The following is a 56,311-nucleotide window of genomic DNA, read 5'->3' on the forward strand; positions in this document are numbered from 1 at the left end:
CGCGCCGACCCGGAAGGCGACGAGTGTCTCGTCACGATTTGTGGGTTCAAATGCCCCGTCCCGCCTTTTTTCTGGCACGCTGAAGATGTTGGAGAAGAGAGGCTGCGCACCATGAGCAATTCACGAGCAACGACTTCCCTGCGCCGCAGGATACTCCCGCTGGTGTTCCTTCCCGCTCTGGCGTTGGCCGGTTGTGCCCCGAACCCTGCGCCCGCCCCCACAAGCACCCCGGGCATTTCGGCGCCCGGAAGCACCGCGTCTTCTTCGTCCCCGGCGCCATCGGCGGCCCCAGGCCCAAGCCAACCATCGTCGGCGGCACCTAGCACCCGGCCCACACCGACACCGGAGCAAGGCGCCGCCGAAAAAACGCTCGCGTCAATGGGCCTCAAGGAAAGAATCGGCCAAGTCCTCATGGTTGGCTTCCCGGCAACCGGCAGCAGCGCGGCCGACCGCGCGATCATCGCCGACCACGAGCTGGGGAACTTCTTTCTGAAGGGCCGAAGCAGCGCCGGGACCGAAGCCACGGCGGCGGCAGTTGAACGGGTCGAATCAACCATCTCCAAGGCCTTGTCGGCGGACGTTGACCCGTTCGTGGCCACGGACCAGGAAGGCGGTTCCGTCCAGGTCCTGAAGGGCAGCGGCTTCTCCTCGTTGCCGGCCGCCCTGACCCAGGGCGGCTGGGCCGCCGGGACGCTGCGCGAGCGAGCCGCCGACTGGGGCAAGGAACTGGCCGCGGCGGGAATCAACGTCAATCTGGCCCCGGTGGCCGACACCGTACCGTCGGCCTCCTTCGCCCCCTCCAACGGGCCGATCGGCTACTGGAAACGCGAATACGGATACAACCCGCGGACCGTCTCGGCCGCTTCCCGGGCCTTCTCCGCCGGGATGCTGGCGGCAGGCGTGGACCCCGTCATCAAGCATTTCCCGGGCCTCGGACGCGTCACCAAGAACACCGACGTCGCAAAGGATGTCACCGACAGCCAAACCACCAGGGACGACGCCTATCTCAAGCCGTTCCGTGAAGGCATCGCCGCCGGCAACGACTGGGTGATGGTCTCGAACGCCCGCTACTCCAAGATCGATGCCAAGAACATTGCCCCGTTCTCCTCGACCATCATGCGCGGGATGCTGCGCGAGGACCTCGGGTTTAACGGAATCATCGTTTCGGACGACTTGTGCGACGCCGCGCAGCTGGGACCCTGGGGCCATGGCACCCGTGCCGTGCGCTTCTTCGAGGCCGGGGGAACCATGATGCTCTGCGTCGACGCCGGAAACATGCCGGCCATCGCCGGTGCGTTGTATTCCAAGGCGGGCAAGGACCCTGAGTTTGCCCGCATTATCGACGCCGCGGCGCTGCACGTGCTCCGGGTCAAGGAAGAACGCTAGAGGCGCGGCAAGAGGCCCAGCCGCCAGTTGGCTGGGCCCCTCAGCCTGCCGAACCCAACAGGGAAACCAGGGCGGATTCCGGGCTGAAGTCCGTGGTGCCGGGACAAATGAGCGCGGTAGCCGGTACCGCACCGCCGTGGCCCCGGATCCGCAGCCGACGGTCGACCATGACCCCTGCACCGTAGTGTGGTTCGCGCCAAGGCGCCGCCGCCGGGGCGGGAACCGAGTCCAGGAACGCCGCGCGCGCGGCGGGGGACAGTGCCGAGTTGAACAACGGGGTGGAGTCGGAAAAGGGGTCTCCGAAGCCAAGCAGGTCCGCGGGCGTGGAGAACGGGGCCCCGGAAGGTCCTGGCTTGCGGCCAGAGGGTCGGCGAGCGTGAGCAGCCCGGCATCGACGGCACGCAGGACGCCGGCGGCGATGAACGTCCTGGTCACGCTGAAGGCCGGCAATGGCTCGTCGGGACCGGAAACGTGCGTCCGGGCGCCGACTCCGGGGCCGCGGTGGGCTGCCACCGAACCGGCGGGAAGCTGCCGGGGCAGGGCCTCGAAGACCGGCACATCATCAATGGGTCCGAGCCTGGCCCCGGGTACCGCCGGCAACCGGAAGGGCGCGGCCCGGGGGAAGGGGAGTGAAAGGAAATCCACTGCCCAAACCCCGGACCGCGCCCTGGGTGCCGAGTCTCCACCCGGCATGGTTACTGCGTGTTAGTTGCGCACCTGGACATCCACCACCTGGGCGCGGTTGCCCGAGGCGTTGTGCAGGTGCAGGAACAGTGCCTTGGCGTCCGTGGTCGCCGAGGCGATGGTGGCGGTCAGCTTGTTCTTGTCGAGGTCGGCAAACACGGTTCCGGCACCGGCGAAGGACAATTCCGGGGCGATCGCATTGAAGCCGATCCAATCGGTCTCGTCCACCGGGGCCAGGGCACCGGAATCATCGGAGTTGTAGAAGGAATACGTGCTCACGCGGTAGGAAATCGGGGCGCTTGACCCCTCCAGGCCCAGGGCCGCCAGGGACACCGGGAAGCCTGCCACGTTGGTGTCGAAGGTGTTGGAATCGACATCACCGGTCAGCCCGTTGAGCAGCTGCAGATCCACCTGCTCGAAGGACTGCAGGCTGTAGGTGGCCACCAGGTCGGCATCAAGTTCGTCGACGTAGGTGTTGAAGGTGACGAAGTCGGCCACCCCGTCGCCGTTGGTGTCGATCTCGATGTCGACCTCGGTGGCGCCGGCCAGGTGGGCCCAGTTCCCCCAGGTGCTGACACCGAAGTTGAGCAGGCCGTCGGCCGCTCCCGCAGTGGGTGCCGTGGAGGCGGCACCGACGTGCTGCAGGTCCATCTCCCGGGCACCGGGAACCTCGTCGGCGCTGTCGGGCAGGCGGTCCGAGGAGGCGCCGTGCTCGAAGGCGGAAACCAGCGAAACCACCTGGGTGTCGCCGGATCCTGCGCGGATGTCATCGCCGGCAAGGTCGATGGTGCCGGAGGTGGCGCCGGCGGCGAGCTTGATGCTCTTTGCCGCCATGTCGGACACCAGCTTCGGTGCCGCATGGACCGGGACGCGCAGCGTCGGCGCGCTGGAGCTGCTCAGCTCCACGCGGCCCGAGACATCGGCGACCCAGGCCCGCGGCAGGCCAAGCTGCGTCCGGTCCATGGTCGGGTCGATGGTCTTGGCGTACTTGCGGGCATCCACGTTCAGGGTGACCTTGACCTGGGTGCTGGCCCCGGCCGTGAGGGTGACCTTGCTGCGGTCCAGGCTGTAGCTCGCGCCCGGGATCTCGGTGGCCGGGACGTACTTCACGTTGTAGGTCTGGGTCTCGTCGGACTTGTTGACCACGGTGATGGACTTTGCCGCCTTGTACTTGGTCTTGTCCACCTCGACAACCCCGAAGACCACGGTGGTCAGATCCGGGTCTGCCGTGGCAAAGGCGTAGGCCGGCGTGCTGATCGCGGCATCCGCCACGACCCGGCCGGAACCGACGCGGTTGGGGCCGTAGGCCTTGCCGTTGGCGGCCAGGATGTCCACCGCCGCGGTGTTCATCACGATCGACTTGACCTGCAGTGCGGTGTAGTCGCCGCTTCCCGCCACCAGGGCGGCAATGCCCGCGGTGTGCGGGGTTGCCATGGAGGTGCCGGACATGACGGCCGGGCCGGTGCCGGTTCCGACGCCGACCGATCCGATGAGTGTTCCGGGGGCGGCGACGTCGGGCTTCACGATGCCCTCCGAGCCGTGTACGCCGCGCGAGGAGGAGGAATTCAGGGTGTCTCCGAGACCGGATTCGGCCGCGGCCGTGCCGACCAGGGCCGGGTCAAGGGTGAGGTTCAGCGTTCCGGCCTCGGCGAAGGGGCGGAGCCGGTCAGAGTGGGCCTTGGTGAACTGGGCGCCCGGAATCGTGGCGTTGCCGGCGATGCCGGCCTCGAAGACCGAGACCTCGGAGTCGAGGATGACGCCGGTGGCGCCTGCGGCCTCGGCGTTGTTGAAGCGGGTGCCCGAGCCACAGGGGAACTCGAGGTTCTCGCTCCACTGCAGCCAGACCCATTTGCCGGTCAGGGAACCGGGCTCGAAGGCGGAGCAGCCGAAGGCGTTTGATTCCGGTGCCATGACGACGTCGCCGGTCAGCGTTGCCGGGTCGGCTGCGGTGTAGTTGAAGTTGGCCGAGTATTGGCCGGCGGCGTTTCCTGCGGCTTCCGCCGGTGCGTTGACGGTGATGCCGTCGAGGGTGACCCTGGATGCCACGGAGTTGGCCACCGTCAGCGAGGAGCGGGCGTTGCCCGGCGAGCCGCCGACGTCGGTGACGTCCCCGGCGTTGCCGGAGGCCACGACCGAGAGGATGCCGAGATCCGTCAGTGCGTTGACGATGTCGTTTTCCGGGTCGTCCGCGGGTGCGTGGTCCGAACCGAGTGACATGTTCACGACCTGGGCGCGGTCATCGAAGTTGCCGTCGTTGTTGGGGTCCAGGACGAAGTCCAGGGCCTGCCCGACCACGGCGGAGGAGCCGCCGCAGCCGAAGACGCGGATGCCGACGAGCGAGGCCTCGGGGGCGCTGCCCGGGCCGATGCGCATGCCCGCCACCTCGTCGGCGGTGAGCGTGGTGTAGTCCCCGTCGAACGTGGTTCCGTCGGCATTCACTCCGAAGCCGGCGGCCGATCCGGCGACGTGGGTGCCGTGTCCGGCCGCGGCGCAGTCCAGCGGGTTGGAATCGGGATGTGGGACCGGCTGGTAGTCGGGTGCGCTCGGGTCGGCGTTGTAGTCGTCGCCCACCAGGTCCCAGCCGCCGATGAACTTGGCCGGGTCGTAGAGCCCGGAGTCCGCGGCCGGCAGGTCGTTGGAGGACTGTGCCTCGGTGTAGGCCTGGAGCGTGCCGGGGCCGCCGAAGCCGGCGTGCGTGTAGTCGATGCCGGTGTCCAGCACCGCGATCCGGATACCCTCGCCGGTCTCCTGCAGCGTGGTCCACGCCTCGAGGGCGCGGGTGTCGATGTCGGCGTTCTTGTTCTCCTGCGTCTTGGGCACGATCGCGGTGATCTTCTTGACGTCGGAGCGCGAGGCCAAGGCACGCAAGGCCTCGGCGTCCCCGCGCAGCGCCACTCCCGGAAGGGAGTTGGTGGTCGTGTATATGACGTCGGCCTTGGCGGCCTTGGCCGCGGCCTTGCCCTTGGCCGTGATGCCGGCGCGGATTTCCTTGACCTTGGCGGGGTTCTTGACCGATTTGCCGCGGGGGGCCTTGGCGCTGTCCGGCTGGGTGGCCTCGAAGGCGCCTTCGCCCTCGAACTGCACGTAGACGGAGACCTCGCCCTTGGCCAGGGCCAGGGGCCCGGAGACCTTCAGGTTCTTCAGTGCCTTGGGGGCAAGGCCGCCGAGGGACGGCGAATCCGCACCCGGTGCAGGGTCGATCGTGGGAGGTGCCGCAAGGGAAGGGACGGACATGGTGACGGCCAGGGCAAGCCCCGAGGCCGAAGCCAAGATCGTCCGCGCAAGTCTGTGACGACGCGGGTTGGACATGGTTCTCCTTGATTCAGGTGAGAGTGGTGCGGGAAGAATCCCCTGACCGCTTATCGGGGCCCGTCCCACGCCACATACTATGTGAGTCGCGGCACATATCAAGGGGTTGTTTGAGAATTATCGAAAAATGTCTTGGCAATTGCCTGAAACCCGGCGGGAAGGCCCGCGGCCCGGCTTGCCCATCGTCCGCGGCGCCGTGACCAGTAAGGTTTCCGTGCCCCGGCGGCAAAGTGTCGGAAGCGATCGATAGCCTGTGTGCAGTCGGTGAATCTCTTGGGGAGTCTCACCGCCCGTAGCGCCGGCACTGCGCGCGGGAAGGTGCGGTTGGCATCGGGCAAGGACGCCACCGCAGCATCCCGCGGGCAGAGTGCCTGTGCTTCGGAAGCGTTTCCGGGGAAAACGCAATAAACGCTGGTCCCGTGCGTGCACGGGACCAGCGTTTTACCGAATGTGGGGGCGTTGAACCCTAGCGTGCGCCACCCTGCCACAAAGCGTCGAAGGGGGCTGCGGAGGAAACGCGGTTCTTGATGCCCTCGGTGACAAAGGCCTTGGCGTTGCGTGCGGCCTGCAGCGGCGTCTCGCCCTTGGCCAGCTCGGCGGTGATGGCCGCGGCAAGCGAACATCCGGCACCCGACACGGCGACTTCGCCGACCTTCGGGGCCGAAAGCACTTCGAGGGTCTCGCCGTCGTAGAACACATCCACGGCCTCGCTGCCGGCCAAGCGGATTCCGCCCTTGGCCAGCACCGCCGCGCCGGAGATCGCGTGGATCTTCTTGGCGGCCTCGGCCAGGTCCTCGACGTTGTTGATGCTCATCCCGGAGAGGGACTCTGCCTCAAAGTGGTTGGGCGTGACGAATGTGGCCAGCGGCAGCAGGTTCGTTTTCAGGGCCTCGTCGGTGTCCAGGGCGTGGCCCGGCTCCTGGCCCTTGCAGATCAGCACCGGGTCCAGCACGACGTTGTCCCATGCCTGGTCCTTCAGCGCGGCCGCCACCGTGTCGATGGTGGCGGGCGAGCCCATCATGCCGAGCTTGACGGTCTTCAGGTCGTCGGCGTAGCAGGTCTGGATCGCCTCGAGCTGGTCGGCGATCACCTGCGCCTCGACCGGCACGAAGCGGTGGTTCCAGTTGTCCTTCGGATTGAAGGAGACGATGCAGGTCAATGCGACGATCCCGTAGGTTCCCAGTTCCTGGAAGGTCTTGAGGTCGGCCTGGGCGCCGGCGCCACCGGTTGCTTCGGAGCCGGCGATGGTCAGGGTAACGGCGGGACGGATCCCGGTGGAGGCAGAAGTCATGCATTCATTTTAGGGTGGTTTCCCGCACCCGCCGACCCGCACGCGAGCGCACGGCCCGTGCCGGGCAGGCCGGGCGCAGACTATGCCTTGGTGAAGGTGGTCAGTTGCGTCGCGTTGGACCAGCCGGCTGCGCGCTCGGCGCGCGTTCCGGCGGCGGTGTCCGCGTTGGTGACCATGAAAAGGACCGGCAGCCCCTGGCCGTCCGCCATGGCAGCAAGGTTCGCCAGGATCGCGGCACGGAATTGCTCGACGTTCGAGGTTGCGGTGATGCTCGGATCGCCGAGCAGGGCAAAGCCCTCACCGAAGCGGATCCGTCCCCTGCCTGCCGGGGCATCGAAATCTGCAATTTCGACCACGTCATAGTCGTCCATGGGGGCCTCGAAGAGGGTTGCCGTTTCCGGCAGCGACACCACTTGCTCCACGTCGCTGGCCAGGGCGACCAGCAGTACGCGCCGATCGCTCAGGCTCCAGCCCCGCGAGGTAAGTTCCCGGACGACCGCCTCGTCGGGGGCGCCCAGGAATGTCAGCCTCGTTTGTCCTCGGTGCTCCGTTAGGTTGGGGTCGCCCAGCAGGGCTGGGAGCCCCTCCGGCGTGGGCCAGGCACAGGTGATTTCGTGGTTGCTTCCGTCTTCGGAGCGGCTTTGCAGTCGTCCCGATTCGTCACGGACGACCGTGCGGTCGCGAAGCAGGGCAAAGGAGCGGACCCACGGGGGGAGGCTTGTGGACTCGAATGGCATCTGGCGGCTCCTGTTCCAAGGACGGCAAGGGACAAACGACTTGGGACGCCAAAAGCGTGCCGATCCGTGGTGGCCGTTGCGCTTTCGCGCCCCTCGCAAGGGGTCAAGACCGACTCTACGCCTGCGGCGGCGGATTCCGGGGCACGTTGGGCAGTGTGCCAATACGGGGGCCGCTTGGGTCAGGACGCGGCGCGCACCAGTGATAGGACGTCATCGAGAATGCTGCGGACAACGGGCATGCGCGAGAGCACGACCAGACGGGCGACCACCGGGGCGACGTTCTTGATGAGCCGATGGCTGCGTCCGGCACCGGGGGAGGTGTCATACGCCCAGAAAAGGAAAATGCCCCGTTGAATCAGCCACAGCAGCTGGGGGAGATCCGTGCGGATGGCCATCGGGGGCAGGGGCCTGCTGGCTGCCACCACCTGCCGCCACAGGCCAAGTTCGAGGGCTCGCTGGACATGGCCGAGTTCCGCGTTGGATCCGGCGAAGGCCGTGCGGATAAACGCAGGCCCGAACTCGTGGAAAGGCGACATGATTTCCAGGGCCTTGTCCAAGGCAATGCGCAGGTTCGTCTCCAGGTTGTTTCCCGGCACCAACAGCGGCCACGTGGCCCCGCGGTGCTCCTCGAGCAGTTCCCGGAACAGCTCGTGGACGATGGAGTCCTTGGACTCGAAATAGTAGTAGGCGTTGCCCAGGGAAAGCCCGGATTCCGTGGCAATTGAGCGCATCGTGGTCCCGGCGAACCCCTTGGTGGCGAAGAGCTCCATGGCCGTGTCCAGCAGCAGCTGTCGGGTCTGGGCGCTCTTTGCCGTCGGCTTCCTCATGGCGCTCCCTTCCGCACTCGGCGTCAGTGTCCATCATAGCCATTTTTGAACATGTTCAAAACTGCGATTTCCGGGCCGTGGGCGGTGAAATGCCGGTCGGGACCGCCCGGGAGGACCCCGGGAATGCAAAAATGCCAAAACGGCGGCCGGGAAGACATGGGATACTTGGATCTCAAGTGCTAATACAGCGAGTGGTCCCCACGGCCCCGATTTCCCCCCATGCGTCGACCGCGGCGGAAATCGTTGCTCCGGGATCGGCTTGGCGAACCACTTCTTCGATTGGGAATCACCATGGGCGAAAACAGCGCCTCAACTACACAACGTCCGAAGGCATCGCGCGCCGTTTTTGCGTCTGCGGGGAGCCACTACTTTTCAACCGTGCTTGCACTGATGGCCGTCGTGGTCATCCTTTCCAACGTCGGTGCGGCCAAGGGAGTCACCTTCGGCCCCATCGTCACCGACGGCGGATTCTTCCTCTTCCCGCTGGCCTACATCCTCGGTGATGTCATTTCCGAGGTCTACGGATTCAAGGTTGCCCGGCGGGCCATCGTCACCACCTTTGCGCTGGCGGCCTTCTCGACGCTGTGTTTCTGGATCATGATCCACCTGCCCGCGGCCGAATGGTATGACGGGCAGGCGGCCCTCGAACGCACGCTGGGCCCGGTCTGGCTCATCGTCCTGGCCTCGCTGCTCGGCTTCCTGGTGGGGCAGACCCTGAACTCCTGGGTCCTGGTGAAGATGAAGGAACGATTCGGCGAACGCGGCCTGGTGGGCCGCCTGATGGGCTCGACCGGGGTGGGCGAATTCGCCGACACGCTGATCTTCTGTTCGATCGCCGCCACCGTCATCGGCATCACGGACCTGCCCACGTTCGCCAACTACGTACTGGTCGGATTCGTCTACAAGACGGCGGTGGAGTTCCTCTTCGTGCCGGTGACAACGCTTGTCATCCGCTGGTTCAAGCGCCGCGAGCCCAGCTACGAGCTGCAGGCCGCGACGCCGGGAACCCCTGCGTAGGCACGCGGCAAAACATTTTCGGGGGCGGTGGCCCTTCGCCTGTGCGTGGCGAAGGGCCACCGCCTCTTTCGATGCCTTCCCGTGGGTGGATGCGCTGTGCGACCCAGTGCGCATCCTTTCCGCGGCGGAGCTTCGGCCAAAATGCCACCGGCACGTTGCGGCACTTGCACCGCGGCTGGGCCTAGTCTGGGCACATGGAACTACTCACGGCCGCCGGGCTGAGCTCGGCCGCGGGACTGAACGCATACATCCCCCTGCTGGTTCTGGGGCTGCTCAACCGCTTCACCTCGTGGGTGGCGCTGCCGGACGGCTGGGGCTGGCTCTCCAACGGCTGGGCCCTGGGCATCCTTGCGGTGCTGCTGCTCATCGAGGTCGTCGCCGACAAGATCCCGCTGGTCGACTCGGTCAACGACGCGCTGCAAACGGTGGTGCGCCCGGCTTCCGGGGGACTCGTCTTCGCCTCCGGCGTGGGCGCCGAAACCGTGGCCGTGTCCGACCCCGGGAACACCTTCGGCTCGGCACAGTGGGTGCCGCTTCTCATTGGCGCGGTGATCGCGTTGGTCTTCCACCTGCTCAAGTCCGGGTCGAGGCCGCTGCTGAACATGGGAACGGCCGGGGTCGCGGCCCCGGTGGTGAGCACCGCGGAGGACGGGGCCTCGCTGGGACTGAGCCTGCTGGCCATCGCCCTTCCCGTGCTGGTGCTCGTGGCCGCGGCGGGCCTGGCCGTGCTGCTGTTCATCGGGGTGCGCAGGCTGCGGTCAAGGCGCCCCGAAACGGCGGGCTAGGGTCCCGCCGCCACGATCAGACCGCGACGGTCTCCAACCCCTGGGGATCGGGGGCCCCGGCGTAGTAGCGGGACATGACCCGTTCCTTGAGCTCGTGGAAGGTGCCGTCCTCGATGGCCAGCCGGGCGTCGTCGACCATCTTCACCACGAAACGCTCGTTGTGGATGGAGATCAGCGTGTGGCTGATCAGTTCCTTGGCCTTGAACATGTGGTGGATGTAGGCACGGGTGTAGTTCTGGCAGGTGTAGCAGTCGCATTCCTCGGACAAGGGCGTGAAATCCCTCTTGTAGCGCTGCCCCGAGAGGTTGAAGCGGCCGTGCGGGGTGTAGAACGCCGAGTTGCGGGCCACCCGGGTGGGGGAGACGCAATCGAAGGTGTCCGCCCCGTTCTCGATGGCGGTGAAGATGTCATCGGGTTCGGAGATGCCCAGCAGGTGCCGCGGCTTGTTCTCGGGAAGTTCCTCGGCGCACCAGCCCACGATGGTGCCCAGGTTCTCCTTCTCCAGTGCCCCGCCGATGCCGAAGCCGTCAAAGGCCATGGCCCCCAGGTCCCGGCAGGCCTGACGGCGCAGGTCCTCGTACTGGGCGCCCTGGATCACGCCGAAGAGCGCCTGGTAGTCCTTGCCTATACGGGAATCCGTGAGGTTGAAGTGCTCCGCCACGCAGCGCTGCGCCCACAGCCGGGTGCGCTCGAGCGACTCGACCTGGTAGCCGCGGGAATTCTGGAGGGTGGTCAGCTCGTCGAAGGCGAACATGATGTCGGCGCCGATCTCGTGCTGGACCTTCATGGAGATCTCCGGGGAGAAACGGTGCTTGGTGCCGTCGATATGGCTCTTGAACCAGACGCCGTCGTCATCCACGTTGGCCAGGCGTTCCTTGCCCGGGGCCACCGCGTCGTCGGGGCCCGACTGGTCCACGGACTTCATGTCGATGACCTTCTTGAATCCCGAGCCCAGGCTCATGACCTGGAATCCGCCCGAATCGGTGAAGGTGGGTCCGGACCAGTTCATGAACTTGCCCAGTCCGCCGGCTGCATCGAGGATGTCGGAGCCCGGCTGAAGGTAGAGGTGGTAGGCGTTGGCCAGCACGGCCTGGGCGCCGAGCTGCGCCACGGATTCGGGCAGGACGGCCTTGACCGTGGCCTTGGTGCCCACGGCAATGAACGCCGGGGTCTTGATCTGCCCGTGGGGGGTCGTGATAACGCCGGTGCGGCCGTTTGACGCCGAACCGTCGGCATTGCTCAGGCGGGTGCCGACCTCAAAGGAAAAGTCGGACTGGCGCGGATGGGGTACAGCGGCATCAAAAGAATCGTTGGGCACCTATCAAGTGTGCCGCATGTCCCCGGCCGGGCGGCAAAACGGGGTGCGTGCCTTGGCTCACCAGGGACTATTCGTTCCCTCACAAGAGCCGCCGTCGTGCCGATGCGCCGCGTAGCGTTGGAGGGTGGCATCAGACAGCGCGGGACCAAGAGAGCGGCGATCAACCACGGGCATGGGCAAGTACATTGAGGGGTTGCTGACCCTGGGGCCGTCAAACAACGACCACTGGATCGCGTTGCGCACGGCCATTGGCATCTTCGTGCCGCTCTTTGGCCTGTTGGCCATCGACCGGCTGGACCTGATGGTGTTCGTGATCTTTGGCGCGTTCACCGGCGTGTACGGCCGGGTGCCCGGCTACGCGAACCGTCTGGTGGCCCAGGCCAAGGCCGGAGGCCTGTTCCTCGCGGTGATCCTCGCCGCCGCGCTGTCCTCGCACTACCTGGTCAACCACGACGACCCGGCGTCGAGTGCCTGGATGGTCGTGGGGCTGACCACCGTGGTTTCCGGCATCTGTTCGGTTGTCACCGGGTTCCTGCAATTGCGCCCCGGCGGATCGCTCTTCCACATCTTCGCCTTCGCGGCCATCGCCTCCATGCCGCACCAGCCGCCGTTGGCCGAATCCATGGCCGCCGCCCTGGTGGCGGTGCTGTTCGCGGTCGCTGTCGGCTTTTCCGGGATGCTCTTTGCCAGGGGTGCTTCCTGGGGGCCCCACGCCGCCCCGGCACCCCTGTCTCGGACGGTGCGCCTTGCAATCTGGAACGAGGCGTTGCTGTACCTGCTCGCCGCGGGACTGGCCGGTTCCATTGCCAACCTGCTGGCCCCCGCGCTGTCCACCGGGCATAGCTACTGGGCCATGGTGGCGGCGGTCGTGCCGCTGGTGGGGCACACCACCCGGCACCGCGTGCGCCGCGGCATCCACCGCATCCTCGGCACGGTCACCGGTCTGGTGTTGATGGCGGCGGTCATCGCCTTCGCGCCGCCCGTTTGGGTACTGCTGGGCATGATCGGGCTGCTGCAGTTCGCGGCCGAGATGTTCATCGCCCGCAACTATTTCCTGGCCCAGATCTTCGTGACCCCGCTGGCGCTGGTGGGCGTCTCCGTCGGGACGGGGCTGAACACTGCGCTGCTCTACGACCGGATGCTTGAGACCATCATCGGCGCCCTGGTCGGCATGGCGGTGGTGGTGATCGGTTCGGTCTACGGCGCCTGGTTCCGGCGCCGTCTGCTGCCCAAACTCGGCTAGCAGGCGGCGCCGAACCTTGTCAGCGGACGTATCCGACGTGGGCGAGCGCCTGGCGGACCAGGTTTTCCCGACCGCCGGCGAACTCTTCCTGGATATTGGGGCTCAGCGCCTCCTCCGGCGTGAGCCAGGTCAGTTCCAGTGCGTCCTGGCGCGGCGAGCATTCCCCGCGCACCGGCACGATGTAGGCCAGGGCCACCGCGTGCTGCCGTTCGTCGGTCAATCCGGTCTCCGAGGGGGACGGGAAGTACTCGGCCACGGTGAAGGGGGCCGGGCACGGCGGCAGCTGCGGCATCGCCATGGGCCCCAGGTCCTTTTCAATGTGGCGGGTCAGCGCCGCACGGATGGTCTCCCGGTACATCACCCGGCCTGAGACGAAGGTGCGCAGCATCCGCCCCTCGGGATCGGCGGTTAGCAGCAGGCCGATCTCCATGACATAGCCGAGCGGATCCAGGCGCACCGGGATGGCTTCGATGTAGAGCATGGGCAGCCGGGCGCGGGCCTCATAGAGGTCCTCGTCGGACAGCCAGCCGGGATTGGGATCCGGAGTGCGAACGTTCATGCATCCATCTTGGCCCATCTGCGGGTCGGCTGGCCACGTAGCGGACCGTGTTGTGTAATTCATGGCATGTTTTTCATTTCCGGGAATCAACCGGGGGCCCCCGAAGCTAGAATGAAATGTTCGGAACCATCCATCCACACTTTTCATGGAAGAGGCCACTACCCGTGACCGGCACCAAACTCAACCCCAAGGATCTGGCCACCATCACGGTGCTGATCGTTTCCGCGTTCGTGGTGATCCTTAACGAAACGATCATGAACGTGGCGCTGCCGGTGCTCATGCACGAGTTCCAGGTCAGCGAGGAAGCCATCCAGTGGCTTGCGACAATCTTCATGCTCACCATGGCAGTGGTCATCCCAGCCACCGGCTTCCTGCTCCAGCGCTTCAGCACCCGCGGGGTGTTCATGCTGGCCATGGGGCTGTTCTCCCTGGGCACGCTGCTGGCCGCCGCGGCCCCCGGCTTCGGCGTGTTGCTGGCCGCCCGCGTCATCCAGGCCTCCGGCACCGCGATCATGATGCCGCTGCTGATGACCACGGTCCTTGACCTGGTGCCGGCCAACCGGCGCGGTGTCATCATGGGCAACGTGTCCATCGTGATTTCCGTGGCACCGGCCATCGGCCCAACGGTTTCGGGACTCATCCTGCAGTTCCTGAACTGGCGCTTCATGTTCCTGATCGTCGCGCCGATCGCCCTGGCCGCCCTGTTTATCGGGGCACCGCGGTTGAACAAGGTTGCCGAGGCGTCCACCATGCCGCTGTCGATTCCCTCGGTGATCCTCTCCATCCCCGCCTTCGGCGGATTGGTCTTCGGGCTCAGCCGCCTCTCGGCCAACGGGCTGGATACGCAGACGCTGGGCATTCTGGTGGTCGCGGTTCTCGCGTTGGTGGCCTTCACGATGCTGCAGCTGCGCCTGCAAAAGAAGGACCGTGCGCTGCTTGACCTGCGCACCTTCACCTACCGTCCGTTCACGCTGTCGCTGTCGCTGATGGTGCTGGCCATGGTGGCGCTCTTCGGCGTGATCATCCTGCTGCCGATGTACCTGCAAAACGTGCGCGGCCTGGACACGCTTGCCACCGGCCTGATGCTGCTGCCCGGCGGCCTGCTCATGGGCCTGCTGGCACCGTTCGTGGGCCGGATCTTCGACCGGGTCGGCCCGCGCCCGCTGATGATTCCCGGGACAGTGATCCTGGTCCTGGTGCTCTTTGGCTACTCGCAACTGCTGGGCGCCGAGACCGCCATCGGCGTGATCATCGCCCTGCACCTGACCATGTCCCTGGCCCTGTCGCTGATCTTCACCCCGGCGTTCACCACGGCATTGAACCCGCTGCCGCATTCGCTGCACTCCCACGGCTCCGCGGTGCTTTCCACCCTGCAGCAGTTGGGCGGCGCGGCCGGCACCGCATTGCTCGTAGGAGTCCTGGCCTCGCGGATCGGCGCAGGCGCCGCAGCCGGCACGGATCCCATCCAGGCCCAGATCGACGGGTTCTCCGCCGGCTTCCTGGTGGCTTCGGTCTGTGCCGTGGGCATGGTGGTCATCGCGCTCTTCCTGACCAAGGCCAAGGAGCCTGCCCCTGCCACGGCAGCGGAGCACGCGCACTAGGACCTGGCGCCTCGTTGACGTGAAACGATTCCCCGGCCATTCCCCGTTTCGGGGGATGGCCGGGGAATCGTCACTTAAGGCGGCCCTTCCCGGCCCGGATCAGGTGACGACCTCACCGGTGGGACGCCCCTCCGGATCCAGCATCCAGCCCATGCGCTTGAACGCATGTACGCCCACGCAGGCCTCGATGATGTCGACACCGGGGACCTTGGCGGCGAGCCTGGCCTCGATGTCGGCGATGTCCGCCGGGGTGCGCAGCTGCATCATGAACGTCATGTTCGCCGCGCCCGTGGTTGAGGCGCAAAGGCGCAGCGTCCGATGCTCCATCAGGAAGGCTGCAACGGTGTCCGCAGTGCCCGCTGGAACCCTCGCGAACCATTGCACCGTCAGCGGGTAGCCGGTGTAGTGGCTTGCCAGTTCGCAACGCATGGTCACCATGCCGGTCTCCAACGCGGTTCTCAGCGCACGGCCCGTGGTGGAGGGGTGCTGGCCGGTGGCCAGGGCGATCTCCGAGGCGGTGGCCCGGCCATCGCGCATCAGCACCCGGAGCATGGGCCAGAACGTGGCGGGGATGATAGTCGGCTGCGCCAGCGGTGGCTGGTTGAGGCGTTGCAGCTGGGCCTGCTGCGCGGGGGACAGGACATCCAGGCGCCATACGTTTCCGGTGGCATAGAGCTTGGTGCACAGCGAGACCTTGGTGCGTTGGACGCCGCGGGCCCCGCGGATGCGCGGCAGCACCTCCCGGGCCATGGTGAGCCAGTCGGCGGCCAGGCAGGTGAGCCGGAAGTCGGCACTGCTGGTCGCATCATCCACCGTGAGCACCTCCGAGATCGCGCAGAGGTCAACGCGCGCCTCATCGACCCGTGCCGGATCAGCCACGACGTCGACGAAGGCGGTGCAGTGCTGTTCGGGGTGGCCGCCCAGGTGCCCCAGGATCCAGGCCATGCGGTCCTCGCGCAACCGAGTCCAGCGGGCGGAGATCGTCGCGGGGTGCCGCCCGAGGATCGACCCCAGCTCGGCCCAGCTGGCCCGCGGCGCGATCTGCAGCGCATGCACCAATTGCAGGTCCTCGACCGGCAGCTCCATCGGGACCCCTTTTTTCGCGTGCGCACAAAATCGTGGTTTGAAGGCCACCTTGTGCAATTATCCGTGAATCTTCCTCCATTATCCCGACAGTGCCCCACGATCGATAGTGATACAGCGCACCAATCGGTGGGCGCTGGACCCTTGGGAAGAGACCACACGGCATGAGCACTGCCACCACCGCAATCCTGCAGGACGCAAGCGAACTCCTTCCGGAGATCGCCCGCCTGCGCCATGCGCTGCACCGCGAGCCCGAAATCGGGCTGCAGCTGCCGCGCACCCAGGAGCGTGTGTTGCAGTGGCTTGAACCCCTGGGCTATGAGATTTCCCTGGGAACCGACCTCACCTCCGTGACGGCGGTGTTGCGCGGCGGAGCGTCCAATGGGCCTGCCGGCGAGCGCCCGACGGTGCTGCTGCGCGGTGACATGGACGGACTGCCGCTGGCAGAAAAGTCCGGTGTCGAATTCGCCTCGCAGACCGGGGACACCATGCATGCCTGCGGGCATGACATGCACACCGCGATGTTGGCCGGAGCCGCAACCCTGTTGGCCGAACGCCGCGACTCCCTTGCAGGGGACGTGGTGCTGATGTTCCAGCCCGGCGAGGAAGGCTGGGACGGGGCGGGCCACATGGTGCGCGAGGGCGTGCTGGAGGCCAGCGGGAAGAAGGTGGATGCGGCCTTCGGGCTGCACGTGATGAGCTCGATGGGATCCACCGGCGTCTTCACCGCCAAGCCAGGTGCGGTGATGAGCGCGTCCGACGGATTGTTCGTGACGGTGCGCGGCGCCGGCGGGCACGGCTCTGCACCCTTCGCCGCCAAGGACCCGGTCACTGCCGCCGCGGAAATGGTGACAGCCCTTCAGGTCATGGTCACCCGCCAATTCGACATCTTTGACCCGGTGGTCATTTCCGTTGGCGTGTTGCGGGCAGGAACGGTGCGCAACATCATCCCGGAAACCGCCTACTTCGAGGCGACCATCCGTTCCTTCAGCAACGCCAGCCACGAGAAGCTCCAGGCCGCGGTTCCCGCACTGCTCCAGGGCATCGCCCGGGCCCACGGGCTGGAGGTTGAGGTCGGATACCGCACCGAGTACCCCACCACGATCAACACCGAGGCGGAAACGCATTTTGCGGCGGATGCGGTGCGCGAACTCTATGGGCCCGATTCCTTTGCCGCCATGGCCAGTCCGTTGGCCGGCTCGGAGGACTTCTCCCGGGTGCTGAACGAGGTTCCCGGCGCCTTCATCTTCCTCTCCGCGCTGGCTCCCGGTGGGGATGGTGCATCCGCCGCCTACAACCACTCCCCGTATGCACGTTTTGACGATTCGGTGTTGGGTCGCGGTACCGCGCTCTACACGCAGCTGGCCACCGCCAAGCTCGCTTCCCTGGCTTCACACTAACTCCCGCCCCCCACTCCCACACAGATCTAGGATCCAACTCCCATGAGCATCAAGGAACAGCTGGCCCCGGCCGGCAACACCCAAGGCACCGGACAGGTCCCGCACGGGACCCCCGGACAGTCAACCGCCAAGACCCTGCTGGGCATTGGCGCCGGCAACGCCGTGGAATGGTTCGACTGGGCCATCTACGCCACCTTCGCCTCCTTCATTTCCGGCCAGCTTTTCTCCAAGGCCGACCCGACCTCCGCGTTCCTTGCCACCATGGCGATCTTTGCCGTCGGCTTCGTGGCCCGCCCCTTCGGCGGCGCCTTCTTCGGCCTGATCGGCGACAAGGTCGGGCGCAAGGCGGCCATGACCATGGCCGTGGGCCTGGCCTCGGTCGGCTCGCTGATCATCGCGATCACCCCGACCTACTCAAGCATCGGAGCCGGCGCCTCGCTGATCCTGCTGGTGGCCCGCCTGCTGCAGGGCCTGGCGCACGGCGGCGAGATGCCCAGCGCGCAGACCTACCTCGCCGAGGTGGCCCCGGCCCCGAAGCGCGGGTTCTACTCCACGCTGATGTACTTCTCCGGAACCGCCGGAATCGTTGCGGGCACCCTGCTCGGCGCGATCCTGACCATTACGCTGACCAAGGAACAGATGGGCGCCTTCGGCTGGCGCATCCCCTTCGCCGTCGGTGCCTTGATGGGCCTGTACACCCTGGTCATGCGCTCGCGGTTGAAGGAAACCGAGCAGTTCGAGGAGCAGAAGTCGGCCAAGGCCACGGCCGCCACCAAGGGCCCCTCGGTCATCTCGCAGATCATGGCCAACTGGCGCCAGGCCCTGCGGGTCATCGGACTGACCGTCGGGTTGACCGTCGTCTACTACATCTGGTCCGTGTCGACCCCTGCCTACGCGATCGCCAACCTGAAGATGGATCCGGCCACCGCGCTGTGGACCGGCGTCGCCGCCAACCTGGTGTTCATGACGGCCCTGCCGTTCTGGGGCAAGCTTTCGGACCGCATCGGCCGTCGTCCGGTCCTGCTGATCTCGGCCCTGGGTGCCGCGGCCCTGCAGTTCCCGATGTCATCCCTGGTGCGCGGCGAGGCCTGGCAGCTGTTCATCGCGATGTCGGTGATGCTCATCTTCATCGCCGCCTCCGCCTCGATCGTTCCGGCCGTCTACGCCGAGCTGTTCCCCACCGCCATCCGCACCATCGGCGTGGCCATCCCCTACGCAATCGCCGTGGCGGCCTTCGGTGGCACCGCTGCCTTCCTGCAGGCCGGGTTCAACGCCTGGTTCGGCATCCCCGCCGGCGGAACGGTGTTTGCGGTCTACTCCATCGTCCTGCTGCTGATCAGCGCGCTCACCATCTACAAAATGCCGGAGTCCGTGGGCAAGGACCTGCGCGGCTAGCCACCGAGCAAGCGCACTGCCGTAACCCCGCAAGAAAGGTGCGGGCCGTCCGGGAATCCCCTCCCGGACGGCCCGCACCTTTTGCATGGCGGCGCGGGCGCGTCTACCAGTGGGCGCGCCAGTACTGCGCCGCGAAGGGCACCTGCTCGCGCGGCACCCCCAGCTCGGCGGCGGCCACCGCGGGCCAGTTCGGGTTCTTCAGCGCCGCACGGCCGATCGACACCCCGTCCGCGGCGCCGGTGACCAGCACCTGCTCGGCCTGCGAGGGGTCGTTGACCATGCCCACCGCGCTCACGAAGGCCTGCGGGACGGCCTGCTTGACGGCCGTGGCCAGCGGCACCTGGAAGCCCGGTCCGCTCGGCCCGTGGTACTTGCCGATCCCGGCACTGGAGAGGTCGAAGGCGGTGACGCCCAGTGCGAAGGCCTCGGCGGCGAAGCGTGCGGTGTCCGCGATCCTCCACCCGCCCTCGACCCAGTCGTCCCCGGAGAGGCGGATGGCCAGCGGCTTGTGTGCCGGCCAGGCCGCACGCACCGCGGTGATCACCTCGCGCGCATACCGGGTGCGGTTCTCGTAGCTTCCCCCGTATCCATCCGTGCGGTCGTTGGCCAGCGGGGAGAGGAACTGGTGGATCAGGTAGCCGTGGGCGGCGTGGATCTGGATGACGTCAAACCCCGCGGCGTCGGCACGACGTGCGGCATCGGCCCAGTCCGCGATCGAGGCGGCGATCTGCCCGTCGGTCATGGCGAGCGGGGAGTCGAGCCCAAAGACCTCGGTCTCCGAGGGGCCGATGGTTTCCCAGCCGCCATCGGGCCCGCCGAGGCTGCCGACCTGTCCGGCGGCCGTCGGCTCCGGCAGCCAGGCATGGGTCGAGGCCTTGGCCCCGGCGTGGGCCAGCTGGATGCCGGCCGCCGCGCCCTGGGAGTGGATGAACTCGACGATCGGTGCCCACGCCTGTGCCTGGGCGTCGTTCCAGATGCCTGCGTCCCTGTCGCTGATGCGGCCCTGGGCGGTGACGGCGGCCGCCTCGGTGAAGACCAGCCCGAAGCCTCCCGCGGCGCGGGCGCCCAGATGGGCCAGGTGCCAGGCGTGGGGGACGCCGTCGAGATTGGTGACGGAGTACTGGCACATGGGTGCCAGCACGGTGCGGTTCCGGAGCGTCAGGCCCGGGCCCTCGGGGGCGGCAAGTCGGACCGGCGTGAAGAGTTTGCTCATGCCCGGTGGCAACCGGTGCCGCGCCCGGGCTATTCCCGCGGCGCCCTGCCGTCCGCATGGTGGCGGCGTTCGGCAATCGTCAGGTCCCCGCCATCGGGGTGCCGCACCAGCAGCATCCGGCCGTGCGGCCCCGCGGCGAAACGCGCCTGGTGCCCGCCGGCCGCCAACCTCGAGGCAAGTTCCCCGGCCTCGCCCCCGATGCCAAGTTCCAGTCCGACCCCGGCGGCATCCGCGGCACGCAGATCCACGAACCCGCCGTGCTTGGCCCGGAAATGCGCGCCGGCCCCGCCGGAGCCGCCGGGGGATTGGATCGCGCCAATGTTCCGCAGCGTTTGCGCGGAGCCCGGCACGTCCGGGGTGTGCCACACCGCCAGCACGCCGAACGAGCCCGGGGCCGCGGGCCCCGAGCCGGCGGTGAGCCGGGCGTCCACCGGGGTGGCGGTGAACGCCAGCCCGTCGGGCGCGGCGAGGTGGCCGACGGGCCCGTGTGCCGCATCGCGAACCAATACCCCGGTGCCGTCGCTGCGGGTCCACTGCGCGAACCTTTCCAGGTCGCGCACCTCGAAACCCAGCTCGATGGCGAAGGAGGTCGCGGTACGGAGGAGAACGCGTCCGGAGCCAGCGGCAAAGCACCGTTCCCCGGAGGGCTCGTGCGGCAATTCGGCAAGTCCGAGGGCCAGCAACAGCTCGGCCCAGGCAGCGGCGTGCCCGGTTTTCACCACGGGCCGCACGCGCAACATCAGTGTCGCTCCAGGTACTCGGCAAGGGCCTTTTCCACGAAGGCGGAAAGGCTGCTGCCGTCATCGACGGCGGCGTGCTTCACGCGGCGCACCAGCGGCGCCGGAAGGTAGACGTTGAATTGGATCTTGTCGCTGTGTTCGTCCCTGTTCGCTGCCATGCAACGGATGCTAGCAATATAGCCGCCGCTGCCACAAGGCCACGGCTGGTAGCCCCCGGCGGCCGGTGGAATGATGGGTCCATGGCGATCCCCCTGGAGGAACTGTTGGTGCCCGATGCCGCCGCGTGGCGCGCCTGGCTGCAGGAGCACCACGCCAGCCATCCGGGCGTGAACCTGGTGCTGCACAAGAAAGGCGGAACCACCACAAGCCTGACCTACGCGCAGGCGCTGGACGAGGCCCTGTGCTTCGGCTGGATCGACGGCCAGCGCAACGCGCGCGACGAGCACAGCTTCACCAACAGATTCACCCCGCGCACCGCGCGCAGCAAGTGGTCCGCCAGGAACGTGGAACACGTCCAGCGGCTGGAGGCCGTCGGCCTGATTCAGCCGGCGGGGGCCGCCGCGGTTCAGGCGGCCAAAGCCGACGGGAGGTGGGACGAAGCCTATGCGGGGCAGGCATCGGCGCAGCTTCCCGCCGATTTCCTCGAGGCGGTTTCCCGATTTCCGCGGGCGCAAGAAACGCTGGCAGCCCTCGGCGCCAGCGAGCGATTCGCCATCTACTACCGGTTGCACACCGTCAGGGGGGATGAGACCCGACGGAGGAAGATCGCCGACTACGTGGCCCGGCTCGATGCCGGGCAAGGGATCTTCTAGCTTTCGGCCCCATAGCGCCGCACGAAGTTGCGCAGGATCAGTGCCGGCCACTCCACGAGGGCGGCCAGCGCCTCGTCGTGCAGCCGCTGGGCGTCCTGCGGGGGAAAATAGCCCGCATCGCGGTAGATCATGATGCGCTGGGCCAGCCCGGCGGGGTCCAGCTCGGGATGGAACTGGGTGGCATAGAGATTCGTCTTGACCCTGAACATCTGCACGGGACAGGCAGCCGAATCGGCCAGCAACACCGCCGCTGCCGGCAGCTCGGAGACGGCCTCCTTGTGCCCCACGAAGGCATCGAATTCAGCGGGGAGCCCGGCCAGCAGCGGATCTCGGCGACCCTGGCCGGTGAGCCTGATGCGCGAGGTGCCCACCGGTTCGCCGAAGCGCGTATCGATCCTCCCTCCCTGGTGGATGCCGAGGGTGCCCACGCCGTAGCAGGCACCCAGGAAGGGAAAGTCCTCGGCCACCAGCACGTCGAGCAGCCTGGACAAGTCGGCCTCGCACCTTTGCTGCGTCGCTGACTTCGTGGACGGATGGTCCGAGGCGTTGAAGGGGCTGCCTCCCAGGATGATGCCCGGGCAGTCGTCCAGGCCCAGGGCGCCAAGGGGTCCCAACGGCTCGCGGTCCAGCCGGATGACGCGCAGCGCATCGGGTGCCAATCCGCTCGCGTCCAGGACACCGCGCACCTCGTCGGACGCCGCGAGGTCGTGTTCCCGCGTGGAAACCAGGATGAAGCGGCCCATGGCTGCAGTCTACGTCCAGCGGACCCGCGCGCAAGATGCGGCACCCCCTTCTGTCCGGGGCCATCCCGGTCTAGTCTGTAGTGAGTTAATGGCCACTAACCCAATGAAGGGAAGCGCACCATGCTCATCACCGACTCAGTCGCCCTGGTCACCGGGGGAGCCTCCGGTCTCGGGGCCGCCACCGCCCGGGTCCTGTACAACGCCGGCGCCCACGTGGTGCTCGTTGACCTGCCCTCGGCTCAGGGGGATGCGGCCGCCGCGGCGCTGGGGGAGCGGGCCAGGTTCGCCGCGGCCGACGTCACCGACGAGGACCAGGTCAAGGCCGCCATCGCGGTGGCAGCGGACCTCGGCCCCCTGCGCATCGTGGTCAACTGCGCCGGGGTCGCCACCCCGGGCAAGGTGCTGGGGCGCGAGGGGGTGCTGCCGCTGGCACAGTTTGAAAAGGTCATCGCCGTCAACCTCACCGGAACCTTCAACGTGGTCCGCCTGGCCGCCGAGGCCATGGCGGGAACCGACCCGGTCATCGACCCCGCCACCGGAACCTCCGAGCGCGGGGTCATTATCAACACCGCTTCCGTCGCGGCCTTTGACGGGCAGATCGGCCAGCCGGCCTACTCTGCCTCGAAGGGCGCGGTGGCCGCCATGACGCTGCCGCTGGCCCGCGAACTTGCCCGCCACTACATCAGGGTCATGACCATCGCCCCGGGGATCTTCGAGACCCCGATGATGGCCTCGCTCTCGGCCGAGGCGCAGGCCTCCCTGGGTGCCCAGGTCCCGCACCCGGCGCGACTGGGCAAGCCGGCCGAGTACGCCGCCCTGGTGGAGCACATCGTGGCGAACCAGATGCTCAATGGCGAGACCATCCGCCTTGACGGCGCCATCCGCATGGGGCCGAAGTAGCCGCTCGGCGCGGCCATGTGACTAGTGGGGCGCCAACTCCCCGGCGCGCACCGCCACCTCGAGCCGGTTGCCCGGCACCGGGGCGGGACATACCGCATGGGGTGAGAACGCCATCGGGTAGTTCAGCGTGCGGTTGAAGTCAATGACGACGTCCGCGCCGGGGCCGGGCGTAGTGACCGTGACAAAGCGCCAGGGTGCGGTCTGCACCCCGTTGGTGGCGTCCCGGAACGCGATGGTCAGTGAACCGTCCGCATTCTGCGAGGCGCCCAGGGTCGCGCGGCGTCCGCCCAGCTCGAAGTCGACCTGGCCGACCAGTTCCGCCTTGAGCTTTGTGTCGGGGCGGTAGCTGTCGACCGGGACGACCCTCGGGGCGTGGAACGCGGTGAAGTGCCCGGGAACGACGAAGGCCGGGTCGTAATCGAAGAGCGGGACGCCGGTGAAGGCCTTCAGCCGGGGATGGGTGCGTTCCCGGGTGCGGATCATGTATCTGCCCCCGCGCACGCCCAGTTCAACCAGGGTGTCGCCGTGGCGGACAAAGTGCATCGATTCGTCCTCGTGAAGGGACTTGGACAGGGTGCCGACGACCGGGTCGCCATCCGGAGTGGTCACCGAATCGGCCGCCTCAAAGCTTGCCTTCGCGGTGGTTCCATCGGCGCTCCAGCGGCCGGGAACCAGGTCCAGCGGCCCGGGTTCCTCCGGAAGCCACTGGTAGCTGCTCAGCGACAGCCACCCAAAGGGGACGGCCAGGCCTTCATCGCGCATGCGGCGCCACTGCGTGAATTCTTGGGGTGCACTCATGGATTACAGTGTGCCACTTTCGTGCACGGCCGGGTTCCTGCCGCCATGATGGCCGAGGCGGCGGTACCGGGCGCACGGGAACGCACTAGGCTTGTTTCCATGCCTTCCTATCGAGCCCAGTTGAATATCATGGGGCTTCGGCCCGGGCATGCCCCCGAGGCAGTCATGGACTCCGCCGTGGCAGCGCTGGCCGCGGGCCACCACGTGGATGCGAACCAGCTCGACGTCGTGGCGGGGGTTCCGCGGATCACGGTGCGCTACACCGTGGAGGAAGACGGGAACCCGGATGCGCGCGCCATAGCCTCGGCGGCGGCCATGCGTGCGGCGGTGGAAAAGGTCGGGGTGACCGAAAAGCTGGTGGTGCTGCGCCGCACCCGCGGACGCTGGATCACGCTGCGCCGCTGAACACGCGGCCGGCAGGTCTAGGCGAAGTCCGTCGACTTGCCCCGCGCGGCGCGGTGCTCGGCGTGGTGGATCTGGTAGCGACGGTTCTCGGTGGCCAGCAAAACCACGAATGCGGCCATGCCCGCCAGGATGGCAATCCAAATGGAATTGTTGGTTCCCAGCACCCGCGGCACGAGTAGCCAGAACATGCCCCAGCCAAATCCGATGGCCATGATGATGCGTCCGCGTTCGGTCATGGACAGGCTTGCGGCGGCATAGCCCAGGGCCGGAACCAGCAGTGTGGCGATCCAAATGCCCGCCCCGCCGGCACCCCAGGACGCCAGCATGTTCATGAACGTTGAAGCCAGCACGACCATGCTGAAGCCGGTCATCAGGCTGACCGGCGCGTCGGTCAGCATCCGTTCACGCGCGGTGCGGGCGGTCTTGAGGTTCAACGCGCGCACGGCGGTGTACAGGAACCAGCAGCTGGCCGCGGCGAAGCCGAACGCGGGGAACAGCCAATCGTTCACGGCGCTGAGCATCCACAGCACATTGGCCGTGCAGGCAAGCGCGAACCGATGGCCGACGGCGCGCTGGCGCACCGCGGAGCGTTGCGAGGGCGCCCACGAGTAGGCGGCTCCCAGCAACGCCCAGATGAAGATGACGGGCCAGAGCAGGTGCGCGGTGGGGGCAAGGGACAGCAGTGAATGGTTGGAACCGAGCGATTCGACCGCGCCGGACGACAATGTCTGCAGGCTGGCCAGGGACACGGCCGCCGCGGCCAGGGCGGCACCGCTGCCGAGTATCCGGCGGCGCAGGTCGGCCGGTTCCTCGGCGGGGTTGGGGCCGGTTTCGGGCAGGACGTAGGGGGCCTCGTAGACCGGTTCCTCGGCCGCTGCCTGTTGATGGTCTATGGCGGCCTTGGCGCTTGCCACCAGTGCGGCCAACTCCTCCGGATCCATCGGCGGGGCCGGGGAGGAGGCCACCGGGGTCCCGGTGCCTGCAGCCACGATATCCCCGCCGGGGGCGTCGTAGCCGGCCGTCACCACGTCGTCCGCCGGACCCGAAAGCAGGTTCCCGGCGTGCAACTCGGGTGCGTCATCCACCGGGGCTTCAGCCGGGGATGGTGCCAGGGCACGCAGCCTCGCCTCTTCGGCGGCCGCGGCACGGGCATCGGCCTGCGCCTGCGCGGCCAACCGTGCTTCCTCCGCCTGCCGGGCGGCCGCATCCAGCTGGGCCTGGTGGGCCAGGCGTGCGGCTTCGCGCTTGGCGGCTTCCGCCTTTGCCTCGGCCCGGGCGACCTCGAGCAACCGTTCCTGTTCCTTGAGCTCGGCGGCCCTGGCGCGCTCGATGCGCAACCGGTGCCAACGTTTCTTGATGGTTGAGGGGGCTGCGTAGATCCTGTCGCCCAGGCGTTCCAGATTGGGCTCGGGCAGGGAATCAAGCCAGTTGTTGAGTCCGGCGAAACCGCCGGACACCGCCTTGGGGCCCGGGCCCGTCGCATCCGGCGCCGCGGAGGTTTTCTTGTCCGTCAGGTGGCGCAGCGGGGATTTGCCCGATGGCGTGTCCTCGGGACTCTTGAGCACTTCGTCCACGTTGTGGGCTTCGGGGACGGGGTGGTGCGGCACGGGGTGGGCTATGCGCTGAGAGAGCCGTTCCTTGACCTCGACAGGCGCGGCTGCCCCGGGATCCAGGACCAGGTCGGTGGTGCGGGCAGAGGGGGAGGCGGCGTTGTCCGCAATGCCATTCCCCTGCGGCTGGTTCGTGGTTTCCGGATCGGATTTTTCTGCCTCGGGCGCCTTCGACGATTCGGCCGTTTCAGCTGTCTTGGGTGCCTGCGCGCGATCGGCCTTGGCTGCCTGGGATGTTGCCGGCGCGGGGGCCTTGGCCTTCTCGGTCGTTGCCGGTTCGTCCTTGTTGGCGGACGTTGCCGGGTCCTGCGATTTGTTTGACGCGGCGGAGGTTCTGGTATCGGAATTGTTCATCTTCATCTCCTTCATCGCCGCGATGCACTTGGCGCACCGGTTTATCGGATGGCTACCAGCGTACCGAACAACCCGGAGGCGATGCCCGATTCCCACGCCTCGAGGCAAGACCTGCGAGGGTGAGCTACGCCATGGCGGCGGACGGTTCGTGTGCGATTGCTGCCCGGGCGGGGGACTCGGAGAGTTCCAGCCCCGAGGAATAGCCCACCGGTTTCCCGGAGAGCGGATCGATGAAGGAAATGCTGCGGGCCAGCAGCTGCAGCGGGCGGGCGTAGTCATCCGCCGCCAGATCCAGCAGCGTCGGGTAGAACGGGTCATTGAGGATCCCCAGGCCCAGGGCCGCTAGGTGCACGCGCAACTGGTGCGTCTTGCCCGAGTGCGGGCTCAGCCGGAACTTGGCCACCGGCACCCCCGCAAAGTGCCCGGCCGAGGTGCCGGTGCCCAGCAGCTCGATCAGGGATTCCGCGTTCGGTTCCCCCTCCTCGACCAGCGAGCGCAGCTGCCCCTTGATCTTGCTCATCCGATTGCGGTAAACCAGCGGTTGATGCCCCAGGGCCTCGAGGCGGTCGCGCAGCTCGGCGTCGGTGAGCAGGTGGTTGCCGGGTCCGGGCAATCCGTCGAAGGCGTTGCCGCTGCGTTCCTCGGCGCTGCCGCCCAGTCCGCCGGTGCCCAACACCTCGCCGGCCGGGCGGCCGGCCACCGGAACGAGCGCTGAAACGGCCTCGTAGGTCTTGGAGATCTCGCGGCGCTCGAAGAGCGTCTGGTAGGCGCCGCGGGTCTCCGGGTTGGTGGAGAAGAGCAGGATGCCCGCCGTTGCCCGGTCCAGCCGGTGCATGGGGATCAGCTCCGGGTTTCCCACGCGGTTGCGCAGCCGCACCAGCGCGGACTCCTGGATGAAGCGCCCGCCGGGGGTGGTGGGCAGGAAATGCGGCTTGTCGATGACCAGCAGGTTGTCGTCGTGGTGCAGGATCGTCTCGGTGAACGGGATCGGTTCCTCGGCCGGCAGGTTCCGGTAATACCAAATGAATTCGTGGGTCCCCAGCGGCGTGTGTTCATCCAGCGGGCTCCCGTCGAGGCCGACGACCTCGCCGCGCTCGAAGCGGCGGGTGATGCCGGCCGCGTCGACGTGCCCGAAGCGGTGCAGCATGTACTCGCACACCGTGGTCCACTGGCCGGTGGAGGGCACGCGCAGACGGGTCGCATTGACGCCGTTGCGCACGGGAAGGGGGGAAGTCATGGCCATGCACACCAGTCTGTCATGTGCGCCGGGCCCGCCCGGACGGCTGCCGTGCCGTCCGGGACGCTAGCGCGCGCCTCCGCCGCTGGCCACGTAGGAGTCCTGGCAGGAGGCGCAGAAATACACGTCGCGTTCGGCGCTGCGCGTCGATTCGGCCAGCGACTCCTTTTGCAAGGTTCCCCCGCAGCGCAGGCATGGCTGGCCGGCGCGGCCATAGACCCAGTACGGGTTCATCCCGTCCGATCCCGTGGTCACGCGCCGGGCGCGGTCCTTGTTGGCATGGAGCAGGCGGTGGGCAATGTCCACCAGGTGGCCCAGGTCCGCGACCTCGCCCACCGGGGTGCGCGGGTGCACGCGGGTGACAAAGAGCAGCTCGGAGCGATACACATTGCCCAGCCCGCAAATCAGCCGCTGGTCAAGCAACGCCAGGCCGATGGGCCTGGCCGGGTCGCCCAGCAGGCGGCGCACCGCCTCGTCCCGATCCCAGGAATGCCCCAGCGGGTCCGGGCCCAGGTGGCCGATGACCTCCACCTCGTCGGTGGTCCGCAGCACGTGCAGGAACCCGAGTTCGAAGCCAACCGCCGTGAAGGCCTGGTTTCCCAGCACCGCGCGCGCCTTGAAGGCGGGGGAGCGCCAGCGCTCGCCGGTGGCGTAGACGTCCCAGTGGCCCTCCATGAGCAGGTGCGAGTGGATGCTCAGCGGCGGGGCGGAGACCTTAGCCGGCGGGCGGGTGCGGATCAGCAGGTGCTTGCCGCGCGAAACGACGGACTCGACCATCCAGTCCACCAGTGACAGCGTTGCATGCGCGGGCACCCTGAAGTCGCTGAGGCTCAACGTCCTGCCCCCCAGCGCGGCCTCCAATCGACGGGCCGTGCGAAAAACTGTGTCCCCTTCGGGCATCGCCAAAACCACCTATCTAGCTAGAGGGGTGCACCTGCCCAAGTATTCAGGTGACCCTGGTCACCTAGCCTAGCCGGTGTGGGTTCCGGTGTGGGGAAAATTTCCTGTTGCCTAGTTTCGGAAGCGCAGTCCACTAGGCGTGGAATAGAAACCAGCGCGCCGCAGGGCCGCGCCCACGGGCGTCTCGGTGATGGGTTTTCCGTTGATTTTCTCGATACCCAGCTTGGCGATCGCGGCGCGGCGCAGTACCGCCACCAACTCGGTGGCGACGGCGTCGAGCACCGCGGGATCGGCTTCGGGCGACTGGGGGTCGTCGGACAGGTCGCCGAAGCCCAGCACCGTCTTGCCGCCGCGTTCCACGTACAGGGCAAGCCGGCCGTCCAGCAGCACGACCAGTGCACCGGCCTTGCGCCCGGGGCGGTGCCCGCCGGCGGCCTCGGGCCAGCCCAGCGCAGCACCGTAGGGGTTGGCCGGGTCGGTCGCGGCCAGGGCGAGTGCGACGGGCAATGCCCCGTGCCCGGGCTCGCGCACCAGGGCGCGCAGGCGGTCGATGGTTGCGGAGGTGGAGAACTGGGCGGCGCCGAGCCGCTCCACGAAGTAGCCGCGGCGGGTGTGCCCGGCCTCCTCGAGCCGGCCGAGCACCCGGTAGAGCTGGCCGAAGCCGCCGGGAACCGATTCGGCGGCGACCGAGCCGCGGGTTACCACCCCGTAGCGTTCGAGCAGGAACTCGGCCGCCGCGTGGGCGCGGATGGTCGGGTCCGCTTCGGGTGCGGGCAGCGCCGCCCAGCGGCCGGAGGCCGAATCCGGGAGCTGGCGGCGGCCGGACAGCTCGATGCCGGAATCCGGGCGGGAGGCACGCAGCATCGCCATGCGGCCCAGCCGGGCGGTCCGCGCCCGCGGGGCCTGGGCCGGCACCCGGTGCGCGACCTTGCCCCCGGAGAGCAGCTGGCGGATCGGGGCCAGGGTGTCGGGGGAGACCGCCGAGGCCCAGAACAGTTCCCACAGGGCCTCGAGCACCTCGGCGGCCGGCGGCTCGGTGCCCGGTCCCGCCACCGGGCCCTCGCCCGGACCGGGGGCGGTGGCCAACACGCGGGCCAGCTGCGGGACGAAGTAGGCGCCGGAGGAACCCAGCACCGACAGCAGCCGGGCGGCCAGCGGACCCAGCCGCGCGGTGTCGGGCAGCGGCAGGCTGAGCGGCGCGTTTTCGGCCGTGTGCAGGGCGATCCAGCCGTCGGTCCCGGCCAGCGCCCCGGCACCGGAAACCAGCACCTCCCCGGCGCTCATGAGCTCGTCGAGCATCCATGGCTGGTAGTCCCGCACGCGGGCGGGCAGCACGTGGGATTCCAGGGCGGAGGCCGGAACCGGCACCCCGGCCAGCTGCTCGATGACCGCCAGCACCCCGTCGATGCCGCGCAGTCCCGCGCCGATGCCCTGCCAGCCCGGCAGGAACCTGGCGAAGGTTTCCTGGTCCACGGGCTCGACCTCCGCGCGCAGGGCGGCCAGCGAGCGGGTGCGGATCATCCGCAGCACCCCGGCATCGCAATACTCGGTGGCGCTGCCGCCGGCCGCCGGGGCGTCAAGGAGCATTTCGGCGGGCCGGAACGCCCCGACCATGACGCGGGAATCCGCAACCAGCCGCTCCAGCACGGAAGCGACCACCGCGACGCCCAGGCCCAGGGCTGCCGCGACGTCCCCGGCCGTGAAGGGCCCGTGGGTGCGGGCGTAGCGTGAGACCAGGTCGCCCACCGGGTCTGCCACCGGTTCGATGAACGCCAGCGGCACGCCATGGGGCAGCGGGACCCCGAGTCCGTCGCGCAGCCGCGGGGCATCCTCGATTGCGGCGAACAATTCCCTGCCGCCCAGGCGCACCGTTAGGGCGCGGTTGGCGCGCACCAGCTCCTCGAGGTACCCCGCAGCGGCCTGGACCGGATCGGTGCCCGCCGCGGTGTCCTCCGCGGGCCGCAGTCTGGCCGCCACCGCCGCGGCGTCCAGCGGGCCGAGCATCCGCAGCAAATCGGCGGTTCCCTCAAGCCCGGCCAGCTTGCGGTTCTCGGCAACACGCTGCAGCTCGTCCTGCGTGCGGGAGATGACCTTGGCGTCGAGCAGCTCGCGCAGCTCGGTGCGGCCCAGCAGCTCGCCCAGCAGCGCCGGGTCCAGCGACAGGGCCGCGGCGCGGCGCTCGGCCAGCGGCGAATCGCCCTCGTAGAGGAATTGGGCCACGTAGCCAAAGAGCAGCGACTGGGCGAAGGGGGAGGGGGTGCGGGTCTGCACCTCGCGCACCGCGATGCCGCGCGAACCCACCGCGGCAAGCAGGTTCTTAAGTGCTGGCAGGTCGTAGACGTCATTGAGGCATTCGCGCACCGTTTCCAGGATGATCGGGAAATCCGGGTACTTCCGCGCCACGTCCAGCAGCTGGGCGCTGCGCTGGCGCTGCTGCCACAGCGGGGTGCGCTTGCCGGGGCTGGTGCGCGGCAACAGCAAGGCGCGGGAGGCGCATTCGCGGAAGCGGGAGGCGAAGAGCGCCGAGTTGCCCACCTGGGCGGTGACCACGTCCTCGATTTCGTCGGACTCAAAGAAGAAGAGTTCGGCCCCCGGCGGTTCGTCGTCCATCGCCGGGACGCGCAGCACGATCCCGTCGTCAGCGGCCATGGCGGAGCCGTCCAGCCCGTAGCGTTCGTGCAGCCGCGCCCCGACGGCCAGCGCCCAGGGAGAATGCACGGGCAGCCCGAAGGGCGAATGCAGGATGACCCGCCAGTCACCGAGCTCGTCCACGAACCGCTCGACCACCAGCGTCTTGTCGCTGGGGACCACCGTGGTGGCTTCCGCCTGTGCTCCCAGGTAGTTCAAGAGATTCCCGGCGGCAAAGGCATCGAGCCCGATGCTTGCCAGTTTCTCCCGCGAGGCTTCGGCGGGCAGGTTGACCAGCTCGGAAGTGAACTTGCCCAGCGCCTCGCCGAGTTCCACCGGCCGGCCCTGGGTGTCGCCCTTCCAGAACGGCAGCTTTCCCGGCTGCCCGAAGGCGGGGGAGACCAGCACCCGGTCGTGGGTGATGTCCTCGATCTTCCAGCTGGTGGCCCCCAGCGCAAAGACGTCCCCGACCCGGGACTCGTAGACCATCTCCTCGTCGAGCTCGCCGACCCGGCGCCCGCCCTTGGCCCCCGAGTTGTCCTCGAAGCCGACCAGGTACACGCCGAAGAGCCCGCGGTCAGGGATGGTTCCGCCGCTGACCACGGCCAGGCGCTGGGCGCCGGGCCGTCCGGTGAGCACCCCGGCATCCCGGTCCCAGACAATGCGCGGGCGCAACTGCGCGAACTCGTCCGAGGGGTACTTGCCCGCGAGCATTTCAAGGGTCGCGGTGAACGCGGCGCGCGGCAGCGCGGCGTAGGGTGCGGAGCGGCGGACAGTCTCGAACCACGCCTCGACCCCCAGGTCCTCCAACGCGCAGGCGGCCAGGGTCTGCTGCGCGAGCACGTCCAGCGGGTTCGCCGGGATGTGAAGCTTCTCGATCCTGCCCTCGCGCATCCGCGAGACCGTCAGCGCGGTGGCCAGCAGGTCGGCCCGGTGCTTGGGGAAGAAGGTGCCGGTGGAGGTCTCCCCGACCTGGTGCCCGGCGCGTCCCACACGCTGCAGGCCGGAGGCCACCGAGGGCGGGGACTCGACCTGGATCACCAGGTCCACTAGGCCCATGTCGATGCCCAGCTCCAGCGAACTGGTCGCGACCACGGCACGCAGCACCCCGGTCTTCAGGTCGTCCTCGATGTTGGCCCGGGTCTCCTTGGACACCGAGCCGTGGTGCGCGCGGGCCAGTGGCGCCACCGCCCCCGCCTCGCCCGCCGGGACGCTGGTGGCGGTGGTTCCGGCCTGGGCCATGATGGCCGCGGGCATGGAAGTGCCCGGCTGCACCCGCACCGCGGGCGTCCCGGCCGTCATCTCGGCGCCGGCGGAGCCGATGCCGGTGGGGGCGAACGCCGCCTCGGGGCAGCTTCCCGCGGTGCGGGTTTCGTGGATCTCGTTCAGCCGCCCGGTGAGCCGCTCGGCGAGCCGGCGCGAATTGGCAAAGACGATGGTGGAGCGGTTCGCCTCGATCAGATCGACGATCTGTTCCTCGACGTGCGGCCAGATGCTGGCCTGCGGGGCGAGCCCGGAGCCGGGCCCCAGGTCGTGGGCCGCCGCGGCGGCGGGCAGGTCGGTCATGTCCTCGACCGGCACCCTCACGCTCAGTTCCCAGGTCTTGGTGATCGGCGGGGCGATGATGCTCACCGGGGCGGTGCCGCCCAGGAAGCGGGCCACCTCGTCGCGCGGCTCGACCGTGGCCGAGAGCCCGATGCGCTGGGCCGGGGAGGGAAGCAGGGCATCGAGGCGCTCCAGGGAAAGCGCCAGGTGGGCGCCGCGCTTGGTCCCCGCCACCGCGTGCACCTCGTCGATGATCACGGTGTGCACGCCGGCCAGGGACTCGCGGGCCCTGGAGGTGAGCATCAGGTAGAGCGACTCGGGGGTGGTGATCAGGATGTCCGGCGGGTGGGTCACCAGCTTGCGGCGCTCGCCCGCCGGGGTGTCCCCGGAGCGGACCCCGACCGACACCTGCGGAACCGCGAGCCCCAGGTGCGCCGCGGTGGCCTTGATGCCCACCAGCGGGGCGCGCAGGTTGCGCTCGACGTCCACGCCCAGTGCCTTCAGCGGTGAAATGTAGAGCACCTTGGTGCCGCCGGATGCGGCTGCGGATTTCTTGGCGCTGGTCCCGGGGCTCGCCCCGGTTTCCAGGCCGGGGAGTGCGGGGGACAGGATCTCGGTGGCGGTGCGGGCAAAGGAATCCAGGGCCCACAGGAACGCTGACAGCGTCTTTCCCGATCCGGTGGGTGCAACGACCAAGGCGTGTTGCCCGGTGGAAATGGCATCCCACGCCCCGATCTGGGCGGGCGTCGGCGCAGCAAATGCCCCCTCGAACCAGGCCCGCGTCGCGGGGGTGAACCGCTCAAGGACGTGCGCCGCCTCAACATTCTTAGCCATCGAACCCAGCCTAAACGCTCGGAGCGTCAATTAGGGGCCGGTGCACCGTTGCTGCCCCGGGCTAAACGTGGTGGTACTTCCCGCCTCCGGAAATTTCCTGGGCGCGGTAGAGCTGCTCGGTGAGGATCAGTCGCACCAGCTGGTGCGGGAACACCAGCTTGGACAGGCTCCAGGTGAAATCCGCGCGGGAGTGCACCGACGCGTCGACGCCGTAGGCGCCGCCGATCACCACGGTGATGTTCCGCGAGGTGTCGAAGGGGCGCTGCAGGGTCTTGGCCAGCGCGGGGGAGTCGATGTTCTTGCCGCGCTCGTCAAGCAGCACGAGGAAGTCCCGGGCGTCGACCTTGGCCAGGATCCGCTCGGATTCCTCGGTGCGGGCCGCATCCCCCTCGCGTGCCGAGTGGGGGAGCAGCTGCCATTTGATGTCGAAGGGCTTCTTCATGCGTTTTTCGTAGCGTTCGATGCCCTCGGTCACCCAGGACTCGTGTTTCTTGCCGATGGCCAGCACGCGGATTGTCATGCCTCCATCTTCCCGCATGGACTCGGCCGCTCCGGCACCGGAAGCCTCCGCCGCTGCCCGGGCCGCGGCCCGAAGGCTAGGCTGGCTTACATGAATCCAGCACGCCGTCCCGGGAAGAACCGCCGACATGTCGGGTCGATCCTGGCTTTTTCCCTTGCCATCCTGCTGGGACTTTTTGCCGTGGCACGCCGTGTCTGGGTGTCGGCGCGCGCCGGGGACCTGCCCAACACCTGGGACATCCCGGTCCTTGAATGGATGGTCTCGAACCGCACTCCGGCAGCGACAAACGCCGCCTGGTTCTTCACCGTCATGGGGGACACCCCGGCGATGACCATCCTGGCATTTTGCGCCGCAGTGTTCTTCTGCCTGCACACCCGCAGCATCCGGCCCGGGGCGCTCATCGTCGTGACGGCAGCAGGTTCCGTGGCCTTGACCATCGTCCTGAAGACGACGCTGGGCAGGGCGCGTCCGTCGTTGGATAGCGTGCTTGCGCCGATCCCCGCGTCCTTTGCCTTCCCCAGCGGCCATACACTCAATTCCATCGCGATCCTGGGTGTCATCGGATACCTCTCGATCCTTGTCCTGCGACGTCTCTGGGCCCGAATCCTGGTGTTGGGCGCCCTGGGCGGCTTTGTGCTGGGAGTGGGGTGGAGCCGGATCTACCTGGGACATCACTGGCTGACGGACGTGCTGGGAGGACTGCTCATTGGCGCCGGCTGGGCTGCGGTGGTCATCCTGCTGCACCACTTCGTGCTGCTGCGGAACCAGCGCACGGTGCGGTGGCTGCAACTCTGAGCCCCTCGCGGGGTCATCATCCACGACCTTCCCTCGAACCATGGCCGTTTTCAGGCGTAGGCTGAATTGCATGAGGGTGATCGTTCTCGGCGGCAGCGGAAACCTGGGCAAGCGGGTCGTTGGCCGGCTGCATGAAGCCGGACACGACGTGGTGGTGGCGAGCCGGAGCTCGGGAGTCGACGCCTACACGGGCTTTGGCCTGGAGGTGGCGCTGCGCGGTGCCGACACCGTGGTGGACTGCCTGAACATGATGTCCGTCAACGCGAGCGCCTGCATCGACTTCCATGACACCACGGCCAGGAACATCATCCACACCGCGGAACAGGAACACGTCAAGCACCTGGTGTGCGTCTCGATCATCAATGCCCGCAAACCGGAAATCAACAGGCGCATGGGCTACTACCGGGGCAAGGCCGCGCAGGAGGCCCGCTACCAAAACTCGAAGATCCCCACGACGATTGTGCGGTCCACCCAGTGGTTCGAACTCGCCGAAACCTTGGTGGAGCAAATGAGGTTCGGGCCAGTGGCGGTGGTGCCCCACATGCATTGCCAGCCTGTGGCGGCCGATGCGGTGGCGCGATTGGTTGTCTCCACGGTCGAGTCGGGGAAGGATGCTCCGGCGGGAGTTGACCTCGCCGGTCCCGAACCCCGCAACATGGCCCACTTGGCGCGCCTGGTCTCCAAGAACAACGCCGTCTCGCACAACGGCGGCCCCCACGCCCGCGTCATCGGGGTTCCGGTGCCGGGCATGAAGGCGTTGAACGGCGGGCTGCTCCCCTCCAATTCCGTCTTGACGGACACCACGACCTTCGAGCAGTGGCTGGCCAACGGCCGGAAGGCCTGAGCAGCGCCCATCCCGGCTACGCCAGCCGCAGGGGCCGAATGCCGAGCTCGACGCTGATTTCCTGTCCCCACGAGGCGGTGAGGCGGTCCTGCTCCATGCCGTCGCCAAACACCACCAGTTGGTCCGACGCCACGGTGAGGCGCAGCGGCTCGCCCGCCTCCAGCGCACCTTCCGTCAGGGACGTGCCGGTGGCGGGGGAGGGCCACGCTTCGCGGACAAACCATGCCAGGGCCGGGTCCGTCGGGGCCGGCAGGGTTCGTCCCCCGCGCTCGAGGGCGATGGAGGCGCACCATCCGGTGGCGCCCGTCCCGGTGGAAACGATGAGGCCGGACGACGACTGCCGCTCGCTGAGGCCCTGCGGCGTCGTGAGCCGGTAGCGGGCCGACTGGTGGGAGGGATGTCCAATGAAGATCTCGTTGAGCCCCGACAATTCCTGTCCGTCGTCGAGCCGTGCTCTCACCATGGACAGTTCCCGGCAGGCCAGCGGTACCCGTTTTCCGCCGCCCGGGGCGGGGTTGCCCAGCAGCCGTACGGCGTCAGCTGCGGTGTGCCGGACCAAGACGCCCGGATTCATTCCCGGTTCCGGGTCGATCCCGATGACGGGCTGGCCGGTGAGGTACTTGGCCACGTTGGCCACGAGCCCGTCCTGGCCCACGACGGCGATGATGTCCTCGGGCGTGAACATGAACCTGTTTAGGTCCTCCCGTTCCACCTCGGCGCGGCGCCAGTCGGGCGGGACCGCGGCGCGGACCGTTGCCAGGGCCGCTCCGAGCAGCTCGTGGCGCTCCTGGACCGCGGCCATGGTGCGGCCCCGGGACCTGAGAAAGAATTCGGCCTGGCCGAGGGTGGCGTGCCGGTCCAGCAATTCGGCCAGCTCGGTTCGCCGGTGGACGATGACGAGGCGGGATTTTTCCACGACCGGGCCTACTTCTCGCCGACGGCTGCGGCACCCGGTTCCCGGAACAAGCCGGCCAGTGCCCCGCTGAGGAGGTCCGGGGTGACGGTCAGGTTGCCGATGTTCGGCAGCGAGCCGGCGGCCTCGCGGCATGCCAAGGCCAGCAGGGTGGCCTGGTCCATGCCCCGGTAGACCTCCATGGTTGCGGCTTCCCGTGCTGCTTCCGCCTCGCCCACCAGACGGATTCGGTTGGCCTCGGCGGTGGCGCCGATGCCCTGGCGTTCGGCTTCCGCGTTGGCTTGGACCAGGCCGGCGGCGGCCTGTTCCTCGGCCTCGCGCCTGGCGTTGGCCCCTTCCTGGGCAACGAGCCGCTCGCGCCGGGAGGCCAGTTCGATCTGGCTGGCCATCTCGTTCTCCGAGATCGTCCGTTCGCGTTCGACCGCGACTGCCCTGCGTTCGTACACGGCCCGGTCGGCCTCGGCCTGCAGTTGTTCGCGGACCGGCGTCTGGAGGGCCCGTTCGACCTCGGACTCCGGCCGGACGGCGAGGACCTGCACACCGAGGATCTCGATGCCGGTGGACAACAGACGGGTGTCGGTGCCGAGGGCCTCGGTGAGCAGCTGGCGCAGCTCGCTGACCCCGCGTTCCAGCGACTGGGCGAGTGTGGTGGTGGCGATGTGGTCGATCGCGTGGCTCTGGCAGAGCTGGCCGATGATGGTGGCCACCTGTTCCTTGCCGCCGGACGTTGCCGGGCCCGCCTGCTGGAGGGCGAAGTCGAGCCGGCTGGCCACGGACACCGGGTCCACGAAGCGGTAGGTGACGTTGGCCTGGATGCTGACGTCCTGGTGGTCGCGGGTGATGGCGTGGAAGAGCGTTGGCAGTTCCTGGTCGTCGACGGGAACCTCGCTCAGCACGGATGCCGCAGGCCGGAACCAAAATGCCTGGCCCACTCCCCGGTGCCTGACGGCACCCTTTTGCAGGTGGACAACGTAGCCGGTGGGGCTGCCCAGGAAGTGGCTGATCCAGGGGTAGTGCTTGATGGTGGCCATGGTGGGGTGCTCCTCAAACTGCTCAAGTTATCGTCGCTTTGACGATAACAACAGCATAGGGGGCTTCCGGAATTATTGTCAAGATGACGATAAGTATTTATGATGGGTGCATGGCCGAATTCCCTCAGGCGCTTACGCGCTTCCCGGTGACCGTGGACATCGTCGCCCTCACCGTCCGCGACGATGCCCTGAACGTCCTGCTGATTACGCGCCGCATCGAGCCGTTCCGCGGCAGACTCGCGCTGCCGGGAGGGTTCGTGCTTGCCGGAGAGGGCCTGGGGGAGGCCGCGATCCGCGAGCTGGCGGAGGAGACCGGGGTCGAGCAGGTCCCGGGGCACCTGGAGCAGCTGCAGAGCTATGGGCCCCGGGGACGCGACCCGCGCGGGGATGTGCTCACCGTGGCCCACCTGCTACTGGCGCCCAATTTTCCCGTCTTGTCTGCCGGAAGCGACGCTGAACACGCCGCCTGGTACCCGGTCGGTTACGTCCTGGACGGGGATGCGGAACTCGCCTTCGACCATGCCCGCATCCTGGTCGATGCCGTGGAGCGGGCACGGTCAAAACTCGAGTACTCGCCGCTGGGGGCGGCGTTCTGCGGGGATGAATTCACCATCGCGCAGCTCCGCGCCGTGTATGAGGCGGTGTGGGGGACCCGCCTGGATCCCCGGAACTTCCACCGCAAGGCCACGGGAAACCCTGGTTTCCTTGAGGACACGGGACGGATGACCGTGGGCGACGCCGGCCGCCCCGCGGCGCTCTTCCGGCTCGCGGCGGAGGCCCGCCCCGCAGCGGGTGAACCGGTCCGGGCGGTGCTCAACCCGCCGCTCATGCGACCATATTCCTGACGCTGCCTCGAAACAGGCACGCCCACGCACCTGTTCCTCGAAAGTGGAAAGGCGTCCACTCCGCCATGCCAAGGGACATGGGAACAGGAGTGAACCGCGTTGGTGGGCGAATCAGGCTTTCGTGGCCTATTGCGCACCACGGCGATCTCCAACCATGGAAATCCATTCGCTGGCGGGGCCGATTGGATTTGCCTCTCCGGGGGTCTCCGCCCGACCTCTGCGCGGGCAAAGCAAAAGGCCCCGAATCCCTCGATTAGAGGGGATTCGGGGCCTTCTTCTGGCGGTGACGGAGGGATTTGAACCCTCGGTACGGGGTTACCGTACACAACATTTCGAGTGTTGCACCTTCGGCCGCTCGGACACGTCACCAGACCAGAACACTCTACCGGGTAAATGGCCCACAACAAAAACGAGCCATCTTTCGGGGCAGAATGTAGCCATGACGACGAAGAGCGAAACCCCGCAGATCCCTCACGAGAAGCTGACCCCGCAAGTGCTGCGCGCCTGGTCGTGGCATCGCCAGGGACTGGATGGTTCGCTGGCGGGATGTGATTCGGCAACAGTCCTGGACCGCGTGGGCTGGGCCCGGTCGATCGGCGGCGCCAACACCTACCTGACGCTCTTCGCGCGTGCCGGAATCCGCCGCCCCGAGGCCGACGGCGCGCTCGCCGCGCAGGACATCCACGAACTGCCCACCGCACGGGGCTGCACCTACGTCCTGCCCGCCAAGGACTATGCCTGGGGGCTGCAAATGGGGCATGCATCGGCGGAGGCCGCGGTGAAGGTGTTGGTGCGCCTGGGCGTGGAGCGGGAAGAAATCGAGCAACTGGCCGACGATGTGCTGCGGGTCCTGCTCCGGGCTCGGGGCACCGCCGAGGAAGCACTGGATCCCCGCGGGCTGAAGGAGATCCTGGGCGACAAGGTCCGAAGCATGGGCGAGGAAGGCAAGAAAAAGGGCGCCAGCACCACGCTGCCCGCAGCGCTCGGGCTGCTGCAGGCTGACGGGCGGATCCGGCGCGTGCCGGTGAACGGGCGGCTGGACCAGCAGCGCTACTCCTATGTGGCCTGGGAACTGCCTGCGAGCGGGGAATCCGACGAAGCAGTCAGGGCGCGGATGCTCGAGCGGTTCCTGGGCTGGACGGGCGGGGCCACGCTGGGACAGATCCGCTGGTTCAGCGCCTTCACCGTGGCCCAGGCCAAGAAGGCACTGCAGGCAACAGGGGCCGTGGAAGTTCCCACCGCGACCGGCGACGTGCTGTGGATGCTGCCGGAAGACCTGGACGGGCTCGCCGGGTTCGAGGTGCCGCAGACCGAAGACATCCAGCTGCTGTCGGGCTCCGATTCGCTCGTGTTGCTGCGCCGGAACGCGGCCGACCTGTTCGACGAAGCAGGCACCGAATCGGTGCAGGGGATGAGTGGGTCGGCACTGGCCGCCGATCTCTCGGACCACCCGATCGTGGACCGCGGCCGGATCATCGGATTGTGGCAGTACGACCCGGAAGGCACCCGGATTGCCTGGTGGACGTTCGAGCCCGCAAGCGCCGGCGTGCGCTCGCGCATAGCGCAGGTCGAGGCACGGATCACCGAGGACCTGGGGGACTTCAGGTCCTTCAGCCTGGATTCGCCGAAGTCGCGGGCGAAGAACATCGCCAGGCTCGATGCGTTGCGAAAGAAATAACGGGCCCTGGCTTAGTCCAAGCGCCGGGCACGGAAGAAGTCCGTGAGCAGTGCTGCGCATTCGGCCTCCCGCACCCCCGGGTAGACCTCGACCCAGTGGTTGAGCCGCGGCTCGCGCAGGATGTCGAATACCGAGCCGACGGCGCCGGCCTTCTCGTCCCAGGCACCGAAGACGACCTTCGGGATGCGCGAAAGAACGATGGCCCCGGCGCACATGGCGCAGGGCTCGAGGGTGACCACCAGGGTGCAGTCCTCCAGCCGCCACCCATCCCCGCGCCCGGCATCGCGCAGGGCCTGGGCCGCGGCGCGGATGGCCACGATCTCGGCATGGGCCGTGGGATCCCCGTGCGCCTCGCGCTCGTTGCGGCCGGTGGCCAGCACCGTCGAATCGGGGCCGATGACGACCGCGCCGATGGGAACGTCGCCGGTGGCCAATGCCGCCTTGGCCTCGGCGAGGGCCAGGTCCATGAGGTCGCGGTGGCTGGATTGTTCGGGAATCACCCGGCCAAGTCTAGTTCCGGTGCAGGGACCTCGCTGCCGTCTGCACCGGAATGCGGCAACCGGCTGCCGGCTGGTGCGGCTAGCCGGGGCTCGGCAGGACGATGTTGTGGTTCAGGCGAAGCCTGTTGTGCGGGTCGTAACGGCGTTTGAGCGCCGTGAGTTTGGCGAGCTTTTCGGCACCGTAGAGGCCCAGTAGATCGAAGCCACCGGGCACGTGCTCATCGCTGCTGGAAAAATTCACGTACTCCCCGCCGTGCGCGAAGGGTTGCATCTCATGGTGGAAGCCGCGGATGAAGTCAATGTGGTGGTCGTCGAGTTCCTTGCCGTTCCAGAATCCGTAGATGTTCAACCAGAACGGGGAGCTGCGGTCTTCGAATGCCGTTGCTTCCGGGCGAACCCGTCCCATGGCACCGCCCATGACGTGGATGTCGAAGCCCATGCCCGGCCAGTCGAGTTGCCGCGCTCGGGCAGTGAACACATTGATGGCCTCGTCCGAGAGGTCGTCCAATGCTGTGTTCTTCCAGTAGGCGCGCACGCCCTTGGGGAACATCTCGTCCACCACGGACTGCCAATCGGGCCATGAAACGGGGGAGACGTCCTGTTCGTCGGTGGGCGCGGTTGCGAGGAATTCCTCCACGCAAGCGGCACCGGCCGCATGGTCCGGATCCGCCCAGAGGAATCCGACGAGGAGCACGCTGCCGGTGCCCAGCTCCCACTCGGGCGGCGGCACCATGGCCGTGACAATGACCGTCATCTGGTCCGGGAGCCTGGTGGACCAGTCACGCACCGCATGCAGGGCATGCTTCCACTGTTCGGGGCGGTAGATCAGGTTCCCTGCGTAGAGGGTTTCGGGCAGCGGGTGGGCCTTGAACGTGAACTCGGTGACGACCCCGAAGTTTCCGCCCCCACCGGTGAGACCCCAGAGCAGATCGGGGTTGGTGGCGGCGTCGGCGTGGACCACCTCGCCCTCGGGGGTGACAAGGTTCGCCGCCAAGAGGTTGTCAACGGTCAGTCCGAAGGGCCGGGTGAGCCAGCCGAAGCCACCGCCGAGACACAGTCCGGCCACGCCGGTTTTCGAGACGACGCCGACGGGGACCGCCAGCCCGTGGGCGCTGGTCGCGCGGTCAAGTTCACCCAGGAGCGCGCCTCCGCCGACCCTCACCCGTTGCTCCGCGGCTTCCACGTGCACGGTGTTCAGGGCGCGCATGTCCAGCACCAAGCCGTGCTCGACGGTGCCGAACCCGGCCACGTTGTGCCCGCCGGATCGGATCGCCAACGGCAATCCATGCTCCCGGGCGAAGGCCAGCGCGAGGGACACGTCGGCAACGTCGACGGCACGAACCACCAACAGGGGGTGCCTGTCGATCATGGCGTTCCACACGGCGCGGGTCTCGGCGTATTCGGGGTCGGCGGCGGTGAAGAGCATTCCGTGCAGTGACGCCGACAGCGACCGCAGCGCGGTTGCCGGAAGCGGGTGGGTGATGTCCATGGTGCCGGCTTCGTGTTTGTCCGGGCCACAGGCAGGCCCGGTCTGTGGCCCATTCTCCTCCCGGCCCCAAGGCCGGTCAATGGCGGGAATCACCCGAAGCCGGAATGCGAAAACCGGTAAACGGGAGCATTCGGCTGGTAGATTTTGGTGCATGCGCGTACAGGTAATCGACCACCCGTTGGTGGCCCACAAGGTATCGGTCCTCCGGGACAAGAACACCCCTTCGCCGGTCTTCCGGCAGCTGACCGACGAGTTGGTGACCCTGCTGGCCTACGAGGCCACGCGCGACGTCAAGACCGTCAAGGTCCAGGTCGAGACCCCGGTCGCGACGACGACCGGCATTGCCTTTGCCAAGCCGACCCCGCTGGTGGTGCCGATCCTGCGCGCCGGCCTGGGCATGCTCGAGGGCATGACCCGCCTGGTTCCGACCGCCGAGGTCGGGTTCCTGGGCATGGCCCGCAACGAGGAAACCCTCGACATCATCACCTACGCCGAACGCCTGCCCTCGGATTTGACCGGACGCCAGGTCTTCGTGTTGGACCCGATGCTGGCCACCGGCGGCACGCTGATCGAATCGATCAAGTTCCTCTTTGACCGCGGCGCCGCCGACGTCACCTGCATCTGCCTCATCGCCGCGCCCGAGGGCCTTGCCCGCCTTGAAGAGGCCTACGGAGACAACGAGAAGGTCCATCTGGTCCTGGGCGCCCTGGATGAGAAGCTGGACGAGCAGTCATACATCGTTCCCGGCCTGGGCGATGCAGGCGACCGCCTCTACGGCGTGGCCCACTAGCCACGGCAGCACCACGGCGTCCGGCCGGCAGGGAACCAGGGGTTCCCGTGCCGGCCGGACGCCTTTTTTGTGCCCTGGGTGACGGCCCCCAGGCTTAGGCCTTGGCGGCCTTGGGCGGGGTCAAGGGCTTCGGCGGCACCGCGAGCGGCAGCGGCAGGCGCACCTCGAAGACCGTGTTCCCCGGGACGGAAGACACCGTGATGCTCCCGTCGTGGGACTCGACGATGGCCTTGGCAATGGGCAACCCCAGCCCGGTGGTGCCGTCCGCGCCCGAGCGCGCCCCGTCGGCCCGGGTGAAGCGCTCGAACACCAGCGGGAGGAAGTCCGGGGCAATGCCCTCGCCGGTGTCGGCAACGCGCAGCACCGCCTGGTGACTGGCCGCATCGCGGTGGACCCCCACGGTGACGGTGTTGCCCTCGGAGGTGTGCTTGCGGGCATTGGCCAGCAGGTTGGTGATGACCCGGCGCAACGCCGCGGCATCGCCGGAGACCACCAGCGGGATGTCGGGGACCTTGGGGATCCAGTGGTGGGCGGGGGCGGTGATGGCGAAGTCCTCGGTGATGTCGGTGGCCAGCTTCCCCAGATCCACGGGGGCCTTCTTGATCTGGTGCTTCTCATCGAGCCGGGCCAGCAGCAGCAGGTTCTCCACCAGGGAGCTCATCCGGGTGCTTTGTTCCAGCACCCGGTTCAGCGAGCGTTGCCCGTCGTCGGAGAAATGCTCGGTGGCGCTGATCAACTCGGTGTACCCGCGGATGGCCGAGAGCGGGGTGCGCAGCTCGTGGGAGGCGTCGGCCACGAATTGGCGCATCTGCGCCTCCGAGGCCTCGCGTACCGCGAAGGCGGCGCCCACGTTGTCCAACAGGGCATTGAGCGCACGGCCCACCTCCCCGGATTCGGTGCCCGGGATCGAATCCTCCGGGGGCACGCGGGCCTCCAGGGCGGCGGTGCCGGATTCCAGCTCGGCGTTGGCCACGGACGAGGCCACCGCGGAGACCCGCTGCAGCGGGGCCAGCGACCGGCGGATGATCATCGAGCCCACCAGCCCGATGGCGATCAGCCCGGCCAGGGAAATGGTGATCGTCAAGATGCCCAGGGAGGCCAGGGTCCGCTCGGTGGGTGCCATGGGCAGGCCGGTGATGAGGATGCCGCCGGAGCCCGGGTCCTGCTGCGCGGAGAGCATGTAGTCCCCGATGCTCAGGTGGTGGACCACCGGGGGAGCATCGACCTTCACGGAGGTCAGGGGCAGCACGTCCGCGTCGGTGATGTCCTTGCGCTCGCCGGTCTTCGAATCGAGCACGGCACCGGAAAACAAGTAGCCGGAGACGATCCTGGCGTTGAGCGTCCCTGAGGCCTGCCCGGGGGCAAAGAGCGGGCCGGAGGACGTTTCGCGGCCGTTTTGCGCCGAATAGCTTGCCGCGCGGTCGGAGGCGAACTCCAGCTGTTCATGCAGCTGCGCCGCCAGGGACTGGCGCATGCCGGCGTTCAGCAGCAGGCCAATGACGGTGCAGATCAATGCGAGGGAGCCGATGAGGGCGAGCAGCAGCTTGCGCTGCAGGGGCAGCCGGCCCAGACGCTGCCCCAGCCTTGCGTGCAGCGGGGCCCGCTCGGTTTCCTGGCCCGGGATGCCCGGGGCCGGCGCGGGGGCATCGGGGGAGTGGGGCGAAGCCTCACCGGCTGAATGGCGCTCCGGTTCCCCGGAGGGGAGGGGTGGGCGTGCGGAGGGGGTCATGATGCGGGCTTGAGCATGTATCCGGCCCCGCGCACGGTGTGGATCATGGGCGCGCCGTCGACCTCGATCTTCTTGCGCAGGTAGGAAATGTAGAGCTCGACGATGTTGGCCTGGCCGCCGAAGTCGTAGTGCCAGACGTTGTCGAGGATTTGGGTCTTGGAGACCACCCGGCGGGCGTTGACCATCAGGTAGGAGAGTAGGTCGAACTCCGTGGCCGTGAGGTTGATGGGAACACCCGCCCGGGTGACGTCATGGGAATCCGAATTCAGCACGAGGTCCCCGACGACCAGCTCGGCGCTGTCGGCGGCGGTGGCGCCGGAGCGTTCCACGAGCTTGTGCAGGCGCAGCAGCACCTCCTCAAGGCTGAAGGGCTTGGCGACGTAGTCGTCGGCGCCGATGCCCAGGCCCTCGATCCTGTCCTCGACGGCGTCCTTGGCGGTCAGGAAAAGGACTGGCACCTCGGGCAGGAACGTGCGGACCTTGCGCAGCACCTCCGGCCCCTCGAAGCCCGGCAGCATCCAATCCAGCACCAGCACATCGGGGGTCGCCTTGCGGGCGGCCTCCACCGCGGAGGGACCGTCGTGCGCGACAGTGGCTTCCCATCCCAGCATCCTGGTGCCCATGGAGACAAGTTCGGCCAGCGAGGGCTCGTCGTCGACGACAAGCACCCGGATGGCTGTGCCGTCCGGGTGGGTGAGGCGGGGCAACTGGGTGGGAGAAAAGCGGGAGCTTGGCATGTCTTTAACTTTCCATCCGAGGTGTAGGCCAGCCCTGTGGCCCAGCTGTGCGCGGGCTGTGAGGTCTGGTAATTCCAGCTTAAGGCCTGCGGTTGCCGAAGGGCCCGACGCCGGCGGGAGCGCTGCCTGGCGGGGCCGTTGCCTGATGCCCGGTCCGGGTGTAGGTCTGGGCATTCAGGCGCTAGGCGCCCGTCGATTGATCACATTGCCCGCACTTTTGGAAATGACAGTGCATACCGCATTGTCGCCCGCCCTCATGTCCGATATCTGCGCAATGTGATGATGGACACGTTAAGCGCTCCACGTCTCACATTGTGGACGCTATCGAAGTTTGTTACTTGCGGGTTCCGAATATTACGAGGAAACTAGAGCTTGTGAATAGCGCAGCAACAGCACCTCAGAGCCTTTCCGAAGGCGTGGCGATGACTCATCGCCAGTGTTGTTGTCGAATGCCCAGCTGAGCGTCGGAACCCTTCGGCGCTCAGTGACACTCGCATCGCTCCCACGCTTCGCACCTGTGAGGTAGACGGAGCACCTAAGCATTCGCGCCATTCCGTGGCATTCACACGAGTTAGAGGTAAAGAAGCATGTCGGTAACGTCCGGATACGTCCATGTCTCAATCCGCAACGCCCAGTCCCGCGCCGCCGCCGCGCAGCGCAACACTGCTCCCGGCGGATATGCCCCGGCCGGCTATCGCCAGCTTCATGCCGTTCCCGCGGCGCAGGAGACTCGACCGATGACAGCCCCAACCCCGGTGGTTGCCCCGAGCAGCACCCCGGGACCGCAGCCGGTGGCGACCGACACCACAGCCCGAGGGTTTGTGCTCTACGTCGGTCTGGACGAGTCCGTGGCCCAGGCGCAGGGAACCTCGCTGGGCAAGCTGGCCACGCAGGTCCGCGCCTTCCTGGCCACGCTCTCTCCCGAGGCCCAGACCCATGCCGCCGTCGCACTGGCCCCGTCCAGCGCGCAGGGCGAGAACATCGACGTCGTGCGCCAGGCCCTGGGTGACCCCACGGTCAACCGCCGCCCGCGCGTCGATTCCCGTCCGGCGGCGCCGCGCCCCTCCGGCGTGCTCATCGACCTGTCGCGCCGCGAGGTGCACCTGGATGGCGAGACCCTGAACCTCACGTTCAAGGAATTCGAGCTGCTGAACTACCTCGTGGAAAACGGCACCCGCACGGTGGGCCGCGACGAGCTGCTCACCAACCTGTGGCGCAACGCCGAAGAGGTCCCCAACGAGCGCACCATCGACGTGCACATCCGTCGCCTGCGCTCCAAGCTGGGGCGCCTGGCCAATACCGTGCGCACCGTACGCGGCCAGGGCTACCGCTTCTACGAGCACCCCGAGGTCGTCGTCTGGGCAGCCCCGGAATACACCATCTAGATCCATTCTTGTCCCTTGTGGGCCCCGCATCCGTGGATGCGGGGCCCACAAGCACTTAAGCCCGGGCGGCGCATAAGCTTGGGGGCATGAGCGAACACCACCTGAAGCGACTCGTACTGCTGCGCCACGCCAAAAGCGACTACCCGCAGGGTGTCAGCGACCACGACCGGCCGCTGGCCGCCCGCGGAAACCGCGAGGCGCCGGCCGCCGGGGCCTGGCTGCGCGAGAACGACGTGGTGCCCGACTTCATCATGCTCTCCGACGCCCAGCGGACCCGCGCCACCTGCGCCTGGGTGATCAGCGAACTGGGGGAGAAGGCGCCCACGCCCTACCTGGATTCGCGGATCTACGGCGCCTCGAGCACCAGGCTGTGCGCCATCATCAACGAGACCCCCGAAACCGTCACCACGCTCATGGTCATCGGCCACCAGCCGGTGCTGCAGGAGCTCGCCATGCGCCTGGCCTCGGTGGACTCGGACGAGGAAGCGGTCTACGAGCTGGCCATGGACTACCCGACGCTGGGGCTGACGGTGCTGCAGACCGAGAAACCCTGGGCGGAGATCGACGGCCGCGACATGCGGGTGACCAACTTCGTGGTCCCGCGCTGACCCGTGAAACCCCGCGATACCCTCCTTGCCCTGTTGGTCGCCCTGCTCTGGGGCCTGAACTTCCTGTTCATCGACCTGGGGCTGCGCGACACGCTTCCGCTGGTGTTTGTGGCGCTGCGCTTCGCCGCCGTCGCCTTCCCGCTGGTGTTCTTCGTTCCCCGGCCCAAGGTCGGCTGGAAGGTTGTCGCCGGCATCGGGCTGGCCATGAGCGCCGGGCAGTTCGGGCTGCTCTTTACCGCCATGCACCTGGGACTGCCGGCCGGGCTGGCGCCGGTGGCGCTGCAGGCACAGATGTTCTTCACCATCGGGCTGGGCGCCCTTTTCCTGCGGGAATACCCCACGCGAAAGCAGGTCCTCGGCTCCATCCTGGGCATTGCCGGGCTGGTGGTGGTGGGCTTTGGCCGGGTTGCCTCGCTACCCGAAGGCGCCGCACTGGCCGGCGTCCTGGTGCCGTTGCTGATCTGCATTGCCGCCGGTTTCGCCTGGGGCGTCGGAAATGTCATCTCGCGTTCGGCCTCCGGCGCCTCCGGGTTGGGGTTGGTGGTGCACTCGGCGCTCTGGGTCCCGTTGCCGATGCTTGGCCTTTCGCTACTGCTCGACGGGCCCGCCGCCGTGGGCGATGCGCTTGCCACCTTGGGCCCAGAGACGTGGTGGGGTATCGCCTTCACCGCATTGGTGGCCTCGCTGGTCGGGTACAGCATCTGGAATACGCTGCTGGGCAAGTACCCCACCGCCAAGGTCGTGCCCTATACCTTGCTGATCCCCGCCATCGGGATGGGCAGCGCCGCCCTGGTGCTCCACGAGTATCCCAATGCGCTGGAAATCGCCGGGGCCGCGGTGCTGGTGCTGGGGGTTTCCGTCGGGACGTTGCGGTTTGGCACGGCGAGGCCCGAAGCGGCACCCGCGCCGCGGGAGAGCCCGGAAAACGACACCGTGGCGGAACACACATGAGGAAACGGATGAGAGTTTTCCGGGGCCCGGAACCCCGGGTTCACGGGCCCCGAACCGCAGAACATGAGAACGCGTGAGGCGATTATGAGAACGCCCTCATCGACCGTTCACCCTTTGCTCATTTGGGCCGCTTTGACTAGGAGCAACGCAAGCCACCGAGCCCCTTGAAAAGGAACCCCGCAGATGAGCATCAGCCCCAGCCTTGAAACCGAAACCTTCGAAGCCAACGAAGCCCTTGCGGCGGCCGAAGGCCGACTGCGCCACCTGAAGCTCGATGCACAGCGCGCTCTGAAGATCCGCGCCGCCTACACCACTCGTTTCGTGGCCACCGAGTTCTCCAAGCACCCCGGCGACTTCCACCTCGTCGCCGGCGCGGACGTCACCCCGCAGCCCGGGGACGTGGTCATCGCCCGGGTCGCCGAGATCGGCAAGCACACCCGCCTCGAGTCCCCGGTCTCCCGCCGCCAACTGATGTTCGTGGGCCAGGAAATCATGGTCGCCTACGGCAACCGCTACGCCCCGGACCAGTTCCTGGCCCACGTGCCGGACTCCCTGGAGCCCTGCCACCTGGTGGCCGGCGGCGGCCTGGCCGGGTATGTGACCGAAATGCACGCCTCGATCGATGCAGCCACGGCCATCGAGCCGATCGGCCTGCTGGCCACCAAGGGCGGCGTGGTCAACCTGCGCGACTTTGCCCCGCTGCAGGTCGGCACCCCGTCGCTGGCAGCGCTGCGCGCCGTGGGCACCGTGCGCCCGCCGGTCATCGCGGTGCTGGGCACCTCGATGAACTCCGGCAAGTCCACCACCCTGGGCTGCCTGGTCAACGGACTGTCCAACGCCGGGCTCAACGTGGCCGCGGGCAAGGCCACCGGCACCGGGGCGGGCAACGACCCGAACCTGTTCATCGACGCCGGCGCGTTCCCGGTCTGCGACTTCACCGACTTCGGCTACCCCACCACCTTCAAGCTCGCCTACGAGCAGGTCCGCGACCTGCTGGCCGCGATGATCGACGAGCAGGCCGCCTCCGGCGCCGACGTGGTGGTCATCGAGATCGCCGACGGCCTGTACCAGGGCGAGACCTCCAGGTTGCTGCGCGACCCGCTCTTTGCCGCCTACGTGGACACCGTGGTGTTCTCCGCCCAGGACGCCCTCGGCGCCCGGGCCGGGCTGGACGTGCTGCAGGACGCGGCGGTGCCGGTCGCCGCGGTCTCCGGCCTCCTCACCGCCTCCCCGCTGGCGACCGCCGAGGCCGCCTCCCGGCTCGACGTCCCGGTCATCGACACCTACGCCCTGTGCAACCCCGAGGTCGCCACCGCCCTGATCCCGGTGCGCGCCGCCGCGCTGTGAGCGGGCTCGAGGCCCTGATGGAGGCACAGGGGGCACCGGCCACGGCGCCGCTGGACATCGTTCCGGCCGCCGGGCGCAAGGAACCGGCCCCGCGCCTGCCGAAACTGGTCACCGGGAAACGCCGCGGACTCTTTGCGGCGCTGCTGGCCCTGGCCACCGCCTGCGGCGGCCTCGGGGTGGGCATCGCCCTGCTGGTCGGCGCGCTCGTGACCGGGGCTGCCGTGCTGCCGATGTCATTGGGCATCGGTGCGTTGATCCTGGTGCTGGGCTACGGCCGCTACCTGGAACGGGTGCTGGCCGAGAAGCTCGGGCAGCACTACGTGGCCCAGCTGCGCCTTTCGCTGATCTCCCACTCGCTGCTGGCCGCCAAGGTGCCCTCGGTGGGCATCACCGTGGCCCGGGCCAGCAACGACCTGTCCTCGGTGCGCAACTGGGTGGCCCAGGGCATTGCGCCGCTGCTGGCGGGCATCCCGCTGGTGCTCATTTCGATGGCGGGGCTCTGGACGATCCATCCGGCCCTCGCCCTGGCGCTGGGGGTGCCGGTGCTGGTACTCACCGGCGCCCTGCTGCTGCTGGCGGCCCCCGCCTACGACCGGGCGCGAACCCTGCGGCGTCACCGCGGCAACCTGGCCGCGCGCATTGCCGACACCGTCGCCGCGTCCTCCGCCGTGGTCGCCGCCGGCGGCGTGTCCCGCGAACTGTCCCGGGTCGCGTCCAGCGGCCAGAAGGTCGTGGATGCCGCGGTGTCGCGCGCCCGGCTGGCCGCGGTGCTGCGCGCCTGTTCCCTGGGCATGCCGCTGCTGGCCACCGCCGTGGTGGTGCTGGTCTCGCGCAGCGCCGCCCTGGACGCCGGGCACATCGCCACCGCCCTGACGTTGCTGGGACTGTGCGCGGCCCCGGTGGGCGAGTGGGGGCGCATCGTGGAATACCGGCAGAACTACAGGGCGGCCTCCCGGATCATTGCCCCCTTGTTGGCAGAGGAAAGCGAGCTGGCGGCGGGCCCGGCCTTGCGCCAAAAGGCCCAGCGGGCCGCGGCGCAGATCCAGGCCTCGCGGGTCGAGGGGTTGTGGCTGCACGGGCTGGAAATCGACGGAAAGCCGGTCCCGGAGCTGCGCGCCGAGCCCGGCGAGCGGATCCGGATGGTCGGTGCCGACGCGCGGGTGCGCGCGGAGTTGTTCACCACCCTGGCCACCGCGCGCACGCACGACGGCCCGATCCTCGGGGACCTGGGGCACGACGCCGCCCACCGGGGGAGGGGCTACGTGGTGGCGGGCGTGATCCCCGGCTCGGTGGATGAGAAGAAGCGGCGCCGGCTCATTGGCGCGGCCTTCGCCTCGATGGTGCCCGAGCGCGGCACGTTGTTGCGCGCCCTGCGCTACCGCCGGCCCGACGCCGATCCGGCCAAGGCACTGGAGCTGGCTGCGCGCCTGGGACTGGACGCGGCATCGCTGGAGCACGGCCAGGACACGCACCTGCGCCGCGGCGGGGCGCCGCTTGATGCCACGCAGCGCGCGGGACTCATGGTCGCCCGCGCCATGCTCGGCTCCCCGCCGTTACTCTTGCTCAACGAGATCGACGGCCACCTGGACGCAGCCGCCCGCGGGCAGCTCGAACAAATGCTCGACGGGTACCGTGGCGTGGTGATCGCGTGCTCCGACTCCGAGTGGTGCGCGGGATACCGCCAGTGGGACCTGGACGGTCCGCAGGACTGATCGAGGACCGGCCGGGGAATCAGCGCAGGGGCGCGGTGAAGGCCATCGCTGCCCCGACGCATTCCTCGATGCTCCGCTCCGGGTGGAAGACCTGGCGGTCCCGGCCCAGGATGAGCGTGGCCCCGAACAACGCGGTGGCCAGGGCGTCCAGGTCGGGCACCGGCTTTCCGGCCGCGGCAGGCTCCTGTTCGGCCAGGCGGGACAAGGCGGCGCGGACCATCCCGATGACGTCGTTGCGCATCTGCGCCAGGGCCCCGGCCCATTGGCTGTCGGATTGCCATTGCTCGGAAATCCAGAGCTGGGAAAAGGCCGGGTATTCGGCAATGAATTCCAGGGCCTCGCCAACCATCTGACGCAACCCCGCTTCCGGGTCCGTGTGTGTGGCACCGGGCCCGAGGCGTTCGAAGAGGATGGCGATTCCGTAGTTCAGCAGCTCGCCAATGAGTTCGTTCTTGGACCCGAAGTTGTAGTAGACGGTGCCCTTGGAGACACCCGCGGCCTTGGCGATCTCGTCCACGCTCACCTGCTGGTGCCCGCGGGTGCCGATCAACTCCATGGAGGCGGTGAACAGCCGGTGCTTGGAGTCGGTGGCCCGCACCCGGGGGCGGGTCGTGGGTGTCTGGCTCATGCGCTTAGCTCCGGATGCAGGGTTTTCAGGGACCAGGTCTTGTGCAATCGTACCGCCACGGTGCTGGCCACCAGGCCCAGCACGGTGTAGCCAACCAGGCCCGCGACGATCGGTCCGAGCACCGACAGATCCGCGCCGTACATCAGGTGCCGCAGGCCCGTGACCACGTGCCCCATGGGCAGCCAGCGGTGCGCCACGTGCAGCGCCTCGGGGGTGGTTTCCCAGGGGAAGGTGCCCCCGGAGGAGACCAACTGCAGCACCATGAGCACCAGCACCACCATCTTTCCCGGGGTCCCGGCCAGCGCGCAGATGCCCTGGATGATCGCGGTGAACGCCATGGAGGCCAGCAGGAACAGCCCCCAGGTCATCCACGGATGGGCGGTGTCCAGGCCCAGCCCGTAGAGCACCACGGCGTAGAGGATGGTGCCCTGGAGCATCGAGATACCCAGGAACGGCAACCAGCCGCCGACGGCGATCTTCCAGTTCGCGGCGTTGGAGGCCAGCGCGCGCTTGGTGATGGGGCGCATGATCTGAACCAGGATGAACGCGCCGATCCAGATGGCCAGGGTCATGAAGAACGGGGCCAGGCCCTCTCCGTACACCCCGGCCTTGGCCTGGTCGGTGCGGGCAATGTCCACCGGATCCCCGATGACCGAGGAGACCTGCTCCCGGGAACCGGCATCCGGGTTGGGTACCTCGTCGGTGCCGTCGGCCAGCTTGGTGGACAGCTCCCCGGAGCCGTCGCGCAGTTCGGTGGCTCCGTCGCCCAGCTCGCCCACGCCGTTGCGCAGTTCCTTCACGCCCGCGACGAGCGAACCGGTTCCCTCATGCAGGGTGCCGGCGCCGTTGGCCAGGGTGCCGGCGCCCGCTTCCAGCTTTTTGGCCCCGGCCAGCGCGTCGTGCTGTCCGCCGGCAAGGGTGTCGGCCCCGTCGGCCAGGGTTTGGGCACCGTCGTTGAGCTTGGATGCACCGGCAGAGGCATCGGAAATGCCGGACTTCAGTGCGGGCATGGCCCCTGCCAGCTGGTGCGTCCCGTCGGCGAGCGTGGACAGGCCGCCGGAGAGCTCCTTGGCACCTTCGGCAACCTGCGCCGACCCGTCGGCAAGCGCCGAGATCTGCGACCGGGCGGTGGCCAGCTGCGTCTTGGTGTCCGCGACCTGGTCCGCGACGCCGGTGGAGGCCGCCGCGTCCTTGACGTCCTGGCGCAGGGCATCCGCCTGCCCGGGTTCCAGGACCCCCGCCTCGACCAGGGCGTCCAACCGGGCGTCCAGCGCGTCCGTGGCCGAATCGATGCGGCCTTCGGCGTCCTTTTCCAGGGCGGTGAGGGTGTCGGCCGCCTGGGTGACCTTGTCATCCAGGGCCTTGTTGCCGGCGGCGACCTGGGCGGCGCCCGCGGAGAGCCGTGCGGAGGCATCGGCGGCCTTCTGGGCGCCCTCGTCCAATTGCCGGGTCTTGGCCGGCAGCGCGGCCGTCCTGGACTTCAGCTCGCCCAGTCCGGCGTTGAGTTCGCCGGTGCCCTTCGCGAGGGTTCCCGCGCCGCCTGCGAGCTTGTCGGCGCCGTCGGCCAGCTTCTTTTGCCCGGCCACCAGGGAGCCGGTGCCATCGCGCAGGGCGTCCACCCCGTCCGCCAGGTCTCCGGCCCCGGTGTTGAGCTTGGTTGCCCCGTCGCCCAGCGTGGTGACGCCGCCGGCCAGGGTGGTGACCCCGTCGGAGAGTTTCACGGTGCCGGTGTGCAGTTCGCCGGCGCCGTCGGCGGCCTTGGACATGGAGGTGTGGATGTCGGAGAAGCCGGTCAGCAGGGCGTCGGCGGTCTGCGTGCCGACCTCCTTGGCCACGGTGTTGTGCACCTGTCCGGCGAGCTTGTCGGCGAACGTGCCGACCATGTAGTTGTTGGCGTCGTTGGTGGTGATCTTCAGGATGCCCTGCTTGGCCTTGTCGAAGTCGCCCGGGGAGGCGAGGTTGGCGGAGAAGTCCTGGGGGATCGTCATGGCGAAGGCGTAGTCGCCGGCCGCGACCCCCGCATCTGCCTCGGCCTCGGAGGCTACAACCGTCCAGCCGAAGGTCCCGTCCTCAAGCAGTTCGGCGGTGACGTCGTCGCCGACCTTCAGCTCCTTGCCGTCCTTGGCGGAACCGGCATCGAGGTTGACGATGGCCGCCTTGACGTTGTGCAGGTGTGCGTACGGGTCCCAGTTGGCGTAGAGGTACAGGGCGCCGTAGAGCAGCGGGACCAGGCACATGGCAATGATGGCAATCCGCGGCAGGCGCCCGGAGGTCATGCGCTTGAGTTCGGAGAGGGCGAGGCGCAACGTGGTCATGATTCTTCCTTCGGCGCGGTCAAATGCGTGGTGGGTGCCGCGGCATCGGTGTCATCGGCGATGCTCTGGGCAGTCACTGGGGATGCTTCGGCGACCGGTTCCCCGGGGTTCTCCCGGGGTGCGGCGGTCGCCTGGTCTTCCGTCTCGGGGTCCGCCGCGGGTGCCGGAGCGACCGCCAGCTTTTCCTGCACCCGGCCGGCCCAAGCCGTCGACCCGCCCCAATTCGCCGGGATGCGCTGGGCGACCGCCACCACGGCCGGGGCGCGGCGTCCGGTGGCCACCGACTCCAGGTAGCGGAACCAGTCGTCCTCGGGAATGCCGTGGCGGTCGGGGGAATCAAAGACCAGCACCTCGACGCCGCGGTCCTCGAGCGCGAGGTGGGTGAGCAGCGCGAGACGTGCGAGCGGGTCGATGGCGTCGAGCCATTCATTGGCCAGCTCGTCCATGTGGTGCTTCTTCATCCAGGCGTCGATGCCGCTGCGCCGCCAGATCGGCCCGGGCTGCAGCGCCAGGTCCTCGGCCACCAGGTCGCGGACCTTGAGGTGAGCCTCGGGCTCGTTGATTTCCGGGGAATCGACCAGGGCGCTGATGCGCCGCACCGACCGCAAGGAGGTGTTTCCCGACCAGCCCACGGTTCCCCCGGTGGGGCGCATGCGGGCGCTCAATCCCAGCGACAGGGCCGTGCGGGTGGGCTGGGGTTCGGCAGCAACCAGCAGCAGCTCGCCGCGCGCAACGGCGAGACTGGTGGGTTCCAGCAGGGGCAGGTGGCGGCCGGCAATGGCCAGGTTATCGGCAATGAGCACGACTACAGCGTAAACCGAACTGACCGGTCAGTTCAAATAGTGGGCCTGTCTGGTTCACCACTGGCGTCCGTCCGGCACGGTCAAATGACACGATCGAGTATCTTTTCCCCTCGGGTCTCCGCGCCGGCTGGGCCCCCGGGGGAGGATGGGCACATGGGCAAGAAGTTTTGGGTTGGCGGCTATTCGCCGGACGGTGGCGGGACAAGTTTGGGCATCCGGGCCATCGAGATCGGCAACGGAGTGCTCACCGACCTCGGGTTGGCCCACGTCGCCGACTCGCCGTCGTGGCTGGCCACCCACCCGGGACTTCCGGTGCTGTATGCGGCGCTCGAGCATCGCGGGGAGGTCGCCGTCTATCGCATCGTGGACGTGAACAGGCTTGAGCCCCTGGGTGGCCCGGTGGAGGCCGGTGCGCTGGTGTGCCACCTGGCCGTCGCCGGGGCGGGAACGACATTGATTGCCAGCTGCTACGGCGACGGGCGGGTGCTGTCCTATCCGATCCATCAGGACGGCTCGCTGGGCGACCCCGCCCTGGCCCCGGCCTCGGTCGACCCCTTTGCCGTGCCCGGACACCACCCGCGCGCCTCGCGTTCGCACCAAAGCACTGTGCTGCGTTCCGGGAGGATCATCACCACCGACCTGGGCCACGATTCCCTGCGGATCTGGGAGTTGGTGGCAGGCGGGTTGCGGCAGGAACGGCAAATCACGCTGCGCAAGGGGGACGGCCCGCGCCACCTGGTGGAGCATCCGTCCGGACTCGTCTACGTGGTCACCGAACACAGCGCCCAGGTGGTTGCGTTGGCAGCCGATGCCGCGGGGGAGTGGCGGGAGGTCTCCCGCGAATCCCTGGGCGACGGCATCCTGGCCGGCGAACATTTCCCGGCGGAGATTTCCCTGGACCGGCATACCAACAGGCTTTACGTCGGGGTGCGGGGAGCCCGGGCCATGGCCGTGCTGGGCCTGAAGGGCGGAAGGCCCGTCTTTCTGGGGGCCGCGCCGTGCGCCGGGGATTGGCCGAGGCACCACGTGCAGGTCGGTAACTCGCTCTTGGTTGCCAACCAGCTGTCGAACACCATCGAGGCCCTCGGACTGGATGCCGAGGACGGGCTGCCGAGCAAGCACTTGAGCTCGCTGGCGTTGGAGAGCCCCACCTGCATCGTCGCGCAAATACCGAGATAGTCCGGAGCCATCGGGCCGGTACCCACCGGTTGGCCCACAAGCCCGCCACCGGGTATGGGTATTGTGTGTTGCGGGCGCAAGGACGTCGTAGCGTGCCCCCAGGGTTGGATCTACGAAGAGCCGAGGTCCTCGGCCATGGAAGGGGCGGCATGAACCGG

49 protein-coding genes and 1 tRNA gene (1 of these 50 cut by a window edge) are annotated in these 56,311 nt (G+C 68.2%); 22 read left to right on the forward strand and 28 right to left on the reverse strand.

Annotated features, from left to right (window positions below; translation table 11 throughout):
• Positions 1 to 378 precede the first annotated feature (378 nt).
• The gene (locus KRR55_RS17615) at positions 379 to 1,386 is read left to right on the forward strand and encodes a glycoside hydrolase family 3 N-terminal domain-containing protein (RefSeq protein WP_254456371.1); all 1,008 of its coding nucleotides are present in this window, start codon (positions 379 to 381) and stop codon (positions 1,384 to 1,386) included.
• A gap of 40 nt (positions 1,387 to 1,426) precedes the next feature.
• Here KRR55_RS17615 and KRR55_RS17620 read toward each other — a convergent pair whose 3' ends face one another.
• The 5 genes from KRR55_RS17620 to KRR55_RS17640 form a co-directional block, all read right to left on the reverse strand.
• The gene (locus tag KRR55_RS17620) at positions 1,427 to 1,660 is read right to left on the reverse strand and encodes a hypothetical protein (protein WP_217390628.1); all 234 of its coding nucleotides are present in this window, start codon (positions 1,658 to 1,660) and stop codon (positions 1,427 to 1,429) included.
• 431 nt (positions 1,661 to 2,091) lie between these two features.
• Positions 2,092 to 5,379, reverse strand: coding sequence for a S8 family peptidase (locus KRR55_RS17625; protein WP_217390629.1), 3,288 nt, complete (start codon positions 5,377 to 5,379; stop codon positions 2,092 to 2,094).
• A 466-nt stretch (positions 5,380 to 5,845) separates the two neighbouring features.
• Positions 5,846 to 6,670, reverse strand: a complete 825-nt coding sequence (gene thiD, locus KRR55_RS17630; protein ID WP_217390630.1) for a bifunctional hydroxymethylpyrimidine kinase/phosphomethylpyrimidine kinase — start codon at positions 6,668 to 6,670, stop codon at positions 5,846 to 5,848.
• Between the two features lie 80 nt (positions 6,671 to 6,750).
• Positions 6,751 to 7,407 (reverse strand): hypothetical protein, encoded by a 657-nt coding sequence (locus tag KRR55_RS17635; protein WP_217390631.1) that lies wholly within the window; start codon positions 7,405 to 7,407, stop codon positions 6,751 to 6,753.
• A gap of 179 nt (positions 7,408 to 7,586) precedes the next feature.
• Positions 7,587 to 8,234, reverse strand: a complete 648-nt coding sequence (locus KRR55_RS17640; RefSeq protein WP_217390632.1) for a TetR/AcrR family transcriptional regulator — start codon at positions 8,232 to 8,234, stop codon at positions 7,587 to 7,589.
• A gap of 291 nt (positions 8,235 to 8,525) precedes the next feature.
• On the opposite strand from KRR55_RS17640, the gene KRR55_RS17645 reads away from it, so the two are divergent.
• Both KRR55_RS17645 and KRR55_RS17650 read left to right on the forward strand, forming a co-directional pair.
• Positions 8,526 to 9,251 carry a queuosine precursor transporter gene (locus KRR55_RS17645; RefSeq protein WP_217390633.1) on the forward strand — a complete coding sequence of 242 codons (726 nt, stop codon included), beginning with the start codon at positions 8,526 to 8,528 and terminating at the stop codon, positions 9,249 to 9,251.
• 194 nt (positions 9,252 to 9,445) lie between these two features.
• Positions 9,446 to 10,036, forward strand: a complete 591-nt coding sequence (locus KRR55_RS17650; RefSeq protein ID WP_217390634.1) for a DUF4126 domain-containing protein — start codon at positions 9,446 to 9,448, stop codon at positions 10,034 to 10,036.
• Positions 10,037 to 10,052: 16 nt separating this feature from the next.
• On the opposite strand, the gene tgt is transcribed toward KRR55_RS17650, so the two are convergent.
• Complete coding sequence (tgt, locus tag KRR55_RS17655) at positions 10,053 to 11,354, reverse strand: tRNA guanosine(34) transglycosylase Tgt (protein ID WP_217390635.1); 1,302 nt, start codon at positions 11,352 to 11,354, stop codon at positions 10,053 to 10,055.
• Between the two features lie 172 nt (positions 11,355 to 11,526).
• Between tgt and KRR55_RS17660 the strand changes: the two genes are divergently transcribed.
• Positions 11,527 to 12,597: an FUSC family protein gene (locus KRR55_RS17660; protein ID WP_217390636.1), complete on the forward strand. Its 1,071-nt coding sequence runs from the start codon at positions 11,527 to 11,529 to the stop codon at positions 12,595 to 12,597.
• Between the two features lie 19 nt (positions 12,598 to 12,616).
• Here KRR55_RS17660 and KRR55_RS17665 read toward each other — a convergent pair whose 3' ends face one another.
• Positions 12,617 to 13,156 carry an NUDIX hydrolase family protein gene (locus tag KRR55_RS17665; RefSeq protein ID WP_217390637.1) on the reverse strand — a complete coding sequence of 180 codons (540 nt, stop codon included), beginning with the start codon at positions 13,154 to 13,156 and terminating at the stop codon, positions 12,617 to 12,619.
• Between the two features lie 164 nt (positions 13,157 to 13,320).
• On the opposite strand from KRR55_RS17665, the gene KRR55_RS17670 reads away from it, so the two are divergent.
• Entirely contained in the window at positions 13,321 to 14,757 is a 1,437-nt protein-coding gene (locus tag KRR55_RS17670; protein WP_336245162.1) for a DHA2 family efflux MFS transporter permease subunit, read from the forward strand.
• A 99-nt stretch (positions 14,758 to 14,856) separates the two neighbouring features.
• Here KRR55_RS17670 and KRR55_RS17675 read toward each other — a convergent pair whose 3' ends face one another.
• Complete coding sequence (locus tag KRR55_RS17675) at positions 14,857 to 15,843, reverse strand: Lrp/AsnC family transcriptional regulator (protein ID WP_217390639.1); 987 nt, start codon at positions 15,841 to 15,843, stop codon at positions 14,857 to 14,859.
• Positions 15,844 to 16,004: 161 nt separating this feature from the next.
• Between KRR55_RS17675 and KRR55_RS17680 the strand changes: the two genes are divergently transcribed.
• On the forward strand, positions 16,005 to 17,240 hold the full coding sequence (locus KRR55_RS17680; RefSeq protein ID WP_217390640.1) for a M20 metallopeptidase family protein: 1,236 nt from the start codon (positions 16,005 to 16,007) through the stop codon (positions 17,238 to 17,240).
• Between the two features lie 42 nt (positions 17,241 to 17,282).
• Positions 17,283 to 18,635, forward strand: coding sequence for an MFS transporter (locus KRR55_RS17685; RefSeq protein ID WP_217390641.1), 1,353 nt, complete (start codon positions 17,283 to 17,285; stop codon positions 18,633 to 18,635).
• Positions 18,636 to 18,738: 103 nt separating this feature from the next.
• Here the strand turns inward: KRR55_RS17685 and KRR55_RS17690 are convergent, their stop codons facing one another.
• From KRR55_RS17690 to KRR55_RS17700, 3 genes are read right to left on the reverse strand one after another with little or no spacing between them, the layout of a single operon-like run.
• On the reverse strand, positions 18,739 to 19,848 hold the full coding sequence (locus KRR55_RS17690; RefSeq protein ID WP_217390642.1) for an oxidoreductase: 1,110 nt from the start codon (positions 19,846 to 19,848) through the stop codon (positions 18,739 to 18,741).
• A 29-nt stretch (positions 19,849 to 19,877) separates the two neighbouring features.
• The gene (locus tag KRR55_RS17695) at positions 19,878 to 20,588 is read right to left on the reverse strand and encodes a hypothetical protein (protein ID WP_217390643.1); all 711 of its coding nucleotides are present in this window, start codon (positions 20,586 to 20,588) and stop codon (positions 19,878 to 19,880) included.
• Entirely contained in the window at positions 20,588 to 20,746 is a 159-nt protein-coding gene (locus KRR55_RS17700) for a ribbon-helix-helix domain-containing protein (protein WP_217390644.1), read from the reverse strand. Before KRR55_RS17700 ends, KRR55_RS17695 begins: the two co-directional genes overlap by 1 nt.
• Before the next feature lie 81 nt (positions 20,747 to 20,827).
• On the opposite strand from KRR55_RS17700, the gene KRR55_RS17705 reads away from it, so the two are divergent.
• Positions 20,828 to 21,400 (forward strand): YdeI/OmpD-associated family protein, encoded by a 573-nt coding sequence (locus tag KRR55_RS17705; RefSeq protein ID WP_217390645.1) that lies wholly within the window; start codon positions 20,828 to 20,830, stop codon positions 21,398 to 21,400.
• Here the strand turns inward: KRR55_RS17705 and KRR55_RS17710 are convergent.
• On the reverse strand, positions 21,397 to 22,143 hold the full coding sequence (locus KRR55_RS17710; RefSeq protein ID WP_217390646.1) for a glutamine amidotransferase: 747 nt from the start codon (positions 22,141 to 22,143) through the stop codon (positions 21,397 to 21,399). The two genes, KRR55_RS17705 and KRR55_RS17710, sit on opposite strands and share 4 nt — an antisense overlap.
• A gap of 120 nt (positions 22,144 to 22,263) precedes the next feature.
• Between KRR55_RS17710 and KRR55_RS17715 the strand changes: the two genes are divergently transcribed.
• A complete protein-coding gene (locus KRR55_RS17715) occupies positions 22,264 to 23,043 on the forward strand; it encodes an SDR family NAD(P)-dependent oxidoreductase (protein WP_217390647.1) in 780 nt (259 codons plus the stop codon).
• 21 nt (positions 23,044 to 23,064) lie between these two features.
• On the opposite strand, the gene KRR55_RS17720 is transcribed toward KRR55_RS17715, so the two are convergent.
• A complete protein-coding gene (locus tag KRR55_RS17720; protein ID WP_217390648.1) occupies positions 23,065 to 23,841 on the reverse strand; it encodes a DUF1684 domain-containing protein in 777 nt (258 codons plus the stop codon).
• A gap of 99 nt (positions 23,842 to 23,940) precedes the next feature.
• Between KRR55_RS17720 and KRR55_RS17725 the strand changes: the two genes are divergently transcribed.
• Positions 23,941 to 24,246: a hypothetical protein gene (locus tag KRR55_RS17725; protein WP_217390649.1), complete on the forward strand. Its 306-nt coding sequence runs from the start codon at positions 23,941 to 23,943 to the stop codon at positions 24,244 to 24,246.
• Positions 24,247 to 24,263: 17 nt separating this feature from the next.
• Here the strand turns inward: KRR55_RS17725 and KRR55_RS17730 are convergent, their stop codons facing one another.
• The 5 genes from KRR55_RS17730 to KRR55_RS17750 all read right to left on the reverse strand — a co-directional run bounded on the left by KRR55_RS17730 (position 24,264) and on the right by KRR55_RS17750 (position 33,874).
• Positions 24,264 to 26,210: a hypothetical protein gene (locus tag KRR55_RS17730; RefSeq protein WP_217390650.1), complete on the reverse strand. Its 1,947-nt coding sequence runs from the start codon at positions 26,208 to 26,210 to the stop codon at positions 24,264 to 24,266.
• 124 nt (positions 26,211 to 26,334) lie between these two features.
• Positions 26,335 to 27,447, reverse strand: coding sequence for a pseudouridine synthase (locus KRR55_RS17735; RefSeq protein ID WP_254456372.1), 1,113 nt, complete (start codon positions 27,445 to 27,447; stop codon positions 26,335 to 26,337).
• A 66-nt stretch (positions 27,448 to 27,513) separates the two neighbouring features.
• A complete protein-coding gene (locus KRR55_RS17740) occupies positions 27,514 to 28,347 on the reverse strand; it encodes a DNA-formamidopyrimidine glycosylase family protein (protein ID WP_217390652.1) in 834 nt (277 codons plus the stop codon).
• Between the two features lie 111 nt (positions 28,348 to 28,458).
• The gene (locus KRR55_RS17745; RefSeq protein WP_217390653.1) at positions 28,459 to 33,354 is read right to left on the reverse strand and encodes an ATP-dependent helicase; all 4,896 of its coding nucleotides are present in this window, start codon (positions 33,352 to 33,354) and stop codon (positions 28,459 to 28,461) included.
• Between the two features lie 61 nt (positions 33,355 to 33,415).
• Complete coding sequence (locus KRR55_RS17750) at positions 33,416 to 33,874, reverse strand: 23S rRNA (pseudouridine(1915)-N(3))-methyltransferase RlmH (protein ID WP_217390654.1); 459 nt, start codon at positions 33,872 to 33,874, stop codon at positions 33,416 to 33,418.
• A gap of 90 nt (positions 33,875 to 33,964) precedes the next feature.
• Between KRR55_RS17750 and KRR55_RS17755 the strand changes: the two genes are divergently transcribed.
• On the forward strand, positions 33,965 to 34,669 hold the full coding sequence (locus tag KRR55_RS17755) for a phosphatase PAP2 family protein (protein ID WP_217390655.1): 705 nt from the start codon (positions 33,965 to 33,967) through the stop codon (positions 34,667 to 34,669).
• Positions 34,670 to 34,739: 70 nt separating this feature from the next.
• Positions 34,740 to 35,513: an SDR family oxidoreductase gene (locus tag KRR55_RS17760; RefSeq protein ID WP_217390656.1), complete on the forward strand. Its 774-nt coding sequence runs from the start codon at positions 34,740 to 34,742 to the stop codon at positions 35,511 to 35,513.
• Positions 35,514 to 35,529: 16 nt separating this feature from the next.
• On the opposite strand, the gene KRR55_RS17765 is transcribed toward KRR55_RS17760, so the two are convergent.
• Both KRR55_RS17765 and KRR55_RS17770 read right to left on the reverse strand, forming a co-directional pair.
• Complete coding sequence (locus tag KRR55_RS17765) at positions 35,530 to 36,429, reverse strand: diacylglycerol kinase catalytic domain-containing protein (protein WP_217390657.1); 900 nt, start codon at positions 36,427 to 36,429, stop codon at positions 35,530 to 35,532.
• Positions 36,430 to 36,437: 8 nt separating this feature from the next.
• Positions 36,438 to 37,457 (reverse strand): SPFH domain-containing protein, encoded by a 1,020-nt coding sequence (locus KRR55_RS17770; RefSeq protein WP_217390658.1) that lies wholly within the window; start codon positions 37,455 to 37,457, stop codon positions 36,438 to 36,440.
• Between the two features lie 83 nt (positions 37,458 to 37,540).
• Between KRR55_RS17770 and KRR55_RS17775 the strand changes: the two genes are divergently transcribed.
• Complete coding sequence (locus tag KRR55_RS17775; RefSeq protein ID WP_418888851.1) at positions 37,541 to 38,302, forward strand: NUDIX hydrolase; 762 nt, start codon at positions 37,541 to 37,543, stop codon at positions 38,300 to 38,302.
• Positions 38,303 to 38,580: 278 nt separating this feature from the next.
• On the opposite strand, the gene KRR55_RS17780 is transcribed toward KRR55_RS17775, so the two are convergent.
• Positions 38,581 to 38,671 (reverse strand) — tRNA-Ser (locus KRR55_RS17780).
• Between the two features lie 70 nt (positions 38,672 to 38,741).
• Between KRR55_RS17780 and KRR55_RS17785 the strand changes: the two genes are divergently transcribed.
• Positions 38,742 to 39,980, forward strand: a complete 1,239-nt coding sequence (locus KRR55_RS17785) for a DNA glycosylase AlkZ-like family protein (RefSeq protein WP_217390660.1) — start codon at positions 38,742 to 38,744, stop codon at positions 39,978 to 39,980.
• Between the two features lie 11 nt (positions 39,981 to 39,991).
• Here the strand turns inward: KRR55_RS17785 and tadA are convergent, their stop codons facing one another.
• Together tadA and KRR55_RS17795 are read right to left on the reverse strand one after the other, a co-directional pair.
• Complete coding sequence (gene tadA / locus KRR55_RS17790; protein WP_336245163.1) at positions 39,992 to 40,480, reverse strand: tRNA adenosine(34) deaminase TadA; 489 nt, start codon at positions 40,478 to 40,480, stop codon at positions 39,992 to 39,994.
• A 79-nt stretch (positions 40,481 to 40,559) separates the two neighbouring features.
• Positions 40,560 to 41,969, reverse strand: a complete 1,410-nt coding sequence (locus KRR55_RS17795; protein ID WP_254456373.1) for an FAD-binding oxidoreductase — start codon at positions 41,967 to 41,969, stop codon at positions 40,560 to 40,562.
• Positions 41,970 to 42,120: 151 nt separating this feature from the next.
• Here KRR55_RS17795 and upp point away from each other — a divergent pair, with 151 nt between their 5' ends.
• The gene (gene upp / locus KRR55_RS17800) at positions 42,121 to 42,759 is read left to right on the forward strand and encodes a uracil phosphoribosyltransferase (RefSeq protein WP_217390661.1); all 639 of its coding nucleotides are present in this window, start codon (positions 42,121 to 42,123) and stop codon (positions 42,757 to 42,759) included.
• Between the two features lie 94 nt (positions 42,760 to 42,853).
• On the opposite strand, the gene KRR55_RS17805 is transcribed toward upp, so the two are convergent.
• On the reverse strand, positions 42,854 to 44,488 hold the full coding sequence (locus KRR55_RS17805; RefSeq protein WP_217390662.1) for a sensor histidine kinase: 1,635 nt from the start codon (positions 44,486 to 44,488) through the stop codon (positions 42,854 to 42,856).
• Positions 44,485 to 45,225, reverse strand: coding sequence for a response regulator transcription factor (locus KRR55_RS17810; RefSeq protein WP_217390663.1), 741 nt, complete (start codon positions 45,223 to 45,225; stop codon positions 44,485 to 44,487). The genes KRR55_RS17805 and KRR55_RS17810 overlap by 4 nt, the downstream gene beginning before the upstream one ends.
• 587 nt (positions 45,226 to 45,812) lie before the next feature.
• Here KRR55_RS17810 and KRR55_RS17815 point away from each other — a divergent pair.
• The 5 genes from KRR55_RS17815 to KRR55_RS17835 all read left to right on the forward strand — a co-directional run bounded on the left by KRR55_RS17815 (position 45,813) and on the right by KRR55_RS17835 (position 51,228).
• The gene (locus tag KRR55_RS17815; protein ID WP_217390664.1) at positions 45,813 to 46,610 is read left to right on the forward strand and encodes a winged helix-turn-helix domain-containing protein; all 798 of its coding nucleotides are present in this window, start codon (positions 45,813 to 45,815) and stop codon (positions 46,608 to 46,610) included.
• 86 nt (positions 46,611 to 46,696) lie between these two features.
• Positions 46,697 to 47,218, forward strand: coding sequence for a SixA phosphatase family protein (locus tag KRR55_RS17820; RefSeq protein WP_217390665.1), 522 nt, complete (start codon positions 46,697 to 46,699; stop codon positions 47,216 to 47,218).
• Between the two features lie 3 nt (positions 47,219 to 47,221).
• Positions 47,222 to 48,169, forward strand: a complete 948-nt coding sequence (locus tag KRR55_RS17825) for an EamA family transporter (protein WP_217390666.1) — start codon at positions 47,222 to 47,224, stop codon at positions 48,167 to 48,169.
• Positions 48,170 to 48,352: 183 nt separating this feature from the next.
• The gene (locus tag KRR55_RS17830; RefSeq protein ID WP_217390667.1) at positions 48,353 to 49,516 is read left to right on the forward strand and encodes a DUF1611 domain-containing protein; all 1,164 of its coding nucleotides are present in this window, start codon (positions 48,353 to 48,355) and stop codon (positions 49,514 to 49,516) included.
• A complete protein-coding gene (locus KRR55_RS17835; protein WP_217390668.1) occupies positions 49,513 to 51,228 on the forward strand; it encodes an ABC transporter transmembrane domain-containing protein in 1,716 nt (571 codons plus the stop codon). The genes KRR55_RS17830 and KRR55_RS17835 overlap by 4 nt, the downstream gene beginning before the upstream one ends.
• Before the next feature lie 19 nt (positions 51,229 to 51,247).
• On the opposite strand, the gene KRR55_RS17840 is transcribed toward KRR55_RS17835, so the two are convergent.
• The 3 genes from KRR55_RS17840 to KRR55_RS17850 are packed head-to-tail and all read right to left on the reverse strand — an operon-like array spanning position 51,248 to position 54,974.
• A complete protein-coding gene (locus KRR55_RS17840; RefSeq protein ID WP_217390669.1) occupies positions 51,248 to 51,856 on the reverse strand; it encodes a TetR/AcrR family transcriptional regulator in 609 nt (202 codons plus the stop codon).
• Positions 51,853 to 54,171: a YhgE/Pip family protein gene (locus KRR55_RS17845; RefSeq protein ID WP_217390670.1), complete on the reverse strand. Its 2,319-nt coding sequence runs from the start codon at positions 54,169 to 54,171 to the stop codon at positions 51,853 to 51,855. Before KRR55_RS17845 ends, KRR55_RS17840 begins: the two co-directional genes overlap by 4 nt.
• Positions 54,168 to 54,974, reverse strand: coding sequence for an ABC transporter ATP-binding protein (locus KRR55_RS17850; protein ID WP_217390671.1), 807 nt, complete (start codon positions 54,972 to 54,974; stop codon positions 54,168 to 54,170). Before KRR55_RS17850 ends, KRR55_RS17845 begins: the two co-directional genes overlap by 4 nt.
• 153 nt (positions 54,975 to 55,127) lie before the next feature.
• Here KRR55_RS17850 and KRR55_RS17855 point away from each other — a divergent pair, with 153 nt between their 5' ends.
• Both KRR55_RS17855 and KRR55_RS17860 read left to right on the forward strand, forming a co-directional pair.
• On the forward strand, positions 55,128 to 56,153 hold the full coding sequence (locus KRR55_RS17855; RefSeq protein WP_217390672.1) for a lactonase family protein: 1,026 nt from the start codon (positions 55,128 to 55,130) through the stop codon (positions 56,151 to 56,153).
• A 149-nt stretch (positions 56,154 to 56,302) separates the two neighbouring features.
• Positions 56,303 to 56,311, forward strand: the beginning of a protein-coding gene (locus tag KRR55_RS17860) for an esterase/lipase family protein (RefSeq protein WP_217390673.1). It continues 729 nt past the right edge of the window; only the first 9 of its 738 coding nucleotides appear in the window; it begins with the start codon at positions 56,303 to 56,305; its stop codon lies off the right edge, out of view.

It is taken from the genome of Paeniglutamicibacter quisquiliarum, assembly GCF_019084045.1.
GTDB classification, from domain to species: domain Bacteria; phylum Actinomycetota; class Actinomycetes; order Actinomycetales; family Micrococcaceae; genus Paeniglutamicibacter; species Paeniglutamicibacter quisquiliarum.

Coding starts and splice junctions, on each gene's coding strand:
- KRR55_RS17740 (WP_217390652.1), bottom strand. CDS start 28,347: ATGCCCGAAGGGGACACAGTTTTTCGCACGGCCCGTCGATTGGAGGCC.
- KRR55_RS17685 (WP_217390641.1), top strand. CDS start 17,283: ATGAGCATCAAGGAACAGCTGGCCCCGGCCGGCAACACCCAAGGCACC.
- KRR55_RS17815 (WP_217390664.1), top strand. CDS start 45,813: ATGTCGGTAACGTCCGGATACGTCCATGTCTCAATCCGCAACGCCCAG.
- KRR55_RS17855 (WP_217390672.1), top strand. CDS start 55,128: ATGGGCAAGAAGTTTTGGGTTGGCGGCTATTCGCCGGACGGTGGCGGG.
- KRR55_RS17820 (WP_217390665.1), top strand. CDS start 46,697: ATGAGCGAACACCACCTGAAGCGACTCGTACTGCTGCGCCACGCCAAA.
- KRR55_RS17725 (WP_217390649.1), top strand. CDS start 23,941: ATGCCTTCCTATCGAGCCCAGTTGAATATCATGGGGCTTCGGCCCGGG.
- KRR55_RS17805 (WP_217390662.1), bottom strand. CDS start 44,488: ATGACCCCCTCCGCACGCCCACCCCTCCCCTCCGGGGAACCGGAGCGC.
- KRR55_RS17745 (WP_217390653.1), bottom strand. CDS start 33,354: ATGGCTAAGAATGTTGAGGCGGCGCACGTCCTTGAGCGGTTCACCCCC.
- KRR55_RS17770 (WP_217390658.1), bottom strand. CDS start 37,457: ATGGCCACCATCAAGCACTACCCCTGGATCAGCCACTTCCTGGGCAGC.
- KRR55_RS17625 (WP_217390629.1), bottom strand. CDS start 5,379: ATGTCCAACCCGCGTCGTCACAGACTTGCGCGGACGATCTTGGCTTCG.
- KRR55_RS17690 (WP_217390642.1), bottom strand. CDS start 19,848: ATGAGCAAACTCTTCACGCCGGTCCGACTTGCCGCCCCCGAGGGCCCG.
- KRR55_RS17635 (WP_217390631.1), bottom strand. CDS start 7,407: ATGCCATTCGAGTCCACAAGCCTCCCCCCGTGGGTCCGCTCCTTTGCC.
- KRR55_RS17830 (WP_217390667.1), top strand. CDS start 48,353: ATGAGCATCAGCCCCAGCCTTGAAACCGAAACCTTCGAAGCCAACGAA.
- KRR55_RS17840 (WP_217390669.1), bottom strand. CDS start 51,856: ATGAGCCAGACACCCACGACCCGCCCCCGGGTGCGGGCCACCGACTCC.
- KRR55_RS17695 (WP_217390643.1), bottom strand. CDS start 20,588: ATGTTGCGCGTGCGGCCCGTGGTGAAAACCGGGCACGCCGCTGCCTGG.
- KRR55_RS17760 (WP_217390656.1), top strand. CDS start 34,740: ATGAGGGTGATCGTTCTCGGCGGCAGCGGAAACCTGGGCAAGCGGGTC.
- KRR55_RS17615 (WP_254456371.1), top strand. CDS start 379: ATGGGCCTCAAGGAAAGAATCGGCCAAGTCCTCATGGTTGGCTTCCCG.
- KRR55_RS17705 (WP_217390645.1), top strand. CDS start 20,828: ATGGCGATCCCCCTGGAGGAACTGTTGGTGCCCGATGCCGCCGCGTGG.
- KRR55_RS17640 (WP_217390632.1), bottom strand. CDS start 8,234: ATGAGGAAGCCGACGGCAAAGAGCGCCCAGACCCGACAGCTGCTGCTG.
- KRR55_RS17720 (WP_217390648.1), bottom strand. CDS start 23,841: ATGAGTGCACCCCAAGAATTCACGCAGTGGCGCCGCATGCGCGATGAA.
- KRR55_RS17750 (WP_217390654.1), bottom strand. CDS start 33,874: ATGACAATCCGCGTGCTGGCCATCGGCAAGAAACACGAGTCCTGGGTG.
- KRR55_RS17810 (WP_217390663.1), bottom strand. CDS start 45,225: ATGCCAAGCTCCCGCTTTTCTCCCACCCAGTTGCCCCGCCTCACCCAC.
- KRR55_RS17755 (WP_217390655.1), top strand. CDS start 33,965: ATGAATCCAGCACGCCGTCCCGGGAAGAACCGCCGACATGTCGGGTCG.
- KRR55_RS17845 (WP_217390670.1), bottom strand. CDS start 54,171: ATGACCACGTTGCGCCTCGCCCTCTCCGAACTCAAGCGCATGACCTCC.
- KRR55_RS17645 (WP_217390633.1), top strand. CDS start 8,526: ATGGGCGAAAACAGCGCCTCAACTACACAACGTCCGAAGGCATCGCGC.
- KRR55_RS17660 (WP_217390636.1), top strand. CDS start 11,527: ATGGGCAAGTACATTGAGGGGTTGCTGACCCTGGGGCCGTCAAACAAC.
- KRR55_RS17715 (WP_217390647.1), top strand. CDS start 22,264: ATGCTCATCACCGACTCAGTCGCCCTGGTCACCGGGGGAGCCTCCGGT.
- KRR55_RS17650 (WP_217390634.1), top strand. CDS start 9,446: ATGGAACTACTCACGGCCGCCGGGCTGAGCTCGGCCGCGGGACTGAAC.
- KRR55_RS17700 (WP_217390644.1), bottom strand. CDS start 20,746: ATGGCAGCGAACAGGGACGAACACAGCGACAAGATCCAATTCAACGTC.
- KRR55_RS17785 (WP_217390660.1), top strand. CDS start 38,742: ATGACGACGAAGAGCGAAACCCCGCAGATCCCTCACGAGAAGCTGACC.
- KRR55_RS17795 (WP_254456373.1), bottom strand. CDS start 41,969: ATGGACATCACCCACCCGCTTCCGGCAACCGCGCTGCGGTCGCTGTCG.
- KRR55_RS17710 (WP_217390646.1), bottom strand. CDS start 22,143: ATGGGCCGCTTCATCCTGGTTTCCACGCGGGAACACGACCTCGCGGCG.
- KRR55_RS17675 (WP_217390639.1), bottom strand. CDS start 15,843: ATGGAGCTGCCGGTCGAGGACCTGCAATTGGTGCATGCGCTGCAGATC.
- thiD (WP_217390630.1), bottom strand. CDS start 6,670: ATGACTTCTGCCTCCACCGGGATCCGTCCCGCCGTTACCCTGACCATC.
- upp (WP_217390661.1), top strand. CDS start 42,121: ATGCGCGTACAGGTAATCGACCACCCGTTGGTGGCCCACAAGGTATCG.
- KRR55_RS17735 (WP_254456372.1), bottom strand. CDS start 27,447: ATGACTTCCCCCCTTCCCGTGCGCAACGGCGTCAATGCGACCCGTCTG.
- KRR55_RS17665 (WP_217390637.1), bottom strand. CDS start 13,156: ATGAACGTTCGCACTCCGGATCCCAATCCCGGCTGGCTGTCCGACGAG.
- KRR55_RS17730 (WP_217390650.1), bottom strand. CDS start 26,210: ATGAACAATTCCGATACCAGAACCTCCGCCGCGTCAAACAAATCGCAG.
- KRR55_RS17680 (WP_217390640.1), top strand. CDS start 16,005: ATGAGCACTGCCACCACCGCAATCCTGCAGGACGCAAGCGAACTCCTT.
- KRR55_RS17775 (WP_418888851.1), top strand. CDS start 37,541: ATGACGATAAGTATTTATGATGGGTGCATGGCCGAATTCCCTCAGGCG.